49 protein-coding genes and 1 pseudogene (1 of these 50 running past the window's edge) are annotated in these 57,671 nt (G+C 64.1%); 25 read left to right on the plus strand and 25 right to left on the minus strand.

Translation table 11 applies throughout. The features are described 5' to 3' along the window. Window positions 1-493 precede the first annotated feature (493 nt). Complete coding sequence (locus CXY83_RS06620) at window positions 494-739, minus strand: hypothetical protein (RefSeq protein ID WP_104196595.1); 246 nt, start codon at window positions 737-739, stop codon at window positions 494-496. A 403-nt stretch (window positions 740-1,142) separates the two neighbouring features. Further along, the gene (locus tag CXY83_RS06625) at window positions 1,143-3,437 is read right to left on the minus strand and encodes an FdhF/YdeP family oxidoreductase (protein WP_104196596.1); all 2,295 of its coding nucleotides are present in this window, start codon (window positions 3,435-3,437) and stop codon (window positions 1,143-1,145) included. Between the two features lie 778 nt (window positions 3,438-4,215). Between CXY83_RS06625 and CXY83_RS06630 the strand changes: the two genes are divergently transcribed. Then, entirely contained in the window at window positions 4,216-5,544 is a 1,329-nt protein-coding gene (locus CXY83_RS06630; protein ID WP_104196597.1) for an OFA family MFS transporter, read from the plus strand. A gap of 99 nt (window positions 5,545-5,643) precedes the next feature. Here CXY83_RS06630 and CXY83_RS06635 read toward each other — a convergent pair whose 3' ends face one another. Together CXY83_RS06635 and CXY83_RS06640 are read right to left on the minus strand one after the other, a co-directional pair. Continuing rightward, entirely contained in the window at window positions 5,644-6,546 is a 903-nt protein-coding gene (locus CXY83_RS06635; RefSeq protein ID WP_104196598.1) for an alpha/beta fold hydrolase, read from the minus strand. Window positions 6,547-6,645: 99 nt separating this feature from the next. Further along, entirely contained in the window at window positions 6,646-7,179 is a 534-nt protein-coding gene (locus CXY83_RS06640) for a DUF488 family protein (RefSeq protein ID WP_104196599.1), read from the minus strand. Between the two features lie 246 nt (window positions 7,180-7,425). Between CXY83_RS06640 and CXY83_RS18575 the strand changes: the two are divergent. Beyond that, a pseudogene (locus CXY83_RS18575) lies at window positions 7,426-7,644 on the plus strand (dienelactone hydrolase family protein); the annotation flags it as partial. Beyond that, window positions 7,554-8,159: a dienelactone hydrolase family protein gene (locus tag CXY83_RS18080; RefSeq protein ID WP_104196600.1), complete on the plus strand. Its 606-nt coding sequence runs from the start codon at window positions 7,554-7,556 to the stop codon at window positions 8,157-8,159. The pseudogene CXY83_RS18575 and the gene CXY83_RS18080, both read left to right, overlap by 91 nt. Window positions 8,160-8,460: 301 nt before the next feature. Here CXY83_RS18080 and CXY83_RS06655 read toward each other — a convergent pair whose 3' ends face one another. Together CXY83_RS06655 and CXY83_RS06660 are read right to left on the minus strand one after the other, a co-directional pair. Then, on the minus strand, window positions 8,461-9,462 hold the full coding sequence (locus tag CXY83_RS06655) for an isopenicillin N synthase family oxygenase (protein WP_104196601.1): 1,002 nt from the start codon (window positions 9,460-9,462) through the stop codon (window positions 8,461-8,463). A gap of 168 nt (window positions 9,463-9,630) precedes the next feature. Continuing rightward, the gene (locus tag CXY83_RS06660; RefSeq protein WP_104196602.1) at window positions 9,631-10,494 is read right to left on the minus strand and encodes an RDD family protein; all 864 of its coding nucleotides are present in this window, start codon (window positions 10,492-10,494) and stop codon (window positions 9,631-9,633) included. Window positions 10,495-10,511: 17 nt separating this feature from the next. On the opposite strand from CXY83_RS06660, the gene CXY83_RS06665 reads away from it, so the two are divergent. Further along, window positions 10,512-11,507 carry a stage II sporulation protein M gene (locus CXY83_RS06665; RefSeq protein WP_104196603.1) on the plus strand — a complete coding sequence of 332 codons (996 nt, stop codon included), beginning with the start codon at window positions 10,512-10,514 and terminating at the stop codon, window positions 11,505-11,507. 174 nt (window positions 11,508-11,681) lie between these two features. Here CXY83_RS06665 and CXY83_RS06670 read toward each other — a convergent pair whose 3' ends face one another. Genes CXY83_RS06670 through CXY83_RS06690 form a run of 5 tightly spaced genes read right to left on the minus strand, consistent with a single transcriptional unit; the run spans window position 11,682 to window position 17,203 of the window. Continuing rightward, the gene (locus CXY83_RS06670; RefSeq protein ID WP_104196604.1) at window positions 11,682-12,989 is read right to left on the minus strand and encodes a DUF58 domain-containing protein; all 1,308 of its coding nucleotides are present in this window, start codon (window positions 12,987-12,989) and stop codon (window positions 11,682-11,684) included. A 2-nt stretch (window positions 12,990-12,991) separates the two neighbouring features. Next, on the minus strand, window positions 12,992-14,014 hold the full coding sequence (locus tag CXY83_RS06675; RefSeq protein ID WP_104196605.1) for a MoxR family ATPase: 1,023 nt from the start codon (window positions 14,012-14,014) through the stop codon (window positions 12,992-12,994). Beyond that, window positions 14,011-15,327, minus strand: a complete 1,317-nt coding sequence (locus CXY83_RS06680; protein WP_104196606.1) for a DUF4350 domain-containing protein — start codon at window positions 15,325-15,327, stop codon at window positions 14,011-14,013. The genes CXY83_RS06675 and CXY83_RS06680 overlap by 4 nt, the downstream gene beginning before the upstream one ends. Beyond that, window positions 15,324-16,043 (minus strand): DUF4129 domain-containing protein, encoded by a 720-nt coding sequence (locus CXY83_RS06685; RefSeq protein WP_104196607.1) that lies wholly within the window; start codon window positions 16,041-16,043, stop codon window positions 15,324-15,326. The genes CXY83_RS06680 and CXY83_RS06685 overlap by 4 nt, the downstream gene beginning before the upstream one ends. After that, window positions 16,040-17,203 (minus strand): glycerophosphoryl diester phosphodiesterase membrane domain-containing protein, encoded by a 1,164-nt coding sequence (locus tag CXY83_RS06690; RefSeq protein ID WP_104196608.1) that lies wholly within the window; start codon window positions 17,201-17,203, stop codon window positions 16,040-16,042. The genes CXY83_RS06685 and CXY83_RS06690 overlap by 4 nt, the downstream gene beginning before the upstream one ends. 156 nt (window positions 17,204-17,359) lie before the next feature. Here CXY83_RS06690 and mtrA point away from each other — a divergent pair, with 156 nt between their 5' ends. The 6 genes from mtrA to secA all read left to right on the plus strand — a co-directional run bounded on the left by mtrA (window position 17,360) and on the right by secA (window position 26,005). Then, a complete protein-coding gene (mtrA, locus tag CXY83_RS06695) occupies window positions 17,360-18,040 on the plus strand; it encodes an MtrAB system response regulator MtrA (RefSeq protein ID WP_104196609.1) in 681 nt (226 codons plus the stop codon). A gap of 57 nt (window positions 18,041-18,097) precedes the next feature. Then, a complete protein-coding gene (gene mtrB, locus CXY83_RS06700; protein ID WP_199184912.1) occupies window positions 18,098-19,738 on the plus strand; it encodes an MtrAB system histidine kinase MtrB in 1,641 nt (546 codons plus the stop codon). Then, complete coding sequence (locus CXY83_RS06705; protein ID WP_158251856.1) at window positions 19,731-21,437, plus strand: LpqB family beta-propeller domain-containing protein; 1,707 nt, start codon at window positions 19,731-19,733, stop codon at window positions 21,435-21,437. Before mtrB ends, CXY83_RS06705 begins: the two co-directional genes overlap by 8 nt. Window positions 21,438-21,535: 98 nt before the next feature. Beyond that, window positions 21,536-22,234, plus strand: a complete 699-nt coding sequence (locus CXY83_RS06710; RefSeq protein ID WP_104196611.1) for a ComF family protein — start codon at window positions 21,536-21,538, stop codon at window positions 22,232-22,234. A gap of 121 nt (window positions 22,235-22,355) precedes the next feature. After that, window positions 22,356-23,060 (plus strand): ribosome hibernation-promoting factor, HPF/YfiA family, encoded by a 705-nt coding sequence (hpf, locus tag CXY83_RS06715; protein WP_104196612.1) that lies wholly within the window; start codon window positions 22,356-22,358, stop codon window positions 23,058-23,060. Between the two features lie 137 nt (window positions 23,061-23,197). After that, window positions 23,198-26,005: a preprotein translocase subunit SecA gene (gene secA / locus CXY83_RS06720; protein ID WP_104196613.1), complete on the plus strand. Its 2,808-nt coding sequence runs from the start codon at window positions 23,198-23,200 to the stop codon at window positions 26,003-26,005. 121 nt (window positions 26,006-26,126) lie between these two features. On the opposite strand, the gene CXY83_RS06725 is transcribed toward secA, so the two are convergent. Next, complete coding sequence (locus tag CXY83_RS06725; protein WP_104196614.1) at window positions 26,127-26,567, minus strand: Rv3235 family protein; 441 nt, start codon at window positions 26,565-26,567, stop codon at window positions 26,127-26,129. Between the two features lie 132 nt (window positions 26,568-26,699). Between CXY83_RS06725 and CXY83_RS06730 the strand changes: the two genes are divergently transcribed. From CXY83_RS06730 to CXY83_RS06745, 4 genes are all read left to right on the plus strand, one after another. Next, window positions 26,700-27,299 (plus strand): hypothetical protein, encoded by a 600-nt coding sequence (locus CXY83_RS06730; protein ID WP_104196615.1) that lies wholly within the window; start codon window positions 26,700-26,702, stop codon window positions 27,297-27,299. Between the two features lie 89 nt (window positions 27,300-27,388). Continuing rightward, complete coding sequence (locus CXY83_RS06735) at window positions 27,389-28,024, plus strand: hypothetical protein (RefSeq protein ID WP_104196616.1); 636 nt, start codon at window positions 27,389-27,391, stop codon at window positions 28,022-28,024. After that, a complete protein-coding gene (locus tag CXY83_RS06740) occupies window positions 28,024-29,286 on the plus strand; it encodes a regulator (RefSeq protein ID WP_104196617.1) in 1,263 nt (420 codons plus the stop codon). The genes CXY83_RS06735 and CXY83_RS06740 overlap by 1 nt, the downstream gene beginning before the upstream one ends. Window positions 29,287-29,329: 43 nt before the next feature. Further along, window positions 29,330-30,823, plus strand: a complete 1,494-nt coding sequence (locus tag CXY83_RS06745; RefSeq protein WP_104196618.1) for a sensor histidine kinase — start codon at window positions 29,330-29,332, stop codon at window positions 30,821-30,823. Between the two features lie 200 nt (window positions 30,824-31,023). On the opposite strand, the gene CXY83_RS06750 is transcribed toward CXY83_RS06745, so the two are convergent. Beyond that, window positions 31,024-31,272: a WhiB family transcriptional regulator gene (locus CXY83_RS06750; RefSeq protein WP_035837005.1), complete on the minus strand. Its 249-nt coding sequence runs from the start codon at window positions 31,270-31,272 to the stop codon at window positions 31,024-31,026. Between the two features lie 193 nt (window positions 31,273-31,465). On the opposite strand from CXY83_RS06750, the gene CXY83_RS06755 reads away from it, so the two are divergent. Next, entirely contained in the window at window positions 31,466-31,915 is a 450-nt protein-coding gene (locus CXY83_RS06755) for a hypothetical protein (RefSeq protein ID WP_233200660.1), read from the plus strand. 41 nt (window positions 31,916-31,956) lie between these two features. On the opposite strand, the gene bcp is transcribed toward CXY83_RS06755, so the two are convergent. From bcp to aroA, 3 genes are read right to left on the minus strand one after another with little or no spacing between them, the layout of a single operon-like run. Continuing rightward, window positions 31,957-32,436: a thioredoxin-dependent thiol peroxidase gene (bcp, locus tag CXY83_RS06760; RefSeq protein ID WP_104196619.1), complete on the minus strand. Its 480-nt coding sequence runs from the start codon at window positions 32,434-32,436 to the stop codon at window positions 31,957-31,959. Between the two features lie 33 nt (window positions 32,437-32,469). Further along, on the minus strand, window positions 32,470-33,648 hold the full coding sequence (gene rsgA / locus CXY83_RS06765) for a ribosome small subunit-dependent GTPase A (protein WP_104196620.1): 1,179 nt from the start codon (window positions 33,646-33,648) through the stop codon (window positions 32,470-32,472). Further along, complete coding sequence (aroA, locus tag CXY83_RS06770) at window positions 33,649-35,010, minus strand: 3-phosphoshikimate 1-carboxyvinyltransferase (protein ID WP_104196621.1); 1,362 nt, start codon at window positions 35,008-35,010, stop codon at window positions 33,649-33,651. Between the two features lie 105 nt (window positions 35,011-35,115). On the opposite strand from aroA, the gene CXY83_RS06775 reads away from it, so the two are divergent. Together CXY83_RS06775 and CXY83_RS06780 are read left to right on the plus strand one after the other, a co-directional pair. Then, a complete protein-coding gene (locus tag CXY83_RS06775) occupies window positions 35,116-35,796 on the plus strand; it encodes a sigma-70 family RNA polymerase sigma factor (RefSeq protein WP_104196622.1) in 681 nt (226 codons plus the stop codon). Next, complete coding sequence (locus CXY83_RS06780) at window positions 35,793-36,035, plus strand: zf-HC2 domain-containing protein (protein WP_104196623.1); 243 nt, start codon at window positions 35,793-35,795, stop codon at window positions 36,033-36,035. Before CXY83_RS06775 ends, CXY83_RS06780 begins: the two co-directional genes overlap by 4 nt. Here CXY83_RS06780 and CXY83_RS06785 read toward each other — a convergent pair. After that, on the minus strand, window positions 36,032-36,817 hold the full coding sequence (locus CXY83_RS06785) for a VOC family protein (RefSeq protein ID WP_104196624.1): 786 nt from the start codon (window positions 36,815-36,817) through the stop codon (window positions 36,032-36,034). The genes CXY83_RS06780 and CXY83_RS06785 overlap by 4 nt on opposite strands. Before the next feature lie 225 nt (window positions 36,818-37,042). Continuing rightward, window positions 37,043-40,861, minus strand: a complete 3,819-nt coding sequence (locus CXY83_RS06790) for a multifunctional oxoglutarate decarboxylase/oxoglutarate dehydrogenase thiamine pyrophosphate-binding subunit/dihydrolipoyllysine-residue succinyltransferase subunit (protein WP_104196742.1) — start codon at window positions 40,859-40,861, stop codon at window positions 37,043-37,045. A gap of 182 nt (window positions 40,862-41,043) precedes the next feature. On the opposite strand from CXY83_RS06790, the gene CXY83_RS06795 reads away from it, so the two are divergent. The 7 genes from CXY83_RS06795 to CXY83_RS06825 all read left to right on the plus strand — a co-directional run bounded on the left by CXY83_RS06795 (window position 41,044) and on the right by CXY83_RS06825 (window position 48,967). Next, window positions 41,044-42,483, plus strand: coding sequence for a GuaB1 family IMP dehydrogenase-related protein (locus CXY83_RS06795; protein WP_104196625.1), 1,440 nt, complete (start codon window positions 41,044-41,046; stop codon window positions 42,481-42,483). A gap of 164 nt (window positions 42,484-42,647) precedes the next feature. Beyond that, a complete protein-coding gene (locus CXY83_RS06800) occupies window positions 42,648-43,985 on the plus strand; it encodes a hemolysin family protein (RefSeq protein WP_104196743.1) in 1,338 nt (445 codons plus the stop codon). Then, entirely contained in the window at window positions 43,982-45,058 is a 1,077-nt protein-coding gene (locus CXY83_RS06805) for a hemolysin family protein (protein ID WP_104196626.1), read from the plus strand. The genes CXY83_RS06800 and CXY83_RS06805 overlap by 4 nt, the downstream gene beginning before the upstream one ends. Window positions 45,059-45,145: 87 nt before the next feature. Further along, window positions 45,146-45,991 carry an ADP/ATP-dependent (S)-NAD(P)H-hydrate dehydratase gene (locus CXY83_RS06810; RefSeq protein ID WP_104196627.1) on the plus strand — a complete coding sequence of 282 codons (846 nt, stop codon included), beginning with the start codon at window positions 45,146-45,148 and terminating at the stop codon, window positions 45,989-45,991. Between the two features lie 67 nt (window positions 45,992-46,058). Next, a complete protein-coding gene (locus CXY83_RS06815; protein WP_199184913.1) occupies window positions 46,059-47,339 on the plus strand; it encodes a glycosyltransferase 87 family protein in 1,281 nt (426 codons plus the stop codon). A 9-nt stretch (window positions 47,340-47,348) separates the two neighbouring features. Beyond that, complete coding sequence (locus CXY83_RS06820) at window positions 47,349-47,651, plus strand: thiamine-binding protein (protein ID WP_104196628.1); 303 nt, start codon at window positions 47,349-47,351, stop codon at window positions 47,649-47,651. Between the two features lie 38 nt (window positions 47,652-47,689). Further along, the gene (locus CXY83_RS06825) at window positions 47,690-48,967 is read left to right on the plus strand and encodes an MFS transporter (protein WP_104196629.1); all 1,278 of its coding nucleotides are present in this window, start codon (window positions 47,690-47,692) and stop codon (window positions 48,965-48,967) included. 61 nt (window positions 48,968-49,028) lie between these two features. Here the strand turns inward: CXY83_RS06825 and CXY83_RS06830 are convergent, their stop codons facing one another. From CXY83_RS06830 to CXY83_RS06855, 6 genes are all read right to left on the minus strand, one after another. Next, complete coding sequence (locus CXY83_RS06830) at window positions 49,029-49,685, minus strand: response regulator transcription factor (RefSeq protein ID WP_104127064.1); 657 nt, start codon at window positions 49,683-49,685, stop codon at window positions 49,029-49,031. 45 nt (window positions 49,686-49,730) lie between these two features. Then, window positions 49,731-51,068, minus strand: coding sequence for a hypothetical protein (locus CXY83_RS06835; protein ID WP_104196630.1), 1,338 nt, complete (start codon window positions 51,066-51,068; stop codon window positions 49,731-49,733). Beyond that, on the minus strand, window positions 51,065-52,234 hold the full coding sequence (locus CXY83_RS06840) for a sensor histidine kinase (protein WP_104196631.1): 1,170 nt from the start codon (window positions 52,232-52,234) through the stop codon (window positions 51,065-51,067). Before CXY83_RS06840 ends, CXY83_RS06835 begins: the two co-directional genes overlap by 4 nt. A 71-nt stretch (window positions 52,235-52,305) precedes the next feature. Continuing rightward, the gene (locus CXY83_RS06845; RefSeq protein ID WP_104196632.1) at window positions 52,306-53,508 is read right to left on the minus strand and encodes a homoserine O-acetyltransferase; all 1,203 of its coding nucleotides are present in this window, start codon (window positions 53,506-53,508) and stop codon (window positions 52,306-52,308) included. Window positions 53,509-53,581: 73 nt separating this feature from the next. After that, window positions 53,582-54,913: a bifunctional o-acetylhomoserine/o-acetylserine sulfhydrylase gene (locus CXY83_RS06850; RefSeq protein WP_104196633.1), complete on the minus strand. Its 1,332-nt coding sequence runs from the start codon at window positions 54,911-54,913 to the stop codon at window positions 53,582-53,584. 110 nt (window positions 54,914-55,023) lie between these two features. Next, the gene (locus CXY83_RS06855) at window positions 55,024-56,121 is read right to left on the minus strand and encodes an acyltransferase family protein (protein WP_233200661.1); all 1,098 of its coding nucleotides are present in this window, start codon (window positions 56,119-56,121) and stop codon (window positions 55,024-55,026) included. A gap of 29 nt (window positions 56,122-56,150) precedes the next feature. Between CXY83_RS06855 and CXY83_RS06860 the strand changes: the two genes are divergently transcribed. Next, window positions 56,151-56,930, plus strand: coding sequence for an SDR family NAD(P)-dependent oxidoreductase (locus CXY83_RS06860; RefSeq protein WP_174775257.1), 780 nt, complete (start codon window positions 56,151-56,153; stop codon window positions 56,928-56,930). Between the two features lie 90 nt (window positions 56,931-57,020). Here the strand turns inward: CXY83_RS06860 and CXY83_RS06865 are convergent, their stop codons facing one another. Further along, a protein-coding gene (locus CXY83_RS06865; protein WP_104196636.1) for a cation acetate symporter crosses the window boundary here: on the minus strand, window positions 57,021-57,671 show its 3' portion. The gene runs 966 nt beyond the window's last position; only the last 651 of its 1,617 coding nucleotides appear in the window; its start codon lies beyond the right edge, outside the window — the gene reads right to left on this strand; its stop codon occupies window positions 57,021-57,023.

Below are 57,671 nucleotides of genomic sequence, written 5' to 3' on the forward strand. Positions count from 1 at the left end.
TGGGAGAGTAGGACACCGCCGGACTTAACTTAGAAACACCAGAAAAGCCATCCCTCACGGGATGGCTTTTCTGCGTTAACAGCCACCCCGGGTGGTTGTTATGCGTTAACACACGCTTCACGAAAGCCCCTCCTAGCCCCGGGCAGCGCCGGGCAGGGCAGGGCAGGGCAGCGCAGGATAGGGCAGGGCAGGGCAGGGCAGGGCGGGGTGGCGGGATACTCGCTCCTCAGCTCAAACATTCGGGTGGTTTTGGGGGCTTCCGCGAAGAACGTGCGGAAACCCCCAAAACCACCCGAAAACTCGACACCCCGCGAATATCCCGCCACCCCGCCCACAACATGAACGAATTTGTTGCGTCACGGTTGGTGCAGTCCAATCTCATGTTGCGTTACGCAAGCGTCCGTTTGTGGCGGGGCACTTTCCCCGCCGACGCTGGCGGGAGGGGGAAGGCGCGAGGTTGAAGATGACGCTGTTCACGTCTTCGGGCAGGGGTTTACTTTTTTGAGAAATCATTCGGTCGGAGGCCCGCGATGCGATGTGCATGAGCCTGGAGCGTGTCCTCGTCGATGTGTACCCCGATGTCCGTAAAGCGCTGACGTAGAGCGGTGAGAACGTGCTCCTCGTCATGACCGGCCAGATCAGCTTCTTGTTGCATCAGGATCCCTGCAGCTTTGGCGTCATCCGGTTGGAAATGTTGGTCCTGAACCGGTTCGTCTTGGGTGCCGCTGTCGTCGGTCATTTTTTCCTTCTTTTCATCGGATTCGCCACGAGCATTGCGTGTAAACGCGTCAAGGAGCGAGCGATCGTGCCAAGACGTTCATCAGCGCGTATTGAAGCCACGGTAGTCCCCGAAGTTGAAGCTGACCAGTGCCATGCGCTTCGCGGGGAGCTTTGCTGGTGCTTTCATCGTGACAAAGGAGGCACGTAGTATCGCCGATCGCGCCAGCGTTTTCGCATGCATTAAGGCATTCATGAGTGGGCATCGTGGCGCGTAGAGTTTTCGCGTGGGTCGCAGTACTACTCACGATGGTTCGTGGAGCGGGAGGCATCGTTGCCGCGCCGGCCAGCGCTTGAACCGAACCCGGCCTCCCATCCCATTGGTTGGAAGGGCCGGGTTCAGTCGGTGGGCTCAGCAGGGCAGATTACTCGGCACGTGCCACAAACCGCACCGCCATGGCCTTGTAGCCGGGGGTGTTCGATTCTCTCGCTACGAGCTCGCGGTGCATCAACGCGTTCGCCTCCGGGAAGTACGCCGCCACACAACCGCGTGGAGTCGGATAGAACACGAGACGAAAGTCGTCCGCGCGGCGTTCGGCACCCTGGAAGGTACTGATCACATCGACCGCGGCACGATCAGAGAAACCCATTTCTATCGCATCTTCGGCATTGATCAGAATCACCCGGCGACCGTTGGAGATGCCGCGGTAGCGGTCGTCAAGACCGTAGAACGTGGTGTTGTACTGGTCGTGGCTGCGCATGGTCTGCAAGATGAGGTGGCCGGCCGGCGGGGTGAGGTATTCCAGCGGGCTCACTGTGAAGCGGGCAAGACCGATGTCGGTCTTGAAGCTGCGGGTATCTCGTGGCGGGTTCGGCAACACGAAGCCGTTCTTCGTCTTGAGTCGGGCGTTGAAGTCAGTAAAACCTGGGAGAACCCGCGAGATGTGGTCACGGATGACGTCATAGTCGTCAGCCATCGCCTTCCAATCGATGACGTGGTCGGCGCCGAGGGTGGCGTTAGCCATGCGGGCGATGATCACGGGTTCGGCCAGCATGTGGTCTGAAACCGGTTTCAGGCGTCCCTGGGTGGTGCGCACAACGGACATGGAATCTTCGACACTGAGCACCTGACGGCCACCCGGATGTTTGTCATCGGTATCCGTGCGGCCGAGGGTGGGCAGAATCAACGAGGTCAGTCCGTGGCGGACGTGCGACCGGTTGGGTTTGGTCGACACGCTCACTGTCAGGCCTACCCGCTGCATCGCTGCCTCGAGTAGATCGGTGTCCGAGCATGCCAGCGCGAAGTTACCACCCATGGAAATGAAGACGTCAACATTGTTGTTCTCGAACGCGTCCACGGTGTCGACTGAGTCGAGGCCATGTTCGCGCGGGGATTCAATCGAGAATTCCTTGTCCAGGGCCGCGAGCATTGGCTCCTGCGGCTTTTCCCAGACGCCCATAGTGCGATCGCCCTGTACGTTGGAGTGTCCCCGCACCGGACACGCCCCCGCGCCGGGCTTGCCGAAGTTTCCCTGCAGCAGGAGCAGATTGATGATCTCCTTGAGCGTGTTTACGGAGTGCGGCTGCTGCGTGAGTCCGAGGGCCCAGCAGATGATGGTGGCTTTGGAGTTGACCATCATCTGAGCAACCGTGGCGATTTGTGTGCGTGACAGGCCGGTAGCGGCTTCGGTCACCTCCCAGTCGATGGTTTTGCGGGCGGCCCGATAGGCGTTTATCCCATCGGTGTTCTCAGCGATGAAGGAGTGATCCACGACGGAACCTGGCACGCGCTCTTCCTCTTCGAGTAGGAGGTGACCGAGTGCCTGAAACAGGACCAGGTCGGCGCCGACCTTGATCTGCAGAAATTCGTCGGCGAGGTTGGTACCGCTTCCGATCAGTCCGGAGGGGGTCTGCGGGTCCTTGAAGTTGAACAGTCCCGCCTCGGGCAGCGGGTTGATGGCGACGATTTTTCCACCATTATCCTTGCAGGCGGCCAGGGCGGACAGCATTCGGGGATGGTTTGTGCCGGGGTTCTGGCCGACGACGAAGATGAGCTCGGCCTGATGGATATCGTCAAGCGAGACCGTGCCCTTGCCGATGCCGATCGTTGGGTTCAGCGCCGACCCCGAAGATTCGTGGCACATATTTGAACAGTCCGGCAGGTTGTTGGTGCCGATGGACCGCGCAAAAAGCTGGTACATGAACGCCGATTCATTGGCCGTTCGACCCGAGGTGTAGAAGACGGTGCGCTTCGGAGTGCTCTCGCGAATCTTCTGCCCAACGAGCTCGAAGGCATCGTCCCAGCTGATTTGCGAGTAGTGCGTGTCACCGGGACGGATGACCACAGGGTGGGTGATACGGCCCTGATTGCCCAGCCAGTATTCGGTCTTGGTTGCGAGCTCCTCGACGGAATGCTGCGCCCACCAAGACGGACTTACCGTGCGGGTGGTGCTCTCCTCGGCCACGGCCTTGGCGCCGTTTTCGCAGAACTCAGCTGTTTTTCGGTGCCCTTGGGATTCGGGCCAGGCGCATCCGGGGCAGTCGGTGCCGTCACGCTGATTCAGGCGAAGCAATGAGCGGGCTGTGCGGGACAGTCCAGCCTGAGCAATTCCACGGTCAAGGGCCACCACGACGGCTTCGAGGCCCGCTGCGTGAGTTCTTGGCTTCTTAACGACGAGATTGCTTTCGTTGATGTCATTTACCGGTGCTGCACGTTTCATATGTCCATCCTGCTCCTAAAAATGAATCGTCGCGACAATAAAACCCCGTAAAAAATATTTTCAACGCGGTGGACATGCATTATTTTCAGGCATCTGTTTTTCACAAAAGCCATCCGCATCACAGAGTTCGCATAGGAGTCTAAATGCGGTTATCAGTGGGGGCGTACGCTTCTGTTGATATGCGATGTCTGGATCTGGGTCGGACTGAACCGGGATCGACACCCGCTGGGCGCGACCAAAACCCACTGTGGCGGAGGAAATTCGGACGCGTTATCAGATGTAGATAGAGTCGAAATCGTTCTCCGCTCCTTCCAGATCGGGAGCTGGTATTTGCGTAGCGCTCACTTAGCTGATAGGACTAAATAGCTGAGTGGGTAACGACGGGACGACAAAACGCCTGCTGAGAGTGATGTTTCGCTATTCGTGAAAAAGGACGCCTGAGAGCGGCTGAACGCGAATAGCGACCTGAAATGTCACGCTGGCCGCTGGCGTCCCGCAGTGAAATCCGCGCCTCAAGCCCAATTCGCATGCCACGAATTCTTGTGGTGCCTGCAGTTAGGCCAGTGTTGACAGGGGCGCACTTAGTCTGTACACAAAGTGAGTGACGATGAGATAACAATCGATCGCGGGTGTTTCCGATTTCATTTTTGACAAACCCCTCTTAGGCTTTATTTTTGACAAACTCCTCTGCGGGATCCCAGAGTGGGATTAGCGATGGGCCGCGCGCCATGAATGTTTTAAAGGGGGACTTACCCATAACCATTAGAAGGGTAGAACTATGTATTCATCAGCCACTGTGACCGGTGGAACGACCAAAAAACCGACGGCGGGGCGATGGGGGATCGTGATTGCAGCGCTTTTGCTGCAGTTCTCGATTGGCGCTGTCTACGCGTGGAGTGTGTTCAGTTCAGCATTGCAGAGCCCGGATGCCATGGGACTCACCAATCCGGAAGCATCTTTGCCATTCACCGTGACAATCGGCATGATTTTCATCGGCAGCTACATCGGTGGGAGGATCCAGGATAAGAAGGGGCCGCGGCCGGTGGCCCTGGCCGGAGGCACCATCTATGCCTTCGGATGCATCCTCGCCTCGTTCGCGCTCTCGCATGACAACACCCAGCTGTGGCTCCTGATCCTCGGCTACGGAGTCATCAGCGGATTCGGCCTCGGCTTGGCGTACATCGTACCGATTGCAATGTTGCAGAAGTGGTTCCCAGACAAACGCGGTCTCATCACCGGACTTGCCGTAGCCGGCTTCGGATTTGGAGCGGTCCTGACCGCACCCATCGCCCAGTGGTTGATCGCTATGACTCCGACGGAACCGAGCCGGGCTTTTTTGCCTCTTGGCATCGGTTACCTTGTGCTCGCGCTGATAGGCGCGGCATTCTTCCGTAACCCGCCTGCCGGATACGCGGTTCCAGGTTGGGTGCCTGCCTCCACAGGTAGGGCGCACGACAGCTACAAGCAGTTCACCGAAAAAGAGGCACTACGGACACCGCAGTGGTATTTTCTGGCGGGAATTCTCACCCTCAACGTCACTGTCGGCATTGCGTTGGTCGCCCAGGCCAACTCGAGTGCGATCGACATCGCCGGTTATAGCATCGGCGGTGCTGCCGCGCTCGTCGGAGTGTTGGCGCTGTTCAATGGAGGTGGCCGTGTTTTTTGGGCATGGGTTTCTGGGAAGACCGGTCGGATGACGACATTCGGTCTGATGCTCGGCCTGCAGGGTATCTGTTTGCTGGTCATTCCCCACGCCAGCAACGCTGTGCTGTTCTTCGTCCTCGCCGCCATCGTCTATCTCTGCTTCGGCGGCGGGTTCGGCACGATGCCCGCAACGGCGGGAGACTTCTTCGGAGTCAAACACGCTGGTGCGATCTACGGGCTCATGATCATCGGGTGGAGCCTCGGTGGGATCATCGGTTCACCAATCATCGCTGCTCTCATCGGCGCGGATAAGGACTACACGCTGGGGTACACCGTCATGGGCATTATTGCCCTGACGTCGTTGATCGTCCCCATCATCACTAAAATGCCGCGACCGAAGGCTGACGCGTTGAAGCCAACTGCCGCGTATTCGACAGCCGAAGCGTCGAAGGTTGTCAACTAGCAAGAAGCGAATGGGTTTCGTTTCGGATCAGCGTTTACAAACAGCTGACGACCTCAATCTATCTGTCTGTTTTTGCGGTGCGTGTGCGTCGAGTGGCTCCTATGGAGTGTGTCGCCCGATGAAGTCATCGATCAGATGCACGACGGTGTCCAGCTGTTCGTCCAAGACGAAGTGCCCGGTGTCGAGCAGGTGCAGTTCAGCAGACGGTAGGTCGTCAAGATACGCGCGCGCCCCTGATTCAGAAAAGAACTGATCGTTACGGCCCCAGGGCAATAGCATGGGGGGCTGGTGCTCGCGCATCCACGCTTGCCACGCGGGATACCGTGCGACGTTGGACTGATAGTCATAGAGCAAATCCAGCATGATCTGGTCTCGTCCAGCTTGATCAAGCCAGTGTTGGTCCAAGGTCCAGACGTCCGGATCGACGAAATCCGGATGCGCGGCCCCCTCGAGATGTTGGGAGCGCGTTGCCTCGGCTGTAAGCGCTCCGCGGATGACAGGCTCCATTTCCTTCTGATTTATCCAGTACTGAACCACCGGCTGCATATTCGGTCCTAGTCCGGACTCGTAGGCGTTGCCATTTTGTGCAATGACTCCCTGTATCCAATTCGGATGTCGCGCCGCGATGCGATACCCGATAGGAGCGCCGAAGTCGAAAACGTACATGAAGAACGCGTCGATGCCGAGGGTGACCAGAAATGCTTCGATAACCTCGGCGACGTGATCGAAAGAGTAAACAAAGTCCCCGCCGTCACTACTCGAGGTGGGAGCGCTGCTGTAACCGAACCCCGGGTAATCCGGTGCAATGAGGTGCACCCGGTCGCTGAGCCGATCCATCAAGTGCGCGTACTGGTGCGACGCAGCAGGGAAACCGTGCAGCAGAACGAGCGTCGGCGCGTCCGCGGGGCCCGCCTCCCGAAAGAAGATCTCTAGCCCATCGACGGAAATGGTGCGATGCCGCACCCCCGTGAGTTGATCAGTTTCCGTTGTGAATTCGGCCATACTGTCCTCGTTTCGCTCGTCTATGCCTACAATTCAGACTTTCACTCGCGGTAGGTTGTGTCAACACGTCCACGACGTGCTGCCGTGCACCCTCGTTGATCACTCTTCCGGTGGGTACCAGACACGGTCACCGTTGACCTTGGCAAAGCTGGTCAGGGTGTGCGGCTTGGTCGAGGTTGGGCTCATGATGTCGGCAACCTGAAGGCCCCGCGCCAGCAACGCATCTCCGATCAGTGATCGATGACAACGCCAGGGCACGGCCTCGGCACACATGATCGCTACGGTCTGCTTCCTCGCCAGCGCCATCAACTCATCGACACCGGCAACGAACTCGGGCGTTTGCATGTAGTCGGCGTAGTTGCGAAAGCTCCTGTTACGCCACGCTCCATTGATAGATGCTTCTGCCACCGGGGTGTGCCGTAGCCCGCCGAGGTCGGCGAGTCGCTGATAGTCGATACCTGCCTTCGGCATGCTGGCGATAAGTTCGTGTTCCCCAAATTGCGGGTTGTGACGAGACCCCGGAACGGTGCGCACGTCGATGAGTCGTTCGACACCGTGTCTATTCAACATTTCAACGAACTCCTCAATGGGATGAGTCGAGTGCCCGATCGTGTACACACAGGTTTCAGCCATGCTCCCATTGAACCGCACCTACTACAGCCCGCATCAGGAATATCAGATGTGTGCGCCCGACACTCGGTTCCGCAATAACGGGGAACCCCTGGACGTTGGCCATCGCCCTGTTGCCATGCTGAAGCCGTCGCTAACCTGATCAGTGCAGGAGGCTTGCTCGTTGCGGTTCACCGGGTCACACGAGCTAGGCGCGGATATCCCCGATAACACCGCGGCCATAGGTGTCCGTGAACGAACGGAGAAAGCATGCAACCGATCCCGAACCGTTCCGACCATTCGCGCGCGATTAACACTGCAGGAGCGAACGGTGTCCCACTGACAGTGTCAGTGCCGGCCGGCGTAGCACGGGCTGGAATCATCGTGCTCCATGAGGTGTGGGGCCTCTCCGCGCCAGTTGCCGATCTCGTCGTTCGACTGGCCGACTGCGGTTACATCACCGCCGCGCCGCACCTCTACCACCGCATCAAAGACCCCGTCGTNAAGCCCGCCGGTACCACAACACCCTCACGACGGCAGGGCTCACCTGTGACATCGAGAGCGCCCAGGCCTGGATTCGCGCCCAGGGAGCACAGAAAGTAGCGATAATAGGTTTCTCCATGGGAGGCACCCTCGCATTGTGGGCGGCAGCAACACTGCACATCGATGCCGCAGTCACCTTCTACGGCGCCAACTTGGCGTCTCCACGCTGGCCTGGCATCCTCAGTGGAATCGATGCCGCACGCGTGCTCAAGGCACCCTGGCTGGGAATATATGCCGGCAAAGACGCCAGTACCCCCGCCCGTGACATTCAACGGATGCGCGAAATCCTGACCCACAGCATCACGCAATCCGTGGTGGTGGTGTACCCCAAAGTTCGCCACGGCTTCGCCCTGGACCCGGACCTTCCACGCCACGCCGCAGACGAGACAGCAGACGCATTCAAGCGAACGGCCCTCTTTCTGAAAACCTATTTACGCCAGGCCAACCAGCCGTCTCCGTAAAGATCGCTACCAATCGTCGACACCACTCAGAGAGCGCCCCTCCGTCAGATGAACACGGTCATCGACGTGAACGAGCAGGAATACGGGTCGAGTCGATCTGTCAGCAAATGCAGATGGGTTGCCGATATCACCTACATCCGCACGTTCTCGGGCGGGGATACATTCCACGTATCGAGGAAGAAACCGATTTTCACACTCACCAGCCCGCTATCATCCGTATCAAACGGGCCCAACCGAGTCTCCGCAACCCGGCGCTTGTCGGGACGGATGCTTCGGCCTCTGCCTCATCCGTCGTCTGGCGTTAGATCAGATCGGCGTGGTGGGCGGCGGCCACGTTGGGGTGGGCGCGCAGGCGGTAGCGCAGCGCGTTGTCACCGTAGGTGGTTTGGAGAATGGGACTGTTGGTCGGGTCGGCGGAGAGCCCGCGGGCCTCGCGAGACAGGCCCTCGTCGAGCTGCAGCCTCGGCATTACGGTGTCGAGTGCTGGATTGAAGAAGAACGGCACGGAGATGCGGTCGGAGCCGTCTTCAGGGGAGAAGACGCGGTGCAGGGTGGCCTTGAGGTAGCCATCCGTTGCCAGCTCGAGCATTTCGCCGATGTTGACGACGAAGGCGCCCTCGAGCGGGGGAGCGTCGATCCACTCGCCGTCGTGTTCGACTTGCAGACCGTCTTTGTGCGGTTCGACGAGCAGCAGCGTGAGAACCCCACCATCGCGGTGCTCGCCCACACCCTGCGCACGTACAGGCTGGCCGGGATAACGCACGATCTTGGTCAGGAGAAAAGCGTTCTCGGCGAAAGCGGCGTCGAAGACGTTCTCGGGGCTGCCGAGGGCGAGTGCCCAGGCGCGCAGCAGGCGAAGCGCGATGCGGCTCAGCTCTGCATTCCAGCGCAGAGCGACGGTCTTCAGCTCAGGCAGGGACTCCGGCCAGAGATTCGGGCCCTCAAGGCGCCAATAATCTGGAGTTCCAGCGGCGAAGGGCACGGGCTTGCGGTCTACCCCGATGTCGATTTGTTCACGCCAGTCGATGGCGTTGGCGGTGAGCTCCCCACCGACGCGGGTATAACCACGAAACTGGGGACTGTGGATGTTTTCCAGCTTGAGTTTCTGCTCGGCCGGCAAGTCAAAGAACTTACGAGAGACGGCGAGAAGTTCCTTTGTCAGCTGCGGGTCGACGCCGTGGCCGGTCAGGTAGAAGAACCCGACCTCGTGGGTGACGCGCAGGAGTTCAGCTCGGAATACCGCAGCTTCGGCCTCGCCAGCGTCGAGTTGAGAGAAATCGAGGATTGGTAGTGAAGGCACCATGTTTCAAGTCTGACACCGGGCAGGCCACGTCGCGAATTATGACGACTCCGAGCCTTCGCCATCGTCAAATTCACTCCGGGACGTGTCGGGGTGAAGTCGGACTTGACGAAACCGGGCATGCCAGCTGCTGCCTGCGGCGTATCGCTCGACCCACACGCGATGACGACATCAGCGGTTGGGGAAGCCGTGGGGGAGGCCGGTCAAGATCGGGGCCAGGCGCGCCAGGCGCTCGCGCTCGAGGAGGAGTGCGGTGTATTCGCGTTCTCGGCGCACGGCGGCGACTCCGATGAGGAAGGACTCAGCCGGAGCATCGGGCAGTGGGGAGACGAACGGAGTGACCTCCGCCGAGAGGGTCTGAGCCAGACGTTCGCGGGTCAGGGCGGTCAGGTGAGGTGACTGCCGAAGGTACTGGGCCACCCGCCGCGCCAGCTGGTCGGGCAGCCTGGCAATATCAACGGTCTGCGACCACGGCAGCAATGCTTCGGGCATCGGGCGCGGGATCTCTTTGTTGCGCTGGACGCGCTCGTGCTGGCTGTACGTGCCAGCCAGGAGGTCGCCGAGGCGCTTCGATCGGCCGTTGAGCAAAGCTGTGATGGCGGCGAGCCCGCCGAGCGTCATGATGATCTCCAGCACCCCGGTCAAGGCCCGAATGAATGCGTGGCGCAGGGAGATCGCTCCGCCGTCGTCGCGTACGATGCGGGCACCGATGGCGAGCTTGCCGAGCGATCGACCGTGAGTGAGGGTCTCGACCAGCACCGGCACGATCAGTACGGCGAAGACGAGCGCGGCAATCGAGATGGCCTGGGTGAGCGCCGAGTCGGTATCGCCCGCGATGGTCATAACTAGGGCCAGCATAATGAGCAGGTACAGGGCCAGATAGGCGATCGTGTCGATGATGGAGCCGGCGGCGCGCAGAATGACGCTGGCGGGGCGTACGTCGAGCGCAACTGCCTCGCCGGTGACGAGCTCGTCGTCGCGAATCAGATCACTGTGACGGTCGGCACGATCGGCGGGACGCCCGGTCTCGTTCATGTCTACTATTGAACCAGATGGATCTCGATGCTTACACGGCCGCGCATCGCGCCGACTGGGACCGCCTGACCGAGCTCGGAGCCCGGCGGGAGTTGAGCGGTGCCCAGTCCGACGAACTCATCGAGCGCTATCAGGCCGGTGCCACCCAGCTCTCAGCGATCAAGTCCACTGCCGGGTCGACTCTTGAAGGTGACCGCCTGTCGGTCGGTCTCTCTCGTGCCCGGCTGCGTTTCACCGGCGTGAATGCCAATGTGTTGGCGCAAATTCCGCGATTTTTCGTCGCCCAGTTGCCGGCGGCCCTCTATCGGCTGCGCTGGCTCACGCTTGTGGTCGCCGTGGTGACCTTTCTCGTCGCCGGATTGTACGCGGTGTGGGCCTACAACGATCCAGAGGTGCTCGCGAATCTGGGAACGGAGACCCAACTCGCCCAGCTGGCCAACGAGGACTTCGTCGGCTATTATTCGGCGAACCCTGCGGCGTCATTCACTGGATTTGTCTGGACGAACAATGCCTGGATCGCCGCACAGTGCATCGCCTTTGGCATCACCGGGGTCTACGTTCCGTTCATTATTTTGCAAAACGCCGTGAGCCTCGGCACCACAGCAGCGATCATGTTCGCCTATGACAAGGGTGACGTATTCTTTCTCTACATCGCTCCGCACGGGCTGCTCGAACTGACCGCTATCTTCGTGGCAGCGGCTGGTGGACTGCTCATTTTCTGGGCCTGGATCGCCCCCGGTGCCCGCACCCGCGGGCAGGCGCTCGCCGAAGACGGCCGTGCGCTGTTCACGGTGGCCATCGGTCTCGTTTTCGTGTTGCTGGTGTCGGGCATCATCGAGGGATTCGTCACTCCGCAGGCGTGGCCATGGCCGATCAAGATCGGGATCGGAGCCGTCGCGCTCGGCGCATTCCTGACGTACATGATCGGGGTCGGCGGCCGCGCCACTCGCGCCGGTGAAACCGGCGACCTGAGTGAGTTTGAGGCCGGAAGCACCCGCATCTACGCTGCCTGACACCTCGCCTCGCTGCCGATTGCCGAAACTAGACGCTATCGTCTCTGGTCGTCTCTGGTCGTCTCTGGTCGTCTCTGGTCGTCTCTGGTCGTCTCTGGTCGTCTCCACGGTCTTGAGTGGCGGGAGTGGTGTTGACGCGGACGGCGCCAAGGGTGTCCCCGCAGCCGTTGGTCGTCAGAGCCGGCCGGCAGCCTTGAGGGCGATGTAGCGGTCGGCCAGGGCCGGCGGGAGTTGCGCGGGCGAGGCGGTGACAACATCCGCTCCCAGCCGACGGATAGCAGCCGATACGCGTGCCACGTCGAGCAGGGCCCGTTCCGCCGCCGCCGCCCGGTAAATTTCGTCGCGACCACCGCGGGTGGCTGCGGCGAGCACGGTGGCAGGGTCGAGCACGGAGGCCACGATCACCGTGTGTCGTTTGGTGAGCTGGGGCAGCACCGACAACAGCCCGGTCGACGCCCCCGCGGCGTCGATCGAGGTGAGCACCACGACCAGGGCATGCTGGCTCGTGATGGACCGCACCTGCCCGGGAACGGCGGCCCAGTCCATCTCGATCAGTTCCGGGTCGATCAGGGCCATGGAATCGACCAGCTGCGAGAGCAGGGCGGCCCCGCTGGCCCCCTGCACACGGCCGCGCACCCGGCGGTCGAACGCGAGAAAATCTACCCGGTCGCCGGCAACCGAGGTGAGAGCGGCGAGCAGCAGGGAAGCCTCGAATGCGGTGTCGAGGCGTGGCTCGTTATCGACCCGCGCCGCCGAGGTTCGCCCGGTGTCGAGCAGAATGATGACGCGGCGATCGCGCTCCGGTCGCCAGGTGCGCACCATCACATCGTTGCGCCTGGCAGTGGCCCGCCAGTCGATCGAGCGCACGTCGTCGCCGCGCACGTATTCGCGCAGCGAATCGAACTCGGTGCCCTGCCCGCGCACCATCACGCTCGTGCGTCCGTCGAGCTCCTTGAGTCGCGTGATTCGTGCGGGCAGGTGTTTACGGGCATGAAAGGGCGGCAATACCCGGATGCGCCCCGGCGCGTTCAGCGTGGCCTGGCGGTTCCACAGGCCGAGCGGCCCGCGCGAGCGCACCGTCACCTGTTCGACCCGTCGTTCCCCGCGCCGAAATGGTGTGAGCGTGAGCGAGACGAGCCGCCGTTCCCCGGACGGGATCACGACGCGGCTGCGATTGCGTCCGGCGCCTGCCGACGGCTGCCAGGCATCCCGCACGACGCCGACCAGGCGGCGGCGCCCGGTGTTGGTGAGGTACAGCTCGCTCGTGACGGATTCCCCGAGTCGGACCCGGGCGGGCAGCATCCGTTCGACCGTCACGGCACGCGGAGACGCCGCCAACGCGAGGTCAAGGCCGCCAAGCACGAACACCAGCAGCAGCCAGAGAAAAAGAACGCCGGTGGCGGCCGTAGGATCGGGCCCGAACAGCACGATAGGCACCACCCCGAGGGCGAGGAGAAGAACGAACCGTCCGCTGAGCGTCATCGTTAGATCGGAACCTGAACCTGCTGCAGCACGCCGCGCAGAATGGCATCCACCGAGACGCCCTCGAGTTCGGCCTCCGGGCGCAGCTGCACCCGGTGTCGCCAGACCGGCAACGCCATCGCCTGCACGTGATCGGGCGTGATCGAGTCGTATCCGCTCAGCCAGGCCCACGCCTTGGTGGCGGCGAGCAGCGCGGTCGTTCCGCGGGGACTGACCCCGAGCTTGACCGAGGGACTCGTGCGCGTGCCGCGGGCCAGGTCGACGATGTAGGCGAGCACATCCGCACTCGAACCGACCCGGGCCACCGCGGCCTGCGCCGCGGCAAGTTCGACCTGTCCGAGCACCGCGCTCACCCCGGCCCCGGCCAGGTCGCGCGGATTGAAACCGGCAGCGTGGCGGCGCAGTACCTCGATCTCATCGACCCGTTGGGGGACTTCGAGCACGAGCTTGAGCAGAAACCGGTCCAGCTGCGCTTCCGGCAGCGTATACGTGCCCTCGTACTCGATCGGGTTCATGGTCGCCGCCACGATGAACGGCTCCGGCAGCTTGAGCGATTCGCCGTCAACGCTGACCTGGCGTTCCTCCATGGCCTCAAGCAGTGCGGACTGCGTCTTCGGCGGCGTCCGGTTGATCTCGTCGGCGAGCATGATGTTGGTGAACACCGGGCCCTGCCGAAACTCGAACTCGCCCGCGCGAGCATCGTAGATGAGCGACCCGGTCACGTCCCCTGGCATCAGGTCGGGCGTGAACTGGATGCGCTTCGTGTCGAGGCTCAGCGCGTGGCTGAGCGTACGCACGAGCAGCGTTTTGGCCACTCCGGGCACGCCCTCAAGCAACACATGGCCGCGCGCGAGCAACGCGATGATCAGCCCGGTCACCGCGCCGTCTTGCCCAACGACGGCCTTTGTGACCTCTAAGCGCACCCGGTTGAGCGCGGCCCGCAGTGCGGCGGCATCCTCTGCGGTCGAGGGCACCGCAGCTGCGAGCGAGTCAGCGGGCGTGATTGGGGTGGCTGGAGTGGTCATGGGTCCATTCTTTCGGCTGGAGGGGGTGGTAATTCCTGAGAAACGGATGCCGACGCCCGAGCAGCCGGCGCGGCCCCGGCTCGTACGGCCTGACCGGTCGCGTGTTCGAGAGCCTGTAAAGCGTCGGAGAATGCCATCAGCTGCGCGTCGGATTTGGGGATCGCGTCCACTAACACTCGCCGCACGTCGTCGGGAGTGCGGCCGGTGAAATGGGCGACCGAGCCGACGACCTCCTCCAGATGCGCGAGGCGGCCCAGGCCAACAGCGAGGGCGAGTCGCTGCACAGCGCCGACCCGCAGGGCGTCCAGCGCCCTCAGCCGGGCATTGCTGCGCGCGTACAATCGGGCGCGACCTTCCATGGTCTCGCTCGCTTTCACCGTGACCGGCAGGTTCTCGGCCACGAGCGGTCCGAACCGCGCTCCCCGCCAGAACGCGGCGGCGGCCGCGGCGAGTATGAGCAGAACGAGCACCGGGGTGACCCAGCCGGGCATCAAATCGGCGAGTGACGGAGGCCCGGTGCGGGGCAGATCGGCCAGTGTCGGCAGGTACCAGACCAGCGAGTCGCTCGGCCCCAGTAACCCGAGTGCGAGCGCCGCATTACCGTAGTCAGCGATGTGCTCATTATTGAACAGGCGGGCGTCGGGCACGACGGAGATGATCCCGCCGGTCGTGTCGTTCTGCACCTGAACCAGCGAGAAAGTGTTGGTGTCGCTGGCAAAACAACCGGTGAGAAGCAACTGCCCGCTCCCGGGCGGAATGGACAGGGTGTCCCCGCCCGGTGACAGTTCCCCCGCTCGATTCGCGGTCGGCACAGAGCAGTCAGCGGCGAGAGTGTCGGATTCGGACACACCGCCAAAGCCCACGGTCGGGGCCAGCGCCTGAAGAGCCAGAAAATCCGGTGCCGCGACAACGGTGCGCGTGGCGAGGTCACCCAGTTCGCGCAGCTGCGACTGATCGAGGTAGCTGTTCTCGTCGTACAGGAACACGGTTGAATTTGGTCCGACTGCGCCCCGCACCTCGGCCAGGGAACTGGCGAGAGTCACGGTGACACCCTGCTGGCGAAGCACCTCCACGAGCGCCATCGAGCCGGCCGGAGCAGCGTTGTCCCCGGCAAGCGCTCGGCCAGCCGCCTGGCTGCCGCCGGACACGAGCACGGCGACAATCGCGGTGGCCAGAATGCAGGCAGTGGCGATCAGCCAGAATGAGGAGCGGCCCAGCAGCGCTCGCAGGGTCGGGGTAGCCACGGTCGTGCTGTCGGCAGTACCAGTCAAGCGAACAGGCGCATCGGTTGGGGAACCGAGCGTTGCGCTCATGACCGACCCGCCTCGGTCAGTGGGGCGAGTATGGCGGGCGCCGCAGCCCGTAATTCAGCCTCGAGCGCGGCGAGGGCGCGGTAGTCGGGCTCGAGACCGACCTGTTCGAGGTAGCGCACCCGATCAAAGGTGTCTGCAGCGCGGGCCAGTGCCGGACCGTGGGACGGAAACGCCAGCTGAGCCCGGGCAGCGAAATCATGCGCGGTCGTGCCGGGCGTGACTGAGAGCACCGTGCGTTCAGCCAAGCCGCGGGCCAGGGCGCGAAAAATCTCCTCGCAGGCCAGGCTCCAGTCACCGCGACCGGCCGCCGCGTCGGCCGCCGCACGCATCTCGGAGCTGCTGCGCTGGTCGATCGCGCCGAACAGGTCGAGATCTGCCCGGCGGCGCCTGGCCAGTTTTGGCGCGCCGAACAGCAGCCAGCCCGCCACGAGCACCGCGAGCACGAGCACGGCCGCGACAATCGGAACCCAACCCGTCAGGCTGCCGTCGCCGCTGCCAGCCAGCGAATTGAGCCAGTCGAGAAAAGCCTGAGACGCCCGGTCGAACCAGGTCGGCCGGGCCGCTGCATACGGGGCTTTAACGAGCTCTTCGCGCAGCCACTGGCGGGCGTCTGGCGCATCAGGAACCACCGGAACATCATGCGGCACGCCGAACGTGAAGCGGTCGAGGAGTGATTCGACCATCGATCCGAGCTGCGCCAGGCCCACCTCGGTCATACCGCCGAGTATCCGCCGGACACGGTTGGCGCCAGATACGGGTCGGGTACGTCGCCGCCCTGCGCTGCCGATTCGACGTAGCGGGCCAGCTCAAGGTCGAGGCCTTCCTTGCGCATGCGCAGGTCGAGATAGACCAGCGCTATGGTCGCTGACTGCACAACAGCCGCCACCGCCGCTACGGGAATGGCGATAATCAGGCTGATGACGGTGAGGATGATGGACGACTGCTCCATGAACGCCCCGGCCGGGTCGACGAGCGTAGTGCCGATTCCCATGAGCAGCGACACGGGCATGCTGATGATCTGGCTGATGACCTGCACGATCACGGTGATCAGCAGCAGAATGCCCAGGGTGCGCCAGAAGTAGCCGCGCGTCAGCGACCACGACCGAATAACGGATGCCCGCAGGCCCAGCTCCTCCAGCACGATCAGGCTCGGAACCACACTGGTTTTGGTGAAGAGGAATGCGCTCGCAGCCGCGAGCAGCAGACCGCCGAAGACACCGATGAGAACGCCGGCGACGAGGCCGACGGCACCGCCGACGCTGATCAAGAGCACGACGATGCCGGCCAGCACGGCCACGCCGACGAGCAGCGCACCGCCCAGCAGCAGGGTCCACAGGGTCAGCGGCCAGAGACGAGTCGCCGCCCGGCGCCACAGAGTGCCGAGCCGCAGTTTCTCGCCCAGGGTCGCGCGGGCCACCTCGACCACGATGACGGCCTGCAGCAACGCAGAAGCGATGAGCGACAGAGCGATCGGAATGATGGCAGACAGCAAGCCGGCCAGCACCGAGCCGGCTATGACGGCATCCTTTTGGTCGAGCGGGGCGCTGTCAACGCGGTCAAGGGCCCAGAACGTGACGAGCCCGACGATGACCACGGTGACGAGCATAATCACCGCCTGCACGATCAGACCACTACCGAAGGTGGCCTTGGGATTGCGGCGCAGGACCCGGAAAGACGCGCCGAGCAGCGTACCGAATCCGATCGGCCGCAGTGGAATCAGTCCCGGCTTGGGCGGAGGCGACCAGGCCTGGCCTGGGTTGCTGCCTGGAAAGGGTCTATTCGAGTGCGGCGCGCTCTGATAGGGCGAGGACGGTGTCGCCAACTCCCCATAGCGCGGTGGAACGGGGGCGTCGGGGGCTAGCCAGGGGTCGGTCACCCTTCAATGCTGGCACAGGTCGATCGAGAAATGCGCTCGCGAGCACTCTGTCAGCGCACTCAGCTACTCTTATGCGAGACTTTGCCCTACTCATCGGGCAATCTGCTGAGCGAACGACATCAGAACACACGGAGCTGACGTTCTGGAAAGAGACCCATGACTGCACGTATTTTGGTTATCGATGATGATACCGCCCTGTCCGAGATGATCGGCATCGTTTTGCAAGGCGAGGGCTTCACGCCGGGCTTTTGTGCCGATGGATCGCTCGCCTTCGAAGCGTTTCGTACCGAGAAGCCTGACCTGGTCTTGCTCGACCTCATGCTGCCCGGCCTCGACGGCATCGAAGTGTGCCGGCTGATCCGCGCAGAATCAGGGGTGCCGATCATCATGCTCACCGCCCGGTCTGACACCACCGATGTGGTCAAGGGGCTCGAGTCCGGCGCCGACGACTACATGGTCAAGCCGTTCAACCCCAAGGAGCTCGTCGCCCGCATTCGCACACGCTTGCGCCCGCCCGCTGTCGACGGCGCACTGGCCCTGCACATTGGTGACCTCGTGGTGAACGCAGTCGGCCACGAAGTCACCCGCGGAACGGCGGCGATCAACCTCACACCGCTCGAGTTCGACCTGCTGCTAGCCCTCGCCTCCAAACCCCAGCAGGTCTTCACCCGCGAAATGTTGCTGGAGCAGGTCTGGGGTTACCACTACAAGGCGGACACCCGGCTCGTGAACGTGCACGTGCAGCGGCTGCGATCCAAGGTTGAGCACGATCCCGATAATCCCAAGATCGTCATGACGGTGCGCGGCGTCGGCTATCGCGCCGGTACGATCAGCTAGAAATCGCAGACCAGAGATGTCCTCCCGGCGACGCCCAGAGAAACGGTTTCCGAAACCGTGCCTCAGCTGACCTATTGGAGCAGGCCGCGCAACTGGCCGAGGCTCGTGCGCGCGTCGTGGCGCTCGTCCCTGCAATTTCGTACGGTGACGATCTCCGTAGCGCTGTCCGGGCTGGCCATTCTGGTCGTGGGTGTGTACATGTCGGTCAGCATCGGTACTGACCTGTTCCAGTCGCGGCTCAGCCAGGTCCTGCTGGAATCAGACCGTGCGAGCAGCTCCGCGCAGAGCCTCTTCGATTCCTCCGATGCCACCGACCGGGTCGAGGTGCAGAACCTGCTCAGTTCGGCCCGCACCTCGATCTCCGCTGCCTCGTCGAGTCGACTGGTCGCCGTGCTGCGGGTGCCTGGCCAGGATCCGTCGACCGTCGCGCCGCTGGATTCGTCGACGTTTGGGCAATCGACCGGCGTGATCGGAGCCGACCTGCGCACCGAGGTGCAGGCGAACGACGGTGATCAATTTTGGCAGTCCGTCACCCTGACCGGTGACGAGGCCACCACCATGCCCGGGATAGTGGTCGGGTCGCAGATCACGGTTCCCGTGGCCGGCCGATACGAGCTGTACATCGCCTACAGTCTGCAGGATTCCGAAGCGACGCTGCTCTTCGTGCAGCAAACGCTCGGGGTGGCCGGTGTCGCGCTCGTCCTGCTGATCGGGGCCGTATCGTGGATCGTCGTGCGCTTCGTCGTCACGCCATTGCGGGTGGCCGCCGAGACGAGCCAGAAACTTGCCTCCGGCGACCTCGAAGTGCGCATTCCCGAGAAGGGCGAAGACGTCATCGCCACGCTTGCCCGCTCGTTCAACGGCATGGCCGACAGTTTGCAGAGCCAGATTCGTAAGCTCGCCGACCTGTCCGAGGTGCAACAACGGTTTGTATCGGACGTCTCGCACGAATTGCGAACGCCGCTCACGACCATCCGCTTGGCCGGTGATGTGCTCTATGACCAGCGGGCGACTTTTCCGCCAGCCACCAGCCGCACCGCTGAGTTGCTGCACACCCAGGTGGAACGCTTCGAGTTGCTGTTGAGCGACCTGCTCGAAATCAGCCGGTACGATGCCGGGTCGGTGGAACTTGAGAGTGAACCGACGAATCTGGTCTATCTCGCCGAGGACGCCATCGACAGCTTGAAGTCACTGGCCGAGTCGAAGGGGAGTGACCTGCGGATCGTAGCGCCGGGCGGGTATCTCAATGCCGACGTCGACCCGCGACGCATCCGGAGGGTTCTGCACAACCTCATTGGCAACGCCATCGAACACGGTGAGGGTAAACCCGTCGTGGTGTCAGTCGACAGCGACGCGAACGCGGTCGCGCTCGCGGTACGGGACTACGGGCTCGGCATGACCCAGGCCGAAGTCGCGCACGTGTTCGACCGGTTTTGGCGTGCTGATCCGTCTCGCCAACGCACGATCGGGGGCACCGGACTCGGACTGGCCATCTCGCGTGAAGACGCAAGCGTGCACAACGGCTGGCTACAGGTCTGGTCGAGTCCGGGCGAGGGGTCGTGTTTTCGGCTGACCCTGCCGCGCACGGCCGGAGTTGTACTCGAATCGTCCCCGATCCCATTGCCTCCCGACGACGCAACGGCCGCATTGGGCGACGTCGGGCATGTGCTTGGAATGGGCGGAGATCAGCATGACTGATCGCAGAGCGCGTGGTTCACTCTGGCGGGTCGCTCCGGCGCTGTTGGTGGCCGTCAGTCTCGCCGTTGGGCTCGGTGGCTGCACCGGTATTCCACGCGACGGTGTCGTACACGCCGGCAATGACATTGCGCCAGACGATAATCCGGCCCCGGTTTTTCTGCCGGCGCTACCGCAGAAGGACGCCTCGACGGAGGCTATTCTGCGCGGCTTCATCGACGCGTCGTCAAGCCCGGAGAGCAACTACGACATCGCCCGGCAGTTTCTGGCTCCGGCGTTTCAATCCAGTTGGGACCCCACCTCGGGCGTCACCGTCGACAACGGTTCAGGGCGCACCCTGACCGTCATCGACGAGGCCACCACCCTCGTGGCGGTCACGCCGATCGCCGAAGTGGACCAGTCCGGGGAATACCGCGAGGTCGACGCGAGTCCGGTACCGTTGCGCTACGAATTTGCGCAGATCGGTGGCCAGTGGCGCATCAGCGCGGCTCCGGATGGCACGGTGATTGACGAAAACACCTTCAATGAGGTATTCAGCGCCCAGCCGGTCTATTTTTATGATCCGGGATTTCGGTTTTTGGTGCCGGACCTGCGCTGGTTTCCGCGCGGCGCATCCGCTCCGACGAAACTGGTCAACGCGGTCTTGAACGGACCGAGCGCCTGGCTGACCGGTGCCGTGGCCACGGCGTTTCCGCAAGGTTCCGAGCTCACCGCCGATGCCGTGCAGGTTGTCGGGCGTCAGGCCATGGTCGATCTGAACAGCGAAGCCCTCAACGCCGATCGGCAGACCCTCCAGCGCATGAAGGCGCAGCTGGCGGCGAGTCTGCCGACGGGCCTGACAGTCGAAATCACCATCGACCAGAACTCCCAGGCCATCACTGCTCTGGAATCAGGGGCGCCGCTCGTGGATCCGCGGGTAGATGCCCGGGCGCTCGTGCTGCGCGGTGACGAGTTCGGTTTTCTCGCCGCGACCGGGCAGAGCGTCACCCTGCTGGATGGGCTCTCTGAGCCCATCGCCCAGCTGGCTCCGACCGCTGTGACGCTCGCATCGGGCCAGGGATCGGCGGCCGTACTCACCAGCGACGGCGTCTACGTCGTTCGGGCCGGCGATGAACCCGAGCTGCTCGATGCGCGCGCGGGGCTGCTCGCGCCATCGATCGACAATGACCGCTTCGTCTGGTCGGTGCCAGCTGACGATCCAAGTGCTCTCGTCGTCTACAGCCCCACCGGGGAAGCAACCCTGCTGCCTACCCCGTGGCCAGAGGCCACGTCGATCGCGGCACTGAAAGTGTCCCGAGACGGCTCTCGGCTGATCGCACTCCTCGGCACCGGTTCTGAGACCCGATTCGTCATCGCCTCCATCATTCGTACCGGCGCGGCGCCGACCGGGATCGGTGCGCCAGTACTGCTGGCGTCGGGTGGCGGAGTCGGCCGTGACGCAACCTGGATCAATGAATTGACCGTCGCCTCGCTCAGCACGCTGCCCAGCGGCGAAGCCCGCGTCGTCGCGCAACAGATTGGTGGCGTCAGTACCATTCTCGAATCCCCCGTGAGTAGCCGGTTCATTGTCGGCAGCAACTCGGTGCGTGATCTGCGAGCCCTCACTGACAGCGGCAGCCTCGCGGTGCAACGTGGAGCAGGCTGGCAGGCCCGAATCGGCGGCGTGACCTTGCTTGCCACCCAGCAAGGCCTCGGCGGCTGAGCAACCCGCCGCTTCTCCCCAGGAGGCGCCGAGGCGCGCTTATCCACCGCTGATGCGTTCGGGCCGGCCCTGCCGCTACCTCGCGGCACACTGGGGCCATGAGTCGACAGCTGCGCGCGCGTCTGGCCGCTGCGAGCCGGGATGCCTGGGCAACCGTGCTACCGACCGAGTGCAGTGGCTGTGGTGTCGTCGACCGCGCCCTCTGCGCCGAGTGCCGGCGGGCGCTGGTGCCTTCCGTGCACCCGGTCGTCCGCGACGACGCCGTCATCTGGGCCGCACTCACCTACGAGGGCGCTGCCCGTCATGCGATCGCGGCTTACAAAGACGGCGGCCGAACGGATGCCGCCGCCGCGCTCGCCGGGCCGCTGCGGGCGGCCATCGTGGCCGCGCTGGCCGCCGTGCCCGCTGGCCGCCGGGGTCGTGGTGCTGCGCGTTATGATGCCGGCCCCGGAATCCAGCTCGTGACCATCCCGTCGTCTCGTCGGGCCTGGCGTGTTCGGGGCTACCACCCGGTCGATGCCCTGCTGCACCGCGCCGGCCTGCACCCATTTCCGGCGCTCGCGCAGCGCACGGAGGCGCTCGACCAAGTGGGCCTCGGCCGGGCGGCGCGGGCTGCGAACAAGAGCAACAGCCTCGTCGCCAGGCGTCCGCTCGATGGGATGCTGGTGATCCTGGTCGACGACATCGTCACCACGGGAGCGACCCTGCTCGAGGCGCGCCGCGCCGTGTCTGCTGCCGGCGGTGCCGTCGTCGGTCTGGCCACACTCGCGGAAACACGGCGTCTGCTGTCCCCGTAATCGCACTCTGAGCAAACTCGTCGACAAATACTGTGACTTATTCCACTCCCACGGCTACGGTGGAGACAAAGGCGTGCACTGATCGCCCGGTTTTGGGCGGTCCGCCAAACTGGAGGTCGTCATGGAAACTAACATCGTCGGACGCAACCTTGGGATCACTGATCGCTTCCGGGATTACGCGACGGAGAAGGCCGAGAAAATTGCTCTTCTCGCCGATAAGGCCCTCGCCCTCGAGATCAAGGTCAGTCGACACCACGAGAAGAACGGGGCGGCCGTCGGCAACGACCGGGTCGAACTCACCCTGATCGGCAAGGGTCCGTTGGTGCGGGCCGAAGCGGACGGATCCGACAAGTACGCCGCTTTCGACGTGGCGCTGGGTCGTCTGCTCGAGCGTGTTCGTCGCGCCAAGGACCGCAAGAAGGTACACCGCGGCGGCGCCCATCGGCCCATCTCGCTCCACGAAGCGTCCGCGGTCGGCTTCAGCGTCATCGACATCACACCGGCCAACCCCGAGACGCTCGAGCGCGTGCGCACCGGTGCGATTCCTATCGTGCAAGCGGATGCCCCCGAGGCCTCCACCGAGGAGGATTACTGCCCCGTCGTCATCCGTCGCAAGGTTTTCGCGGCGGCCCCCATGTCCGTCGATGATGCCCTCTACTTCATGGAACTCGTCGGCCACGATTTCTACCTGTTCCAGGACATCGAAACCAAACGAGCCAGTGTGGTCTACCGCCGCAAGGGCTGGGACTACGGAGTGATCGAACTCGACGGCTCGGTCGGCGAGCTGCAGGAGGCTGTGCCCGTTACCAGCGGGCGTGCCAACTGACCAACTAGCATTACCTTAGCCGCCGACCAGGTCGGTGCTCTGGCATCTGCCAGACGAGAGGCGCAGGCTTGTGCTGTGGCAGTCCGATTGGGCTGCCACAGTGCGTGCCTGCACCGTTTGACTAGTGGAGTACATTCGTGGCGTCAATTCTTGAAAAGGTTCTTCGTGTTGGTGAGGGTCGCGTTCTGCGCCGCCTGGAAAACTACGCGAAGGCCATCAACGCGCTGGAAGAAGACTTCCACGAGCTCACCGACGAGGAGCTGAAAAACGAGACCGTTACCCTGCGGGAACGGTACTCCAACGGGGAATCGCTCGACGATCTGCTGCCCGAGGCGTTCGCCGCAGTGCGCGAGGCGAGCACTCGCACCCTGGGGCTGCGGCACTTCGACGTGCAGCTGATGGGTGGAGCCGCCCTTCACCTTGGCAACATTGCCGAGATGAAGACCGGAGAGGGCAAGACCCTCGTCGCCACCACCGCTGCCTACCTCAACGCCATCAGCAGCCGCGGTGTGCATGTCATCACGGTCAACGACTACCTCGCAAGCTACCAGAGCGAGCTCATGGGCCGCGTTTTCCGTGCCCTCGGTATGACGACCGGATGCATCGTCTCGGGTCAGACTCCGGCACAGCGGCGCGAAATGTATGCCGCCGACATCACCTATGGCACCAACAATGAGTTCGGCTTCGACTACCTGCGCGACAACATGGCGTGGCAGGCCAGCGATATGGTGCAGCGCGGGCACTACTTCGCCATCGTCGACGAAGTCGACTCGATCCTCATCGACGAGGCTCGTACCCCGCTGATCATCTCGGGGCCGGCGTCGGGCGAAGCTAACCGCTGGTTCAACGAGTTCGCCAGCCTGGCCAAGCGTCTCATCGCCGACGAAGACTTCGAGGTCGACGAGAAGAAGCGCACCATCGGCGTGCTCGAGCCCGGCATCGAAAAGGTCGAGGATTACCTCGGCATCGACAACCTCTACGAATCAGCCAACACGCCGCTGATCTCTTTTTTGAACAACGCCATCAAGGCGAATTCTTTGTTCAAGAAGGACAAGGACTACGTCGTCATGAACGGGGAGGTGCTCATCGTCGATGAGCACACTGGCCGTATTCTCATGGGACGCCGCTACAACGAGGGCATCCACCAGGCGATCGAGGCCAAGGAGGGTGTCGCCGTCAAAGCCGAGAACCAGACCCTGGCCACCGTGACCCTGCAGAACTACTTCCGCCTGTACTCGAAGATCTCCGGCATGACCGGTACGGCCGAGACCGAAGCCGCTGAGTTCATGAGTACCTACAAGCTCGGCGTCGTGGCCATTCCCACCAACAAGCCGATGCAGCGCATCGACCAGTCCGACCTGATCTACAAGAACGAAGAGTCCAAGTTTCGTCAGGTCGTTGAAGACATCGCCTTGCGCCACGAAGCCGGCCAGCCGGTTCTGGTCGGCACGACCAGCGTCGAGAAGAGCGAGTACCTGTCCCGCCTGCTCGCCAAAATGGGTGTGCGACACGAGGTCCTCAACGCGAAGAACCACGCCCGTGAAGCCGCGATCGTCGCGCAGGCCGGTCGACTCGGCTCGGTGACAGTCGCCACCAACATGGCCGGCCGCGGTACCGACGTGATGCTCGGCGGGAACGCCGAGTTCCTCGCTGTTGCCGAGATGAACGCGAAGGGCCTCAGCCCGGTAGAAACACCTGACGAGTACGAACTCGCCTGGGACGACGTATTCACCGCTGTCAAGGCCGACGTCAGTGAAGAGGCCGAGAAAGTCATCGCTGCCGGCGGCCTCTACGTGCTCGGTACCGAACGGCACGAATCACGCCGCATCGACAACCAGCTGCGCGGACGCAGTGGACGCCAGGGGGACCCGGGCGAGAGCCGGTTCTACCTCTCGCTCACCGACGACCTCATGCGCCTGTTCAACGCCGGCGCAGCCGAAGCTCTGATGGGCCGCTCGGGCGTGCCAGACGACATGGCGATCGAATCCAAGGTGGTCAGCCGCGCCATCCGCAGCGCACAGTCACAGGTCGAGGGTCGTAACGCCGAGATTCGTAAGAACGTGCTCAAGTACGACGACGTTCTCAACCGCCAACGTGAAGCCATTTACGGTGACCGTCGACACATCCTCGAAGGTGACGACCTGCATGAACGCACCCAGACTTTCCTCACCAACGTCATAGACGAGGTGCTCGACGTGCATGCCAGCGACGGCAACGGCGACGACTGGGACTTCGACGCGATGTGGACCGAACTGAAGACCCTCTACCCGGTGGGACTGACCATCGACGAGGTCGTTTCTGAGGCCGGCGACAAGGGCCGAATCAATCGCGATTTCATGCGCCGGGAGATTCTCTCCGACGCCAAGCTCGCCTACTCACGTCGTGAAGATTCCCTCGGTGCCCCCGCGATGCGCGAACTGGAACGTCGTGTGGTGCTCTCGGTGATCGACCGCCGCTGGCGCGACCACCTCTATGAGATGGACTACCTGAAAGATGGCATCGGGCTGCGTGCGATGGCGCAGCGCGACCCGCTGGTCGAATACCAGCGCGAGGGTTTCGCCATGTTTCAGCAGATGATGGGCCAGATTCGCGAGGAGACCGTTGGGTTCCTGTTCAACCTCGACGTTGAGGTGACTGCCGGTGCTGGTGCCGTCGACGGGCCGGCCATCGCGGGAAAGGGGCTCAGCCCAGCTGACTCATCGGACGAGAAGCTCAGTTACACTGCGCCGAGCGATTCCGGCGGAGTCGAGGTGCGCAATCAGCGCGGCCAGATTCAGCAGGCTGCCACTGATCGGGCCAGGCGCACGGCGACGATCGCGGCGAGCGATGACGAGGCGGAAGAAGTAGCCAGCCCGCCCCAGCGTGGAGCGTTTGGGCAGAAAACCGAGGGTGCCGCACCGGTGAACCGGGCCGAGCGCCGCGCCCAGGGCAAGAAGACGATCTAGCCCCGACGCACACCGACGATTGTGCCGACGATTGGGCCGGCAACGCACGCCCATTCGTGGGCGAGCGTTGTCGCACGGTTCGTGAGCGGGGCATCCGTCTGCTGGCGGAAATGCCCGCGCATCACAGGACAACGAGAACGGTGGCACGCCAGCGCTGATCCAAGCCCTCCAACTGTACCGAGACGACGTGCGCTCGGCGTTTGTCGTACACCAGGATCACTGCATTGAAACCGCCGGTGTCGGTCGGCCAGGTCTTGACATGGTCGATCCACAGCCTTGGCCGTTCAGCGACGACTCCCGTGATGGCTCTGGCGCGAGCGGCGATCGACACGCGCACGCGCAGATGGGCGTAGACGTCGTCGGTAACCCATCGCGCGAGTTGCTCGAGGTCTCTGGCTCCGGCGATGACTTCGACAGCCCGCAGGGCGAGGGCGCGCAGCACCTGCTCCGTTTCGGGCTGGTGTGCCTGTCCAATCGGCTTCGGGCTGACTCCGCGCGCATCGTTGTGAGCCTCCGACGGGTGAACCTGTGCGCTGGAAGCACCGGAACCAGATGACGTCATCGTTCCTCCTGATATCGAACGTGCAACTCTTGTAGCGCCACACTCAACCAGCTTGATCACCGCGTTGTCTAGCGCTTAAAGAGCCTGTGCACAACGTGAGCGAGATCGTCTCGCGTCGGCTACTTTCGACGTGTGCGCTGGGATGATTTGTTTGATGACCTCGAAGGGCAGCTCGAACGCGAGATGCACTCCGACGCCACTGACCTGCGCCTGAAGGAAGAACGCCAGCGGTTGGACAAGCTCTCCCTGCGCACCCGATTGAGTAACGTGGTGCGGTCGGTTGGCCTGGGTGGCGCGCTGCAGTTGCGCATCGTGCTGGTCTCCGGTGAGACGATCGTGCTTCGCCCGACGACGCTCGGCCGAGACTGGCTCGCGGCTGACTTAACGGGCGCTGGAAACGGTCGGGTTCAGTGCGTGATTCCGCTCTCGGCCATCGCCGGTGTCGTGCTCAATGACGAGCAGTATCTGGTCTCGCTCGCGGTCGAGTCAGAATCTACCGGAAAGCTGATCGAACGAGTCGCTTTCCCCTTTGTGCTTCGGGATCTGTGCCGGCGACGGCGCAGCGTGGAGCTTGCGACCCGCGGTGGTGTCCTGGCCGGCACCATCGACCGGGTCGCGCGTGACCACCTCGATCTGGCGGTGCATCCGCTCGGAACGCTGCGCCGCGCGCCGGAAGTCCTGCACTACCGTCTCGTGCCGTTCTGGCAAATTCACGTCATCCGGCTGGGGTAATTGTGGATGACTTTTCCACGATTTTCCGCAGTCGGGCACGATAAGGCCCAACGCATCATCAGAAGCGCTACAGACAAGCGAGGTAACGGATGAAAACAACCGGTTCCACACGTACGCGCCGCCGGTTCTGGGTCGATCCCCGATTTGTCATCGGTCTGGTGCTGGTCGCTGCGTCGATCGCGGGCGTCGGCGCGATCGTCGCCGGCAGTGATCGCACCACGGCGGTCTATACCGCACGGCACACACTGACCGTCGGCGATCAGCTCAGATCGGCCGACCTCGTGGAGAGCCGGGTGCAGCTCGGCGGCACGGCCGACCTGTATCTTGTGCCGGCGGCCGACCTGAAACGCGGTCTGCTCGTCACCCAGACCATCCTGGCCGGCGAACTCGTGGCACGCTCCGCGGTCGGGCAAGCGTCGGGGAGCGACGTGACCAGTGTCGTCGTCGATATCCCCGGAAGGCTGGCCGCGTCCATCGTGGCGGGCTCCGTCGTCGATATCTGGTCGGCGCGGGCTGCCGGACCCAGCGAATACGCTCCGCCGACGATTCTCGTGGGACAGGCCGTTATCGTTCGTATCGTCGAACCGACCGGCATCATCGCGGCCGACAACGGTCAATCCGTCGAGATGCTCGTACCGAAGGCCAGTGTGGGCGTGGTGCTGGAAGCGATCATGAACGGTGATGCCGTCGCGATCGTGCCCGTGAACACCCCGGTGGTGCCCTGATGGCCAGGCTCGCGCTCGTGCTGGATCGAGCGACCGAGCAGCGGATGCTGGCCGAGATCGTGGATTGCGGGCACAGCGTCGTCACGCGCGTTGATACCGCCCGGGAGTTTCTCGAGACGCTATCGCATGGCCAGCCGCACGTCGTCGTCGTCAGTGGTCGCCGCGAGTCCCTGACGGGGCAGCTGATCGCCGCGTGCGACGAGCGCGGCATCCGGGTCGTCGCCCTGACCGCGACCGAACAGGAGCGGCGGCACGCGGGCACACTCGGCCTGTACGAAACGGTCGCGATACCCTGCGACTGGTCGGAGATCGAAGATCTGCTTGTGTCGGGCGTTGTCGTTCCGTTGCGGGTGGGGGAACGGCATTTCACCGGCGGCGCGCTCAATACCGGGTCGGTGATCGCGGTCTGGGGTCCATGTGGCGCCCCGGGGCGCACCACCCTCGCCATCAACATCGCGGCGGAAATCGCGGCAGCCGGTCACACCGTCGTGTTGGCCGACGTTGATACCTACAGCGCCTCGATCGCCCCGAGCCTGGGCATGCTCGACGAAGCACCGGGTTTCGCTGCCGCCTGTCGGCTGGCCGGCAGCGACAGTCTCAACCAATCGGAGCTTGAACGTATCGCGCAACGCTACAACTCGCCCAAGGGCGCTTTCTGGGTGCTCACCGGCCTCGGCAGGCCGTCGCGCTGGCCGGAACTGTCGACCGAACGGGTCACTCGCACCATTGACGCGTTACGCCACTGGGTCGACTACGTGGTGGTCGATACCGGATTCAGTCTGGAGAGCGATGAAGAACTGAGCAGTGACGTGTTGGCGCCAAGGCGGAACGCCGCCACCGTCACTGCCCTGCGCGTGGCCGATCACGTTGTCGCCTGTGGGCTGGCAGACCCGGTGGGGATGGCCCGGTTTCTTCGCGCCTGGAGCGATCTCACCGAGGTGATCGGCACCAGTACGGTCAGCGTCGTGATGAACCAGGTGCGGGCGAGTGCTGTCGGGATGAATCCGCGGGCGCAGGTCACGGCAATGCTGTTGCGTTTCGGCGGCATCGAATCATCGATTCTGGTGCCGCACGACCAAGGCGCCCTGGACGCGGCGGTATTGACGGGCCGCACCCTGCGGGACGCGAGCCCGAAATCTGCGGCGCGCGTGAGCATCCGTCGTTTTGTTCTGGAGGACCTGATCGTTCTTCCTGCCACGGAATCGAAGCGCAAGCCGCGGCGCGTCACGTGGCGCGGACGAAAGGCAGCCCCGGTCATGTGAGGTACGGCGAGGTGAACCCACAGATACACCTAGGCTATGGAGAGTGTCGACGCTCAGTGATCTCGTACTTGCCCAGGGCCGCAGCAGCGCGGAAGACGTGGACTGGCTGCACATGCTGGTCGCGGACGGCCAGCTGCTGGCTGACCTCGCGTTCGCGGATATCGTCGTGTGGGTTCCGACGACCTCCGACAGTTTCGTCGCGGTAGCGCACGCACGCCCATCAAGCGCGGCCACCCTGTTCTATCGGGACTTCGTCGGCCAGCACATCAAAGCGGAGTGGCGCAACCAGGTCACTGAAGCCTTCGAGGCTGCGAAGATCGTCGACCGCGATGCCCCTGCCTGGTTCGAGGAGACTCCCACCCGCGTGCGGGCCATTCCGGTATTGCGCCGACTGAGCACGAGCGGATCCGAGGTGACAGCTGTCCCGGTGGCGGTGCTCACCCGTCACACCAACCTGAGTGAGGCGCGCACGCCGAGTCGTCAGGAGTTGACCTTCAACGACTGCGCGAACGACCTCTTTGCCATGATCGCCTCCGGCGACTTTCCCGATCTTGGGGCCCCAACCGGACCGCGCCGCGGCGCGCCGCGCGCTTCGGACGGCCTGCTGCGCCTTGACGTCGACGGCTTGACCACCTTTGCCAGCCCGAATGCGCTTTCCGCATTCAACCGTATGGGTTTCGCCGAAGAACTCGAGGGGGAGTCCCTCGCCGAGGTCACCACGAGCCTGCTCACCGGCACTGCCGTCGTCGACGAGTCCCTGCCCCTGATCGTCACCGGGCGGGCGCCGTGGCGCACCGATATCGAGGCGCGCGGGGTGACGGTGTCGCTACGCGCGATTCCCATTCGCAACCGCGGAGAACGCGTTGGTGCGATCATCTTGTCCCGTGACGTCAGCGAGTTGCGCCACCAGGAACGTGAGCTGATCACCAAGGATGCGACCATCCGGGAGATCCACCATCGGGTCAAGAACAATCTGCAGACCGTGGCGTCCCTGCTGCGCATCCAGGCAAGGCGCACCCAGTCCGACCGGGCGCGCGAGGCACTGACCCAGGCGATGCGGCGGGTTGCCGCCATCGCTGTTGTGCACGACACCCTGTCGGAGGGACTCAGCCAGATCGTCGACTTCGACGCTGTCTTCGAACGGGTGTTGCTGTTGACGGTAGAGGTGGCATCCGCTCACAACACGACCGTGCACCCGAAATCCTCCGGCAGCTTCGGTACCTTGCCGAGCGCTTATGCGACGCCGCTCGCGCTCGTGCTGACGGAGCTGGTTACCAACGCGGTCGAGCACGGCCTCGCCGGGCGTGAGGGTGAAGTGTCGATCGAGGCGCAGCGCAGCGATGAGACACTCACCGTCATGGTGCGCGACACCGGTGTCGGTCTGCCGGAAGGCAAGGTGGGCTCTGGCCTCGGGACGCAGATTGTACGCACACTTATTCAGGGTGAACTCGGCGGCACCATCGACTGGCACACCATGATGGGCAGCGGCACCGAGGTGACGATCGAGATCCCCCTGCGTTTCATGAAGGAAGGCTAGCCCCGTCTCCTTTTGGACGGGGCCCGGGCCCGATGCGCGGGCCCAGTTTATAGACTTGGCCCGCGGCCATAAGGTGGGCCTTCGAGCGGGTGAGGTTTCGCGCGGTCGCGAGGTCCGCTGGCGGGCACAAAAAAACGAGCCAACGGCTTCCGGGAATACCGGATGGCCGCAGGCTCGCGTTCTGTGGTCGTGCTAACTCGCTAGGAAGCTCGGCGGGCGCGTGCTGCGCGACGCTTGAGCGCGCGGCGTTCGTCTTCGCTCAGACCGCCCCAGACTCCCGAGTCCTGGCCGGTTTCCAGTGCGTACTGGAGGCACACCTCGGTGACGTTGCATCGTGCGCACACCGACTTTGCCTTCTCGATCTGGTCCACAGCGGGTCCAGTGTTGCCGACCGGAAAGAAAAGTTCCGGGTCGGCGGTAAGGCAGGCAGCTTTATCGCGCCAGTCCATAGGGATGCTCCTTTTGTTACATGGGTGCACGGCCGATTGGCCAGAGTTGCGGGGGTGATGGCCGGTTGCAGGAATGTGGGATCTGCGCGTTAACCGCGTTGAAATAGCTCACGTCCCTGTGAGCGTCAACCAGACCTTCAATATCGTCCCATAATAGAGGTATCAAATCAATAGTTTTGTATGGTTTTTCGCTGTGAACAGCGGCTCTGGTGCAGGGCGCCCAGCCTGGATCGACCTCCGGGCTCTTCGTCGTGCCCCCCTGTTGGGGGTGTTGATCGCATTCCTCGCCCTGGAAGCGCTCGCCCTGTGGTTCTTCAGCGCATGGTGGGTGCTCGAACTGCTCATTGCCACCCCGACCTCGGTGGGAGCCGCGCTCGCCCTGTTAGCCCTTATCGTGGTCGCTGCCGTGTGGGTCAGTGCGATCACCGTCGGCGCTCTTCGTCGACGTCCGTGGATTCGTGGTGGTGCCATCACGTGGCAGCTCGTGCAGGTCATGATCGCGATCGGTTGTTTTCAGGGAATCTACGCTCGGCCTGACGTCGGCTGGGCGCTGCTGCTGCCGTCCATCATTGTGCTCGTTTTGGTGTTCACTCCGCGTGTCGTAGCTGCGACCAGCCACGAACCCGAGCCCGAAGCCGACTAAACGGCGCTGTGCGGGCCGTGAAGACCCGATCAAGTGCGAACCTAGGCGTCGATACCGAGCTTCTTACGCAGGCTTGCGACGTGGCCCGTGGCCTTGACGTTGTAAAGGGCGTGGGTGATGATTCCGGCCTCATCGAGCACGATCGTCGACCGCAGCACACCGGTCACGATCTTGCCGTACAGATTCTTCTCGCCGTAAGCGCCGTAGGCGCGGTGCACGGCGAGGTCGGTGTCGCTGAGCAAGGGAAAGTTCACGGCGTCGTGCTCTTGAAACTTCTTGAGCGTGGCCGGAGCATCTTTCGACAGTCCGAGTACCTGGTAGCCGGCCGATTTGAGCGACCCGAGGTTGTCGCGAAAGTCGCAGGCCTGGGTCGTGCAGCCGGGGCTCATCGCGGCCGGGTAAAAATACACGACGACTTTGCTGCCCGAAAAGTCGGCCAGTGAAACGGATGCCCCATCCTGATCGGTCAGGGTGAACTGGGGGGCTGTATCGCCGACTGCAAGGCGCGCTGAATCCGTCATCCCTCCATCGTAACTGCGTCAGGGGACACGGGCTCAGCGCGTGGGCGCGAAGGTGGCGAGAAGGCGCTGCAGGGAGTCCAGGCGCACCCGGCCGGTCACGCCGAGTTCATCGGCCTCGACGGCCTCGATGATGGCGCAGTCCGGCGAGTCGGGTAAGTGCGTGCAGCCCCGCGGGCAGCGTTCGGCGATCGTCGCGAGATCGGTGAAGGCCTTGAGAATGTTGTCGGTGTTGATGTGCCCGAGGCCAAAGGACCGCACACCGGGAGTGTCGATGACCCAGCCGCGGCCGGCATCCGTTTGAAGGCGCAGCGACACGGTCGACGACGAGGTGTGGCGGCCACGCCCGGTGACGGTGTTGACGACGCCGATGGCCCGGTTGGTGCCCGGCACGAGCGCGTTCACCAGCGTGGACTTGCCAACTCCGGAGTGCCCGACGAAGACGGTGTCGTGACCGACCAGTGCCGCCGAAATCGCTTCGATCGGCATGCCGCCCTCGCCGCTCTGAAACACGGGCAGGTCGAGGCCGGCGAAATTGGCCAGGAATACGGCGGGGTCGGCGAGGTCGGTCTTGGTGATGCACAGGATGGGCTTCACGCCGGCGTCGTAGGCCGCGACCAGGTAGCGATCCACCAAGCGGATGCGTGGCTCCGGGTTGGCCGCAGCGACCACGATCAGCATCTGGTCGGCATTGGCCACGATCACGCGCTCAACGGCATCCGTGTCGTCGGCGCTTCGCCGCAGCAGCGTGTCGCGCGGCACGATGCGCACGATACGGGCCAGGCTGCCCTCCGCCCCGGTCGTGTCGCCGACGATGTCGACCCGGTCGCCGTTGACGACGGCCTTTTTGCGCAGTTCACTGGCCCTGGCGGTTGTGATACGTCGCTCGGTCGGCAGGTTTTCATCGAGCATGACCGTATAACGGCCGCGGTCGACCGAGAGGATGCGGCCGGTCAGGGCGTCCTCATGGCTCGGTCGAGTTTTGGAGCGGGGTTTACTGCCCTTGCGGCCGGGACGCACGTGCACGTTCGACTCATCGAACTCAGGCTCGTCATCGTCGGCAGAAGCCCACCAGGTATCGCCAGGATCACCGGCGAGGTCGGCGTAATGGGCGTAGTCCGTGGACGGTGCGTCGGCGACCACATGAGCGCTGAGCCGATCGCGATCCTCGCCATCGCCCGGCACAGTCGCATCGCCCGCCACCGCCACCGCCATCTACAGCGCCGCTTCGGTGATCATCGCATGCCAGAGCTGCGGAAACTGGGGGAGGGTTTTCGCGGTCGTGCCGATGTTCTCCACGTTAACGCCGGGTACGGCGAGGCCGATCAGCGCTCCGGCCGTGGCCATCCGGTGGTCGTCGTAACTGAGCCACTGGCCGCCGTGCAGGGGGGCCGGCTCGATCTGCAGGCCGTCGGGCAGCTCCGTGACCTGGCCTCCGAGTCGGTTGATCTCGGTGGCCAGCGCAGCGAGGCGGTCGGTCTCGTGGTTGCGAATGTGCCCGATTCCAGTGATCGTGCTCGGCGTCTCGGCGAGGGCAGCGAGGGCGACGAGGGTGCAGGCGAGCTCGCCGCCGGTTGAAAGGTCCAGGTCGACACCGAGAATGCGCTCGCCGCCGGTTACGGTGAGGCGGTCGCCCACGTGGGTGACGGTCGCGCCGAACAGCGGCAGGAGCTGCTCGAGGTCGGCGCCCACCTGAGTGGTCGTCTGCGGCCAGCCGGTGATGCTGACGCTGCCCCCGGCCACGAGCGCGGCGCAGAGGAACGGTGCGGCGTTGGAAAGATCGGGTTCGATATCGACCGTACGACCCGAGAGAAGACCGGGTTCGATGATCCATTCGCCGACGTTCGGCGTGGCCACGATGACTCCGCGAGCGCGCAACACCTCGATGGTCATCTCGATGTGCGGCAGGCTGGGCAGTCGTTCGCCGGAGTGCGTGAGGTGCAGCCCGTGCTCGAAACGTGCGCCGGCCAGCAGCAGGCCGGAGACGAACTGGCTGGATGTGCCCGCGTCGATGGTCGTGGCGCCGCCAGCAACCACTCCGCGTCCGTGAACGGTGAAGGGCAAGGCGCGCTTGCCATCGTCGTTGATATCGCCGCCGAGGTCGCGCAGCGCGCCGATGATCGGACCCATGGGGCGGCGGCGGGCACCGACATCGCCGTCGAACGTCGTCGGACCGAGGGCGAGGGCGGCCAGCGGCGGCAGAAAACGCATAACGGTTCCGGCCAGGCCGCAGTCGATCGTGGTGGAACCGAGCAGTTCCTCGGGTGGGGTCACCAGCAGGTCGGAGCCGAACGCACCCGTGCCGGCCACCGCCTCGATCGTGGTGCCCAGCTGGCGCAGCGCGGCGACCATGAGATCGCTGTCGCGGGAGTGCAGCGGCGACCGGAGCAGGGACGGTTCGCTGGCCAAAGCGGATGCGACGAGCTCCCTGTTGGTCAACGATTTCGAGCCCGGCAGGGCCAGCACAGCCTGCAGGGGCGCGTCTGTGTTCGGCGCCGGCCACCAGGCATTTTCCTCGGTCGGTGAATTATCGCCGTACGGATCGAACTCCGGCTTGGAATATTTCGAGATCAGCATCGGTTATCAGAATAGTCGGTGATAACAATCTGAGGGAGATGCATAACGGTGTCAATGCTGCTGGAGCGAGCCCTGACTGTGGGTAACAGCTTAGAATCAGGGGTAATGACTTCAGACACGCCCGCGAACTCGGGAGACCTTTCGAGCAGCGACACAGATCTCACGATACTTTCCCCGACCAAGGCGGAACTGCGCGAGCAGACCCGCGGCTTGTTCGAGGAACAGGCGTTGCCTTTTCTCGACCAGCTGTACGCGGCGGCCATGCGCATGACACGCAATCCGTCGGATGCGCAGGATCTCGTGCAGGAAACCTTCGTGAAGGCCTTCGCCGCCTTCGCACAGTACGAGCAGGGCACCAACCTCAAAGCGTGGCTGTACCGTATTCTCACCAACACCTTCATCAATGCGTACCGCAAGAAGCAACGCGAGCCGTACCAGGGCACGATTGATGAGTTGGAAGACTGGCAGCTCGGCGGCGCCGAATCAACCACCGCGATGTCGGGGCGTTCGGCCGAGGCCGAGGCCATCGACCACCTGCCGGACAGCGCCGTCAAAAACGCCCTGCAGTCAATTCCCGAAGACTTCAGACTCGCCGTGTACTTCGCCGACGTCGAAGGGTTCTCCTACCAGGAGATCGCCGAAATCATGAAGACCCCCATCGGCACCGTAATGAGTCGCCTGCACCGTGGCCGGCGACTCCTGCGCGAGCTGTTGGCCGGCTACGCGGCTGAACGCGGGCTGGGCATGGGCCAGGACCAGAAAACATCCAGGAGCACAGAAAAATGACCGACTGTGGTTGCGAGAAGGCCAAGGCCGAACTCGAAGAATACCTGCACAACGAACTTCGCAAGAATGATGCGGCCGACATTCGGGAGCATCTCGCTAATTGCCCCGACTGCAGCAGCGAACATCTTGTTGGTCGCACCTTGACCGAGGTCATGCAGCGTGCCTGCAAGGAGACCGCGCCCGAAGACCTGCGCGACCAGGTTTTGCTCAAGCTGCGCTCCCTGCAAGCCTCGCACTAGTCGGAGGGTCGCGGGGACGCTTCGACCTGCCCGAGCAGGAACGCGGCGCCCGCCGCATCCGCTACCTGAGCGAAGGTTCCGAAGTCGGAATCCCACGGTTCTCGTAGCACTGTGCCACCGAGTTCACTCACTTTCTTCGCGGAAGCCCACACGTCGGCGACGCCCAGGTATACCTGCCAGTATGCCGGTACCCCGGCTGGCAGCATGGCATCGGCGTCGTACACCCCGCCGGTCATGGATTCGTCGTGGCCGAAGGTGCTGTAGCGAAAATCCGCGGTGTCGCTCAACGGAATCGGCGTCCAGCCGAACACCTCCTCGTAGAAGGCGATCGTTGCGTTAAAATCACAGGTGATCAGCTCGTGCCAGACCGGCGTCCCGATCTCGTTGTCGACGTGGAACCCTCGATGGCCGGCGGCCTGCCACACGCCGACGGCCGCTCCCGCCGGGTCGGTCAGCACGGCCAGCCGCCCCTGGTCCCCGACAGTCTGCGGATGCACGAGCACGGTAGCTCCCGCGGCCCTCGCGGCGCGCACGGTTTCGTCGACGCTATCGATCGCGAGATAGGTGGTCCAGAAGTCACGGTTTCCGCGCTCCTGGGCAGTGAGACCAGCGATGGCGGCGTCGCCGTGGAAGAACATCGTGTAGCGGCCGCTTCCCGCCCCGGTGTCGACGGCTCGCCAGCCGAGCAGTTTGGTGTAGAACTCGATCGACCGGGCCGGGTCGCTTGTCATCAGGTCAATCCAGCACGGCTCCCCGAGCTGGTTCACAGTGCGAACGGGCATGGTCTCTCCTCGAGTTGCCCTGAGCCTAGAACCGTCGGCGCACTCTGGCAACACGACGGTATCGGCACCACGGCATCGGCACCACGGCATCGGCACCACGGCGGGGACGAAACGACGCCGCCGTGCCAGCTGGCACAGCCCCGCCGGCCCATGCATCCAGCCGCCGCGGACACAACAATAGGGGTGACTCTCGCCACCCCCATTGTGAGAGCCTCGCTCTGATCGTTAGAGGGTCAAAGCGTCGCGCTGCAGTTTGGCCTGCTCGATCGCGTGGCGCTTGGCTGATCCAGCCGCTGGCGACGCCGACGCCGGACGCGAGAACAAGAGCATGGCGCGCGGACCGAGCTTGCTGGTCTCCAGGTAGAAGAACGGCCAGGCACCCTGGTTCTCTGGTTCGTCCTGCACCCAGGCCAGCTCGGCGTTCGGGTACTGGGCGGCTACGTTCTTCAGCTCCACAGCGGGCAGCGGGTAGTACTGCTCAACGCGCACAAGGGCGATTGCCGGGTTCGGGTTCTTCTCGAGCTCGTTCAGCAGGTCGTAGTAGATCTTCCCAGCCATGAACAAGACGCGCTTGACGGCGCTCTTGTCGGCGATACGGGCGTCATCGATGACCGTCTCGAACTTGCCGCTGGTCAGCTCGGCCACGGCGCTCGTCGCGCCGCGCAGCCGCAGCATCGACTTGGGCGTGAACACGATCAACGGGCGACGCGGACGCATGTACGCCTGGCGACGCAGCAGGTGAAAGTATGACGCGGGCGTCGACGGGCGCGCCACGGTCATGTTCTCCTCGGCACACAGCTGCAGGAACCGTTCGATACGAGCCGACGAGTGGTCAGGCCCCTGGCCCTCGTAGCCGTGCGGCAGCAGCAACACAACGGATGACCGCTGCCCCCACTTCTGCTCGGCCGAGGAGACGAACTGATCGATGATGGTCTGCGCTCCATTGGCGAAGTCACCGAATTGGGCTTCCCAAAGGACAAGAGCGTCGGCGCGTTCCACCGAGTAGCCGTACTCGAAGCCCATGGCGGCGTATTCGCTCAGCAGGGAGTCGTAGATCCAGAACCGCGCTTGGTTGTCCTTCAGGTTGGCCAGCGGCAGCCATTCCTGGCCGTTCACCCGGTCGTGCAGAACGGCGTGACGCTGCACGAACGTGCCGCGGCGGCTATCCTGCCCGGCGAAACGCACCGGGGTGCCCTCGACCAGCAGCGAACCCAGCGCGAGCAACTCGCCGAAGCTCCAGTCGATGTTGCCGTTGCGGCTCATGTCGAGACGCTTCTGTAACAGCTGCTGCAGCTTATTGTGCACCGTGAAACCGACCGGCTTGTTGTTGAACGCGTCACCGATGAGCTGGATGACGCTCTCGGGAACGCCGGTCGTCTCTGGCTCGCCAGCGGCGTCCTCGCGTTCCTGTGCCTCAGCTTCGGCCTTCGCGGTGGCGGCCATCTCCGGGGTGATGATCGGAATCGACGCGGTCTGCGCGGCGTGCGTTTCCAGGAATGCACGTTCGAGGCGGTCCTGGAAGTCGCGGTGGGCTGCTTCGTATTCCTCCACGGTGATATCGCCACGGCCGACGAGCGCCTCGGTGTAGAGCTTGCGCACGCTGCGCTTGGCCTCGACCAGGTTGTACATCAGCGGCTGGGTCATCGAGGGGTCGTCGCCCTCGTTGTGTCCACGACGGCGGTAGCAGATGAGGTCGACGACGACATCTTTCTTGAACTCCTGGCGGTAAGCGAACGCGAGTTCGCCGGCACGCACCACTGCCTCGGGATCGTCCCCGTTGACGTGGAAGATAGGCGCCTGAATGGTCTTGGCGACGTCGGTGGCGTAGACGCTGGTGCGGGCATCCTGCGGCAGGGTCGTGAAACCGAGCTGGTTGTTGACCACGATGTGCACGGTGCCGCCGGTGCGGTAGCCGCGCAGCTGGGACATCTGCAGGGTTTCGAGCACAACGCCCTGGCCGGCCATCGCGGCGTCACCGTGAATGAGGATGGGCAGGGTGGAGAAGGTGCCGATCGGCTTGCGGTCCTGCTTGGCGCGTACGATGCCCTCGAGCACGCCGTCGCCGGCCTCGAGGTGCGACGGGTTTGCGGCCAGCGAGACCGGAATCTCGGCGCCGTCTTCACCGCGGAACAAGCCCATGGTGCCGAGGTGATACTTCACGTCCCCGGAACCGTGCACGGTGCGCGGGTCTTGCGTTCCCTCGAACTCGCGGAAGATCTCGCCATAGGTCTTGCCGGCAATGTTGGTGAGCACGTTCAGGCGACCACGGTGGGCCATGCCGATCGCGACCTCGTCAAGGCCCTGCTCTGCAGCGCCCTGCAGAATAGTGTCGAGCAGCGGAATGGTGCACTCGCCGCCCTCGAGGCTGAAGCGTTTCTGACCGACGTACTTGGTCTGCAGGAACGTTTCGAAAGCCTCGGCCTCGTTGAGCTTGGCGAGAATTCGCATCTGCTCGTGGTGCGTGGGCTTGACGTACGACTTCTCTATTTTTTCCTGCACCCACTTGCGTTGGGCTGGGTCTTGAATGTGCATGTACTCGATGCCGGTGGTGCGGCAGTACGAGTCGCGCAGCACTCCCAAAATGTCGCGCAACAGCATTTGGCGCTGCGAACCGAAACCGCCGGTCACGAAGGAACGGTCGAGGTCCCAGAAGGTAAGCCCGTGGGTGGCGATATCGAGGTCGGGGTGACTGCGCTGCGAGTACTCGAGCGGGTCGATGTCGGCCATCAGGTGGCCGCGCACGCGGAACGAATTGATCAGTTCCTGCACGCGTGCGGTCTTGTCGACGGCGCTCGTGAGGTCGACGCTAATGTCCGGTGCCCAGTGGATCGGGTCGTACGGAATGCGCAGCGCCGAGAAGATCTCTTCGTAGAAGTTGTGCTGGCCGATCAGAAGCTCGTGCACGATCTTGAGGAACTCGCCCGAACCGGCGCCCTGGATAACCCGGTGGTCGTAGGTGCTGGTGAGGGTGATGGTCTTGGAGATGGCCAGGCCGGTGAGGGTCTTGACGCTCGAACCCTGGAATTCGGCCGGGTAGTCGAGGGCGCCGGCGCCGATGATGCAGCCCTGACCCTTCATGAGGCGGGGCACCGAGTGAACCGTGCCGATGCCGCCCGGGTTGGTCAGGGACAGCGTCGCTCCGGCGAAGTCATCGGCGGTGAGCTTGTTCTTACGTGCACGCGTGACCAGGTCTTCGTAGGCGGCGAGGTACTCTCCGAAGGTCATCGTGTCGGCACGCTTGATCGCCGGGACGAGCAGGGCGCGGGTGCCGTCGGGCTTGGGCATATCGATAGCCAGCCCCATGCCGACGTGGGCGGGGGCAACGACCGAAGGCTTGCCGTCGACCTCGTCGTAGTAGACGTTCTGGCTGGGGAACATCTTGAGCGCGCGGATGAGAGCCCAACCGATCAGGTGGGTGAAGGAGACCTTGCCACCACGAGCCCGCTTCATGTGGTTGTTCATGACGATGCGGTTGTCGATGAGCAGCTTGGCCGGAATGGTACGCACGCTGGTGGCCGTCGGCACGGTCAGGCTGGTGACCATGTTGGTCGCAAGTGACTTCGCCATGCCGCGCAGCGGCGAGACCTGATCTTGTTTGACCGGCGCGGAGGCATCGACGATGATGGCCTGCGGGCTCGTCACGGGGGCGTCAGCGGGAACGGGGGCCGGTTTGGGTGCACTCGAGGTGGTGCGCGCCGTGGGCTGGTTCTCGGTCACCGGAGCCGGAGCTGCGGCTCCAGGAGCGGTCTGCGCGACCGGCGCGGCGGCCGCGACCGGAGCTGCTGGTGCCGTTACTGCTGGTGCCGTTACGGCTGTCGCCGGAGCTGCCGGAGCTGCCGGAGCGGTGGCCTGCGGTACCGGAGCGGCGGTTGCCGGGGTGTTCGCGGTCTGGTGGTAGCTCTCGAGCACCGGCCACCACGATTCATCCACTAACTTCTTGTCGATCAAGTAGCGTTCGTACAATTCGTCAACGAGCCACTCATTTGCTCCGAATTCGCCCGACGTTGTCTCATCGGAAGCTCCACCGGTTACCTGGCCTGACACCGTGGGATCGCCCACTCTCTGCTTTGAAGTTGGATGCCCTCGGCGGGTTCAATCGCCGGGTCAATCTGCGCTTTCATTGAGCCTGTCGCTGACGATCTTGACCGCCAGGTCAGTCTGCCCGTCTAGCCTAATCCCATCCCGTCCCGCTATAAACACCCCTCTGAGCGGCTAGCGTTCTTGGTATGCAGTTCTATGGAACGACACCCAGTCACGATCTGACCTACTCCGACGTGTTCCTGGTGCCCGGCCAATCGACCGTCACCAGCCGTTTAGATGTCTCGCTGGCGCCGAGTGACGGCACCGGCGCCACGATACCCATCGTGTCGGCGAATATGAACTCGGTCACCGGGCCTCGTCTGGCGGCCTCGCTCGCCCGACGTGGCGGGCTCGGGGTACTGCCGCAGGACATGCACCTACAAGACCTGGATGCGGCCATCCGCTGGGTGAAAGACCAGTCGGTTCGTTTCGACACGCCGTTCGTGTTCGCCCCCGACGACACCGTCGAGCTCGCCCGTCGGCAGGTTCCGGCCGTTCCCGGACAGGGAATAGTGATCCACTCCGCTGATGGTGACTACCTCGGCTGCATCGTCGCCAGCCGGCTGGCGACAGCCCTGCCCGACGCTCGCCTGGGTGACCTGCTGCACGGTGAACTGACCGCGATCGACGCCGATGACGTCGACGGGCCGCGCCGCGCTTTCGACCTGATGACCGAGGCCGACATCGACTTCGCTCCGGTACTGCACCATGGCGTCGTGATCGGAACCCTCAGTCGCAAGAGCGCCCTGCGCTCCACGCTCTACCAGCCCGCGCTCGACGCACACGGACGGCTCAAGGTCGCAGCAGCGATCGGTATCAACGGTGACGTCGCGGCGAAGGCTCGCGCGCTCGCCGCCGCCGGCGTAGACATTCTGGTGATCGACACCGCGCACGGCCACCAGGATGGCATGTTGCGCGCGATCGGCATCGTCGCCGACCTGAACCTCGGGCTGCCGATCGTGGCCGGCAACGTCGTGACCAAAGACGCCGTGCGTGATCTGGTCGGCGCTGGCGCGACCATCGTCAAGGTCGGAGTGGGTCCCGGGGCAATGTGCACCACCCGCATGATGACCGCCGTCGGCCGGCCCCAGTTCTCGGCCGTGCTCGAAACGGCCACGGCCGCGCGTGAGCTCGGCGCTCACGTCTGGGCAGACGGCGGGGTGCGCTATCCGCGCGACGTGGCCCTGGCGCTGGCCGCTGGCGCAGCATCCGTCATGATCGGTTCCTGGTTCGCTGGAACCACCGAAGCGCCCGGCACGTTGAATGTGGATGCCAGCGGCGCGGTCTACAAGGAAAGCTGGGGCATGGCGTCGACCAAGGCGGTTCAGGCGCGCTTCGAGCGCCTCGACGCCTACGACCTCGCCCGCAAGACCCTGTTCGCCGAGGGAATCTCGAGCTCGAAAATCTACCTCGATCCGCTGCGCCCGTCGATCGAAGACCTGCTCGACATGATCACCTCGGGGGTGCGCTCCTCGTTCACCTATGCCGGAGCCACCAATGTCGCGGACTTTCACGAGAAAGCGCTCGTAGGTATTCAGTCGGCGGCCGGCTATGAGGAGGGTAAGGCGCTGCCGGTGTCCTGGTAGTGCTGGCGGTATCTCGCGGGTACAGTATCCGCTGACTGCCGGGCGCGCGGGCAGGTGCTCCGGTATACTCGTAGGAATAATGGATGACCCTCCCACTGCTGAACCCTCGTCCCACAAACCCTCGCCCGTAGTCGCTGGTGGTGAACTCCTTGTCTGAGCTGGTCATGCTCGGGGTCGGTCTCATCCTCACCGTCGGAACGGGCCTTTTCGTTGCCAGTGAGTTCGCCCTGGTGAATCTCGACCGCGCCGACCTCGAAGCGCGCCGCGATCGCGGGGAGACCCGCCTCGCCCTGACCATCTCCGCTCTGAAAATCACCTCGACGCACCTGTCGAGCGCACAGCTGGGTATCACCTTGACCACCCTGCTCACCGGCTACACGATTGAACCGGCCCTATCGTCACTGCTGCGCGGCCCGCTCACCTCGATCGGCCTGCCCGTCGACCTGGTGCCGGTGTTCGGCGCCACGATCGCCATTTTGACGGCGACCCTCGTGTCGATGGTCATCGGTGAGCTGGTTCCGAAGAACTTCGCACTGGCCCTGCCCATTCAGACCGCACGCCTGGTGCTTCCGTTCCAGACCGTGTTCACGACCGTTTTCAAACCGGCGGTGCTGGTGCTCAATAACAGCGCCAACGGTCTGCTGCGCTCTGTGGGCATCGAACCGAAGGAAGAGCTTTCCGGTGCCCGCACAGCCGAGGAACTCTCCTCACTCGTGCGCCGTTCGGCCAGCGCCGGACTGCTTGAAAAAGATACCGCCACGTTGCTGCACCGCACGCTGCTGTTCTCCGGGCATACGGCATCCGACGTTATGACACCGCGTCCCCGCGTGGCGAGCATCCACCGCACCGATTCGGCGCAGGCGGTCATCGACCTCACTCGTTCCACCGGTTATTCGCGTTTTCCCGTCGTCGACGAGAGCGTCGACGACGTCGTTGGCATCGTGCACGTCAAACAGGCGGTGGCTGTGCCGCGCACGCGCCGAGCGGATGTTCCGGTGTCGGCCCTGCAGACCGACCCGGTGCGAGTACCCGAAACCATGAAGCTCGACGACCTGCTCGGCGAGCTGCGCGCCCGCGGCTACCAGATGGCCATTGTCGTCGACGAGTACGGCGGAACCGGCGGCGTCGTGACCCTCGAAGACCTGGTCGAGGAATTGGTCGGCGAGGTGGCCGACGAGCACGACCGGGCCCGCGCGGGCGTCGTGCGCTCGCCCGACTCACTGACCTTTCCCGGCATGCTGCGGCCCGATGAACTGCTGGAACGCACGAGCGTCGTCGTGCCGGAGCAAGGCCCCTATGAGACCGTGGCCGGTTTTGTCATGAGTGAGCTGGGCCGCCTGCCAGTGATCGGTGATCGGGTACCGTTGCGCGGCGGCTTCCTCACCGTTGAGCGGCTGGAGGGGCGCCGGATCGACCGGCTGCGCTTCACTCCAGAAGCCGTACCCGAACCCATATCGGTTGTTGAAACCAAGTCCGATCGAAAGAATGTGGGCGACAAATGAGCGACTGGGCCGGACTTGCCTGGTTGGTCGTGCTGCTCGCCGCCAACGCGTTCTTCGTCGGAGCGGAATTCGCCGTCATCTCGGCCCGTCGCTCGCAGATCGAACCGCTCGCCGAGGCCGGAAAGCGCAGTGCTAAAACTGCGCTGTGGGCGATGGAGCACGCGACGCTCATGCTCGCGACGTCCCAGCTGGGGATCACAGTGTGCTCGCTGCTCATTCTGAACGTCTCAGAGCCGGCGATCCACCATCTGCTCGAGGTGCCGCTGGGTCTGACCGGCTTGCCGGACGCCTACATCGGCACGATCGCATTCATTGTGGCGCTGCTCGTGGTCTCTTACCTGCACGTCGTGTTCGGTGAGATGGTTCCCAAGAACCTGTCATTTTCGGTGCCGGACCGTGCTGTGCTGCTGCTCGCGCCGCCGCTGGTGTTCGTCGCCCGCGTTTTCAAGCCGCTGATCGTCACCCTCAACGCCTGCGCCAACGGAGTATTACGCCTGTTCGGGGTGCAACCCAAGAACGAGGCAACGAGCGCGTACACCCTGGACGAAGTGGCGACGATCGTTACCCAGTCCACCCGCGAGGGTGTGCTCAGCGACGGAACCGGCGCGCTCAGCGCGGCGTTCGAGTTCACCAACCTCAAAGTGCGCGACGTGGCCGTCGGCCTCGGCAAGCTGGTCAGCCTGCCGGAGTCGGCCACGCCGGCCGACGTCGAGAAAGCCGTGACCCGCCACGGCTTCTCCCGCTACGTGCTCATCGATGCTGAAAACTACCTCACCGGCTACGTGCACCTGAAAGACGTGCTCGACCTCGATGTGCCGTCGGCGTCGTCCGGTGCCGCAACGCTGGCTGAGCCCGACAGCTACGCGGGAGCGATCCCCGCCAAGCGCATCCGTACCTTGATTTCAATCTTCGAAGACACCGACCTCGAAGACGCCCTCGCCACCATGCGTCGCTCGGGCGCGCACCTTGCGCGGTCGTTCACCGCCGAGGGCGAGACCACCGGGGTTCTCTTTCTGGAGGACATCATCGAGGAGCTCGTCGGCGAAGTGCAAGACGCCACTCGCCGCGACTGAACCACCATCACGGCCAGGCGCACGGGCGCACGTGCACAAGTCGGAGGCGGATCCGCGCGCGGATCGAAAACGACCTATCGTGGAGGCATGGTGAAACGGCGCGGCTGGCTCGAATGGGAGGCCGAACAGGCCCGCGACTGGATCTCGCGGCCTCAGGCCGGTGACGACAAATACTCGCGCGGCGTGCTCGGCGTGCGCACCGGTTCCAAGGAGTACCCGGGGGCAGCGGTGCTCGGCGTCGACGCGGCCGTGCGCACCGGCCTCGGTATGGTGCGTTACCTCGGTCCGCGCCGCGCCGCAGACCTCGTACTCCAGCGTCGGCCCGAAATAGTCACCGTGTCCGGTCGGGTGCAAGCCTGGCTGCTCGGCTCCGGCATGAATGCGTCTACACGAACGGATACCGTCACGGCCGCCCTGGCGGCAGCCTTCGCCGAGGGCCTGCCCACCGTCGTCGACGCTGGCGCCCTGGACCTGGTCTCGCGGGCGATCGGACCGACGGTGATCACCCCGCACGCGGGCGAACTGGCCACGATGCTTGCGAATGAGACCAAGCCTGGCTCGGCCTCGCAGATTGCCGAAAACCCGGGGGAATGGGCAATTCGGGCCGCCCACCTGTTCGACGTGACGGTGCTGCTCAAGGGCGCCGTCACCCACATCGCCTCACCGTCTGGCGCCCGCCTGACCGTGTCGATCGGGCCGGCCTGGCTGGCGACGGCCGGGTCTGGCGACGTGCTCGGCGGCATTCTCGGCGCGCTCCTGGCGACCCATTCCGACCAGCTCGAAACGGATTCCGCCTCCCTCGCCCCGCTTGCCGCCACCGCAGCCCTGCTGCACGCCGAAGCTGCGATCCTCGCCTCAGCCGGCGGCCCGATCGCGGCCCTCGACATAGCGGATGCCGTACCGCGGGCTGTCGCCGCCCTACTCGACCCCTGAATCGACGCGGTCAGCGCGTGGCCCGGTAGAACAGGACACGACGCGGTCGGTTGTGCAAAGGTAAAGCGTGCGAATTCACGACGAGACCCGCAGCGCTGCCCGGACGCGGCCGGTGCTGCCACACCCGCTCGCCGTGCTGTGGGCGGCCTTCGTGAGCGTGCACATACTGTTGATCGTCCTGGCCATGTTCGGGCCGGGGTATTCGCTCGGCGACGTCGAGGTGGTCTACCGCGGCTGGGCCGAGAATGCGTTTGCTGGCCGCATCGTCGGGATCACGGAGAATTTCGTCTACCCGGTTCTCGCCCTCGTGCCGATTGTCAGCGCTTTCGCCTTCGGCGGCACGGTCTACCTTGCCACTTGGTTCGCGGTCGTGACCGCGTTGAACGCGGGGGCCTTTGTCGTACTCGTTCGCTCGCACCGCGCGGTGGCCTGGTGGTGGCTGGCTTTTCTGGTGCTGCTCGGCCCCATCGCGCTCGCCCGAATTGACGCGATCACGGTGCCGCTGTGCATCGTCGCCCTGCTATGGCTGCGCCGGCGCCCATTCTGGGGCACGGCACTGCTCACGATCGCGACCTGGATCAAGATCTGGCCGGTCGCCGCGCTCGCCGCCCTGTTCGTGGCGTCGAAACGACGGTGGCGCATGGTCGGCGTTGCCGCAGTCGTGACCGCTGCGGTCGTCGCCGTGGCTGGGGCGCTCAGCCTGAGCCGCGGCAGCGGCATTCACGTGCTGAGCTTCGTGGCTGAACAGGCGGGCCGGGGGATCCAGATTGAATCGCCCGTCGCAGTGCCCTGGCTCTGGCAGACTGCACTGGGCGTGCCGGGTAGTTTCATCTATTACGACCACGAGATTCTCACGTTTCAGGTCGCCGGCGCTGGCACCACCGCAGTGAGCGCTCTGATGACCCCGCTGTTGGCCCTAGCCGCCCTCGCAGTGTTGCTGCTCGGCATACGCGCCCAGCGCCGGGGAGCTGGCACTTTCGCGGTACTACCGCCGCTGACGCTCGCGTTGACGGCGACCCTGATCGCGGTCAACAAGGTCGGTTCGCCGCAGTTCATCAGTTGGCTGGCCGCACCGATCATTCTGGGAATCGCGGTGAACGGGCGAACCTGGCGAATCCCGGCGCTGCTCGGTCTGACGCTCGCCGCGCTCACCCAGCTCATCTACCCCTATCTGTATGACGGGGTACTCAGGGCCAATCCGGTCATGGTGCTCGTGCTGACCGTGCGCAACCTGCTCGAGTTCGTGCTGCTCGGCTGGGCCCTGTGGGCGCTGTATCGACTCACACCAGCGCGGGGCGAGCCCGTATCCGCTGATCGAAACCAACATTTCACCAACCACCACCTCTAGGGAGCCACTATGCTCGTCGCATTTTCCGTTGCACCGTCCGTCGCCGCCGACTCGCAGGGATCGGTGCACGACGCGGTCGCTGCTGCCGTGCGCATCGTGCGAGATTCCGGCCTGCCCAATCACACCGATTCGATGTTCACCACGATCGAGGGCGACTGGGACGAGGTCTTTGCCGTCATCAAGGCCGCGACCGAGGCGGTGGGCGCGTTCGGGCCGCGCGTGTCCCTGGTATTGAAGGCCGATATCCGCCCAGGGCACACCGGTGAGCTCACCGGCAAGCTCGAGCGTCTCGAGACCGCCCTGGTCGACTGAATCTGGCGTGCGGGCGAGCCGGGGCTTAGGCTTGTTGCATGCCCCTCACTCCTGACGGGTCGACGCAGCTGTCGTCGACCCGAGTTCGTTTTGCCCTGTTAGCGCTCGCCCTGGGTGGATTCGGTATCGGTGCGACCGAATTCGTGGCCATGGGTCTGCTGCCAAACCTCGCCTCCGACCTGCTGCCGGGACTCTATGCCAGCGCACCGGATGCCGCCAACGCGCAAGCGGGCTGGCTCATCTCGGCCTACGCCCTCGGTGTCGTCGTCGGCGCTCCGACGATCGCCGCGGCTGCAGCCCGCTGGCCGCGCAAACAATTGTTGCTTGGCCTGCTGACCGCGTTCACCCTCGGCACCATCGCGTCGGCCCTGCTGCCCACCTTTGAGACGGTGCTGGCCGCTCGTTTCGTGGCCGGGCTGCCGCACGGCGCGTACTTCGGTATCGCCTCGCTCGTTGCCGCCCACCTGATGGGTCCGGGTAAGCGGGCCCGCGGCATCGCGATCGTGCTCGGCGGCCTGACCATCTCCAACGTCATCGGGGTGCCCACGATCACCTGGATCGGTCAGATGAGCGGATGGCGCGTCGCGTACCTTGTCGTCGCCGCTATTTTCGCGCTGACCTTCGTGGCCGTCGCCGTTTTCGTGCCGTTCCAGGCCGGCAACCCCAAAGCCACCATGCGCGCCGAGCTGCGGGCGTTTGGCAAATTGCAGGTCTGGATCACCCTGTCAATCGGCGCGATCGGCTTCGGCGGCTTATTCGCCGTGTACACCTATGTGGCCCCCCTCGTTATCGAGATCACCGGGTTGGCCGCAGCAGCAGTGCCACTCATCCTGGTGGTCGTCGGTCTCGGCATGACAGCGGGCAACTTCGCCGGGGGAGCCCTGGCCGACTGGAGCGTGCGCCGCACAATGTACATCGCGTTCGGCGTGCTCATCCTTGCGCTCATCACCCTGGGCCTGTCGGCGCAGTTCCTGGCCGGGCTGCTGGTGGGGATGTTCCTGGTCGGCGCTGCGGCATCCGCTTTGTCGCCGACCATTCAGGCCCGGCTGATGGATGTGGCGCACGAAAGCCAGTCGCTCGCAGCGGCGCTCAATCACTCCTCGCTCAACGTCGGCAACGCCCTCGGTGCGGCCCTCGGCGGTGTGGCCATTGCTGCGGGGCTCGGTTATCTCGCCCCGGTGTGGATCGGTGTTGGGCTCAGCGCGCTCGGCGTGCTGCTGACCGTGGTCACCTTCAGCATCGACCGCAGCCGTCGTCATCGTGGCCACCACGTGCCGTACGGAACCCAGCTGATCCCCGTCGTCCGGCAGCGTTAACGCATTTGACCGGCCAGTATCGAAATGTTGGCCGGTCAGTGGTGAAGCGGATGCTGCGCGTTTAGTCTGTCTGCAGCAGGATGCCGTCGTGGATGGCGCGCTTGCGCAGCGCGACCTTCGTGCCCACGTCGTAACCGGCCAGGCGGTACTTCTCGCGAATGCGCTTGAGGTAGCTCTTGGCGGTCTCCTCGGAGATACCGAGCTGGTAGGCGACGGCCTTCACCGGCTCGCCGGCCCCGTAGAGCGCCATGACGCGGCGTTCCTGCGCGCTGAGGCGGGGCCCTTCGACGTTGTCGGTTGAGTTGAGCGCGTAGTCGAGCTCGGCCGAGATGTACGACTTGCCGTTGTAGGCCGCGCGAATGGCGTCGACGATCATGCTCGCTTCCTCGCTCTTGACGAGGTAGCCCAGAGCGCCAGCGGCGAGGGCTTCGCGCACGAGGGCTGGCTCGGAATAGGTGCTCATGAGCACCGTTTTCACCCCGGTCGTCCTAAGCGTGGAAATCTTCAGGGAAACCGGAATGTTGTCCTTGAGGTCGAGGTCGAGCAGGACGACATCCACCGGAAACTCGGGGTGAGTCAGCAGCTCGGGCCAGGTGGTCACCGCCGCCACCATCTCGATGTCGTCAGCTGCGCTTCGGATCCACTCGGTGAGTGCGCCGAGCAGCATCCTGTGGTCATCCACCAGGGCCAATCGGATGGGACGGTCTGTCGTCGTCATTTTCTGCCTCCTACTTCCTGCACACTATCGTCAAAATACCCAACATTAGGCATCCGCGGGATTGTCCACGCTGCACTCGATGTCTACCCACAGGCTTCCGGCCCGATTTGAGTCCACATGCGGGCCAACCGCACGAATTGCCTGCCAGGTTTCGGGATCGACACGCCGCCTGGATACCCCCGTTGTGGTCAATTCGATCGAAAAACGAACCTTTCGGTGCAGGAGCGCCCCATATGTGGGGGCAATTGGTCCGAGACGCAGCGAGATGGATGCCCCGGACCGCGCTGTGTCCCCCATGAGGAGCCAAATTGTCAACAGCAGCCCATCGCGTTGCGGCGGGGAGAGCAGCCCGGCCAGGCCGGCCGGATCGCTGAGTGCGACAACCGGGCCGAGAAATTCACTCTCGGTGATGGCATGGTGCAGCCACGTTTCGGTGCGCCCCTCGATCAGGTGTAATCGAAGCTGGGTGGCCAGGGAAGCGGCCGTTGCCGCCGCCGACGGCGCGAGTGGCAGTGCGGTGCGGCCTTGGGCTACATCGTCGAGCAGGGTCTCGGCATCGAGATCGAGCCGCGCCAACTGCTCGGAGGCGAGCATCCCGACCGCGAATCGCGGCTGGGAGACCGTGCTCTGCACCAGCACGAGATCGAGTTCGCGCTGCACCATGCGCCGAAAGGCCTGCACGATGCTCGCACCGACCAGCGGTGGCGCGACGGCGAGGGCGATGGAGAGAATGTCGGGGCCGAGGGTGAGCAGGTCCGTGCGCGTTTTGAACAGCGTCGCCGCGCTTATGACCAGACCGAGGGCCACCGCGGCCATGGTGATATCGCCGGTCTCTCGCAGCGTCACGATCGACAGGAGGAAAGCACCGACGGCGGGCGCCGCTGTAGGGAAGTCTCCCGCGCCACTCACCCCCCAGGATCCGGCCAGATCGAGCGTCACCACGATCACACAGACTCCCAGGGATACTAGGAACAGCCAGAGCGGCAGCCGGCACCCCAGTTTGCACGCCACGATATTCACGGCCACCGCGGTGGCCAGCAGAATGACCCAGGCCAGAATACTCAGCACGGGGACCCGCGCTGGGTCCCAGTCGATGATCAACCGTGCGAGCAGGAATACACCGATGAACGCCCCGCTGACGCTCATACCGATACCCAGATGACGGGCACCCAAACCGTTCCGGTCCGACCGAAAGACGCTGATGCGGCCGTCACCGCGCAGAATCGTGCGTGGAAAACGCAAGGGCAACAGGTCAGCTCGGGTGCGCCGGCCCGCGGAGGCCGGTGGCCAGCTGCGTTCAGAGGACCCGCCGAGCAGACGCAAACCGACACCACGTGCCCGCGGGTGGGTTGCAATGGGTGCGGTGTCGTTAAAGTGATTCACTTCGGAACCTCCAGTACGACCGTGGTTCCGGCCCCGGGCGACGAGAACAGGCGGGCATTGCCTCCGATATCCCGCAGCCGGGCGATGACCGATTCGGCGACGCCGAGGCGCTCAGAACCCACTCGGCCGAGGTCGAAACCGACCCCGGTATCGGTGACCATCACGCGAACGGTGCTGTCGTCATCCGTTATCGTCACGTCTGCGTGGTCGACACCGGAGTGACGGCGCACGTTTTCGAGGCATTCCGAGAGAGCCAGGAGAAAGGAATCCAAAACGTCACTGTGCAGCTGTATCTGGCCGCTGCCGTGCCAGTTGACGGTGAGGCCGAGGCGTTCAAAGCGTTGGCGCACGGCGTCCAGGGTGTCGCCGAGAGTGAGCACCGTCGCCGATTCCAGGCTGTAGACCCCGGAACGACGCGGCGTCGGTAGCCCGCCGAGGCGTAGCTGGCGCAGCAGCCGAGCGTCATCACCGGCTTGTTTTTGCAGTGCGTTCGGGCTCACGCCGACACCGGAGTGGGCGAGTAGGGTCAGCGTGGCGAGCACCGTGTCGTGCAACAGGCGGGCATCCTGGCGGCGCTGAGCCTCCAGCTCGCTCGCATGCCGCTCGGCCCGATGGGCGCGGCCGATCGCGGCGATGCGATGCATCACCCGGGGCACGCTCTGCGCGATCCACCAGGAGGCGAGGGTGAACGACAGCCACATGGCCACGGTCAGGGCCAGCAACACCGTTCGGTCGGGAGCATCGATCGTCACAACAGCGACGCTGGTGACCGTGACCGTGAAAGATGCCGCGAGCAGCATCAGCCGGCGGGGGCTGGTCAGGAGCACGGCGGCGACCGCGCACATCGGCGCGGTGGAAACTATGCCGATGACACTCTCCTCGATCAAGTTCGGCGGAACGCCGGGATGGCTGGTGAAACCCACGAGGAGAATGATCGCTTCTCCGCTGAGCAGGATCAGAACGGCCCAGCGTAGCGCGCCGGTGCTTCCGAGCAGGTATTGGCCAGTGGCCATCAGGAGCACCAGCACGGCAGACCCGAGGCGCGCGTCGGCCTCCAGACCGCCCGGCACCAGCACGCACGCCAGCGTTGTTGCCGAGCCAACGAGCCCGCCTGCCTGCACCCCTCTTCGCAGGAGACGGTCGCGCTCCTTGATGATGCGTTGCATAGGTGCCTGTCCGGTTGCAGATGAAGGTGTTCTATCAGCACCATAGCGGGCGACGCACATGCGGGTACGACTTAGGGCAACACCCGCTTGATCTGGGCTCCGATTGCCTCGTTCTCGATGAGGAAGCCATCGTGGCCGTAGCTTGATTTCAGGACCATCGCGGTGGGTCCATCGATATTGTTTGTCAGGTGCGCGGCGATCGTGCGCTGGCCATCGACGGGAAAGAGACGGTCGCTATCGATTCCGACGACGACCGAGTGGGCTTTGATCCGACCGAGGGCGGCCGCGACGCCGCCGCGTCCGCGACCGACATCGTGGGAGTTCATGGCTTCAACCAACACGATGTAGCTGTTGGCGTCGAAACGTCGAGTGAATTTGTTGCCATGAAAGTCGAGGTATGACTCCACGGCGAAACGGCCGTTGGCGCCGAGCGGACTGATGCCGCTCTGCCAGCCACGGTCGAAACGGGCGTTCAGCTCGGCCGGGCTTCGGTAGTTGAGCAGGGCCATTCTGCGAGCCAGGGCCAAACCGCGCGTCGGCCCGTCGCCGTCTGCTTCGTCGTAATAGTCGCCGGCACGAAACGCCGGGTCGGTACGGATGGCCTCGATCTGCACCGAATTGAGCGCGATCTGGTCGGCGGTCGTGATCGGTGGCGCGGCCAAGATGATCAGGCGTTCAACCCGGTCGGGGGTCTCGATCGCCCATTCGAGGGCGTGCATGCCACCCATCGAACCGCCGATGACGGCCGCCCAGCGGTCGATGCCGAGCAGGTCACTGAACACTCGCTGCGCACTGACCTGATCGCGAATGGTCAGATAGGGAAAACGGATACCCCACTCCAGACCGTCGGGCGCAAGCGACGCCGGTCCGGTGCTGCCCTGGCAGCCGCCGAGCATATTCGGCGCCACGACGAACCATGAATCGGTGTCGATGGCGAGGCCGGGGCCGACGATGCCGTCCCACCATCCGCCGGTCTCTTGCCCGGGGCCGGGCGAGCCAGCTACGTGGCTATCACCGGTGAGGGCATGGAGCACGAGCACGGCGTTGTTGCCGGTCGGGCTCAACGTGCCCCAGGTTTCATAGGCGAGTCGGGCCATCGGCAGGCTGCCGCCGGCCTCGAAGGTGAGTGGCCCGAGGTTGAGGAACTGTCGGTGGCCGACCGGGTCGCCGTCGCGCCAGGCGCCGGTCGCCGGAGGCTTGCCAAGGACCGAGCGCGCCTGGGCTTCGGTGATGAAGCTCGACGGGACCGTGTCTGCTGACGATTGCCATTCCATACACGTCTATTCTGGCGGTCGGATGAGCAGCCCGGGCGCATGTTACGTCGTACGCCCGGGCGAAGAGCGATCGTCAGGCGTTGCTGCGGTCGCGCTTGACGACGTCGCGGGCTGCAGCCAGGCCGGCCTCGAGGTCGGCTTTCAGATCGGCGACGTTCTCAATGCCCACGGAGAGCCGTACCAGGCCGGGCGTGACTCCGGCCGTGAGCTGCTGCTCAGGGGTCAGCTGGGAGTGCGTGGTCGACGCCGGGTGAATGACCAGGGAACGTACATCCCCGATGTTGGCGAGGTGGCTGAACAGAGTCAGGTTGTCGACGAGGGCGCGGCCGGCCGAGACTCCGCCCTTCAACTCGAACGAGAGCACAGCTCCGACGCCGAGTGGCGCGTACTTGTTGGCGTTGGCATACCAGGGGCTCGACGGCAGTCCGGCGTAGTTCACCGAGGCAATGTCATCGTGGTGGTCGAGCCATTCGGCGATGTCCTGGGCGTTTTGCACATGGCGTTCAATGCGCAGGCTGAGTGTTTCGATGCCCTGAATGAGCTGCCAGGCGCTGGCCGGGGCTATTGCGCTTCCGAGGTCGCGTAGCAGCTGTACGCGGGCCTTGATGATGTAAGCAATGCCGTCGCCGACCGCGGTGGTGTAGCTCGCGCCGTGGTAGGACGGGTCGGGTTCGGTCAGTCCCGGAAACTTTTCGACGTTTTTCGACCACTCGAACGTGCCGCCGTCAACGAGTACGCCTCCGATAATGGCGCCGTGGCCGCCAAGAAACTTCGTTGCCGAGTGCACGATGATGTCGGCGCCGTACTCAAACGGACGAATCAGATAGGGCGTGGCAATCGTGTTGTCGACGATCAGCGGAATGCCGGCCGCATGCGCGATATCGGCGACGAGCGAGATATCGAGCACGTTGATGCGCGGGTTGCCGATCGTCTCGGCGAAGAACAGCTTCGTGTTGGGGCGCACTGCACGCTCCCACTCATTCGCGTCATCCTGGTCTTCGACGAATGTGGTTTCGATGCCCAGCTTGGCCAGGGTGTACTTGAACAGGTTGTAGGTTCCGCCGTAGATCGAACTCGACGACACGATGTGATCACCGGCCTGGGCAATGTTCAATACCGCGAAGGTGGATGCCGATTGGCCGCTGGACAGCAGCAGCGCGGCGGTTCCGCCCTCGAGCGCGGCCACGCGCTCTTCGACGACGGCTTGGGTGGGGTTTTGGATGCGGGTGTAGATGTTGCCGAACTCGGCCAGCGCGAACAGGTTCTGCGCGTGCTCGGCGCTGTTGAAGACATACGAGGTGGTCTGATAGATCGGGGTAGCGCGCGCGTTCGTGACCGGGTCGGGCCGGGCACCGGAGTGGACCTGCTTGGTCTCAAACTTCCACGATGAAGAATTGTCGGTCACAGTAGCCTCCGGATTACTCAGCGCGGAATGTCCGGCTTCGCCCCGAGCATATGAAGCCGCGAATGGCCGTGCAAGAGTGGGCGAAACACAACGTCACGTTGTCGCGGCGGTTAGGTGCGCTCGCGGTGTGGCAACGGGATCGTTCCGGGCGGCGTCGCTATGGTCGTGCCAAACAGCCACCGGGCTTTCGGTTCGACGAAGGGCCGAGCCAGTCGTCGAACGAGGGGCGTCGACAGCAGGAAGGAGGTAGCCACGCTCAGCACGATCATGCCCGGCAATACCCACGCGGGCTGCGGCCCGTCGAGCACGCCCGTTTCGCGCAGCGGGTACAGCACGAAGGTGTGCAGCAGGTAGATGTACATCGTGGCCGTGCCGAGGTTGGTCACCCAGGTCGTGCGGCGCGGAATCAGCATGAGGAACGCCACGATGAGCGCACAGGCGAGCAGCATGACGGCCAAACGGATGCCGCCGGCCCAGAACTCGGAATACCCGAATATCGCGTACGCCTCGTCGTAGAGCAGGAATCGGCGCACCTGCAGGGTGCGCAGGGTCTCGATGTTGAGCCCGATCAGCAGATACAGCAGGGCGAACAGCCCGATCGCCCCGACCCGCCAACGCCAGATCAGGCCATCACGCAGTTCGAGCCAGGTATCGGTCAGCTGCCACTGGCGCATTTTCCAGCCGAAGACGAAGAATGGCAGCAGCCCGAGGGCGCGGGACAGGGTGAACGTGCCGTCGATATTGGGCAGGTAGCCGGCCCCGATCGAGATGATAATGCTGATGATGAGGGGGTAGCGCAAAAGCACGAGGTAGGGCAGGGCTATGCGCCAGAGCAACAGGGCGAGCAGAAACCACAGTGTCCAGCTCGCGGTGGAATAGTCCAGAACGAACTTGCCGCCGAGGATCCAGCGCAGCACCGTCCAGATTGTTTCGAAGATGACGTACGGAAAAATGATGTCGGTGAGCAGCCGGTGCAGCTGCCGCGCGTCTGGTGGTCCCGACTTGGTGAAGTAGCCGCTCACAGCCACGAAAACGGGTACGTGGAAGGCGTAAATAAATAGATACAGCGTGTACGCGACATCCGATTCGCCGATGAGTTTGAGAATCGCGTGGCCGATCAGCACGAGGGTCACGGCGACCCAGCGCGCGTTGTCCCAGAGGGGTACGCGACGCTTCTGCGGTGAAGTGGTGGTGTCCAGTGCGCTCATTGACACCATTCTCCCGCCACAATGGACAAATGAGTACTCGACGAGTGGTTGTGACCGGGGCAAGTTCAGGAATTGGAGCGGCAACGGCACGCCTGTTCCGGGAGCATGGCTGGAACGTGGTGGGGGTCGCGCGGCGTGCCGACCGCCTCAGAACGCTGCAAGCTGAAACGGGGGCGGATGTCTTCACCGCCGACCTCACAGTGCAGGCGGATGTCGACGCCTTGCGTGACTACCTCGCCGCCAGCGGCCCGGTGCACGCGCTCGTCAACAATGCCGGCGGCGCCAAGGGTCTCGACTCGGTCGAGGCCGGCAGCATCGAAGACTGGGCCTGGATGTACGAGATCAACGTGCTCGCCGTCAAGCGGGTCACCACGGCCATCCTGCCGCTACTGCGCGCCGGCATCGACTCCGGGGCCGGATCAGCCGATATTGTGACCGTCACATCGATTGCGGGCCATGTCGCCTACCTCGGCGGCGGCGGCTACAACGCGGCCAAGTTCGCCGCGCACGCCATGACCGAGGTGCTGCGCCTCGAACTCTCCGGTGAGCCGATCCGGGTGATCGAGATCGCGCCGGGCATGGTCAAAACGGATGAGTTCGGTCTGGTTCGCTTTGACGGTGACGCCGACAAGGCTGTCGCAGCTTACGATAACGTGCCCGACCCGCTCTCGGCCGAGGACATCGCCGAGACCATCGTTGCAAGTGTTGAGCGGCCCGCGCACGTGAACCTCGACCTGATCGTGATCAAGCCGGTCGCCCAGGCTGCCACGACCCGCATCGCCCGTGGTCCTCTAAAAGTTCGGGAGTAGCAGGCAGCCCGCAGCGTTGCTAAAAAACGGGCTGGACGGAATCGTGAGATCCTGGCCAGCCCGTTCGTCATTGCGGGTGAGGGGCGGGGGTTAGTGCTCGACGGCCTTTTCGGCGCCGTGACCGGTGAGTGAGCGCACGGCCATTTCGGCGGCGAGCTTCGGGCTCTCCTTCGTGGTGCTGGTGACCGATCCGAGCCAGCCCAGGAAGAATCCGAGTGGGATCGAGACGATGCCCGGGTTGCTCAGCGGGAAGAACGCGAAGTCGACACCCTCGCCGAACATGGAGGTGGGCGTGCCCGAGAACACTGGCGAGAAGATGATCAGCAGAACGGCCGAGGACAATCCGCCATACATGCTCCAGACCGCGCCACGGGTCGTGAACCGACGCCAGAACAGGGAGTAGAGAATGGTCGGCAGGTTGGCGCTCGCCGCGACGGCGAAGGCCAGGGCGACCAGGAAGGCGATGTTCTGCCCCTGCACGCCGATACCGCCGGCGATGGCCAGAATTCCGATGACAACGACGGTACGACGGGCGACCTTGACCTCGTCGTCAGGGTTTCCCTTGCCCTTCTTGATGACGGAGCCATAGATGTCGTGTGCGAAGCTCGTTGCTGCCGTGATCGTGATGCCGGCCACGACGGCCAGGATCGTCGCAAAGGCAATGGCCGAGATGAAGCCGAGCAGCAGCGGTCCGCCGAGAGCGAGAGCGAGCAGGGGGGCTGCCGAGTTCACGCCGCCCGG

It is taken from the genome of Cryobacterium sp. M15 (assembly GCF_002929675.1).
In the GTDB taxonomy this organism is placed as follows: Bacteria; Actinomycetota; Actinomycetes; order Actinomycetales; family Microbacteriaceae; genus Cryobacterium; species Cryobacterium lyxosi.

Excerpts from the sequence above, each read along its gene's own strand:
- CXY83_RS06660 (WP_104196602.1), bottom strand. The coding sequence starts at position 10,494 with ATGAACGAGACCGGGCGTCCCGCCGATCGTGCCGACCGTCACAGTGAT.
- CXY83_RS06685 (WP_104196607.1), bottom strand. The coding sequence starts at position 16,043 with ATGACCGAGGTGGGCCTGGCGCAGCTCGGATCGATGGTCGAATCACTC.
- CXY83_RS06675 (WP_104196605.1), bottom strand. The coding sequence starts at position 14,014 with ATGACCACTCCAGCCACCCCAATCACGCCCGCTGACTCGCTCGCAGCT.
- CXY83_RS06735 (WP_104196616.1), top strand. The coding sequence starts at position 27,389 with ATGAAAACAACCGGTTCCACACGTACGCGCCGCCGGTTCTGGGTCGAT.
- CXY83_RS06820 (WP_104196628.1), top strand. The coding sequence starts at position 47,349 with ATGCTCGTCGCATTTTCCGTTGCACCGTCCGTCGCCGCCGACTCGCAG.
- CXY83_RS06855 (WP_233200661.1), bottom strand. The coding sequence starts at position 56,121 with ATGAGCGCACTGGACACCACCACTTCACCGCAGAAGCGTCGCGTACCC.
- CXY83_RS06680 (WP_104196606.1), bottom strand. The coding sequence starts at position 15,327 with ATGAGCGCAACGCTCGGTTCCCCAACCGATGCGCCTGTTCGCTTGACT.
- CXY83_RS06640 (WP_104196599.1), bottom strand. The coding sequence starts at position 7,179 with ATGGCTGAAACCTGTGTGTACACGATCGGGCACTCGACTCATCCCATT.
- hpf (WP_104196612.1), top strand. The coding sequence starts at position 22,356 with ATGGAAACTAACATCGTCGGACGCAACCTTGGGATCACTGATCGCTTC.
- CXY83_RS06775 (WP_104196622.1), top strand. The coding sequence starts at position 35,116 with ATGACTTCAGACACGCCCGCGAACTCGGGAGACCTTTCGAGCAGCGAC.
- CXY83_RS06780 (WP_104196623.1), top strand. The coding sequence starts at position 35,793 with ATGACCGACTGTGGTTGCGAGAAGGCCAAGGCCGAACTCGAAGAATAC.
- CXY83_RS06655 (WP_104196601.1), bottom strand. The coding sequence starts at position 9,462 with ATGGTGCCTTCACTACCAATCCTCGATTTCTCTCAACTCGACGCTGGC.
- CXY83_RS06810 (WP_104196627.1), top strand. The coding sequence starts at position 45,146 with ATGGTGAAACGGCGCGGCTGGCTCGAATGGGAGGCCGAACAGGCCCGC.
- CXY83_RS06620 (WP_104196595.1), bottom strand. The coding sequence starts at position 739 with ATGACCGACGACAGCGGCACCCAAGACGAACCGGTTCAGGACCAACAT.
- CXY83_RS06665 (WP_104196603.1), top strand. The coding sequence starts at position 10,512 with ATGGATCTCGATGCTTACACGGCCGCGCATCGCGCCGACTGGGACCGC.
- CXY83_RS06705 (WP_158251856.1), top strand. The coding sequence starts at position 19,731 with ATGACTGATCGCAGAGCGCGTGGTTCACTCTGGCGGGTCGCTCCGGCG.
- CXY83_RS06740 (WP_104196617.1), top strand. The coding sequence starts at position 28,024 with ATGGCCAGGCTCGCGCTCGTGCTGGATCGAGCGACCGAGCAGCGGATG.
- CXY83_RS06800 (WP_104196743.1), top strand. The coding sequence starts at position 42,648 with ATGCTCGGGGTCGGTCTCATCCTCACCGTCGGAACGGGCCTTTTCGTT.
- CXY83_RS06805 (WP_104196626.1), top strand. The coding sequence starts at position 43,982 with ATGAGCGACTGGGCCGGACTTGCCTGGTTGGTCGTGCTGCTCGCCGCC.
- CXY83_RS06860 (WP_174775257.1), top strand. The coding sequence starts at position 56,151 with ATGAGTACTCGACGAGTGGTTGTGACCGGGGCAAGTTCAGGAATTGGA.
- CXY83_RS06635 (WP_104196598.1), bottom strand. The coding sequence starts at position 6,546 with ATGGCCGAATTCACAACGGAAACTGATCAACTCACGGGGGTGCGGCAT.
- aroA (WP_104196621.1), bottom strand. The coding sequence starts at position 35,010 with ATGCTGATCTCGAAATATTCCAAGCCGGAGTTCGATCCGTACGGCGAT.
- rsgA (WP_104196620.1), bottom strand. The coding sequence starts at position 33,648 with ATGGCGGTGGCGGTGGCGGGCGATGCGACTGTGCCGGGCGATGGCGAG.
- CXY83_RS06625 (WP_104196596.1), bottom strand. The coding sequence starts at position 3,437 with ATGAAACGTGCAGCACCGGTAAATGACATCAACGAAAGCAATCTCGTC.
- CXY83_RS06795 (WP_104196625.1), top strand. The coding sequence starts at position 41,044 with ATGCAGTTCTATGGAACGACACCCAGTCACGATCTGACCTACTCCGAC.
- CXY83_RS06845 (WP_104196632.1), bottom strand. The coding sequence starts at position 53,508 with ATGGAATGGCAATCGTCAGCAGACACGGTCCCGTCGAGCTTCATCACC.
- CXY83_RS06785 (WP_104196624.1), bottom strand. The coding sequence starts at position 36,817 with ATGCCCGTTCGCACTGTGAACCAGCTCGGGGAGCCGTGCTGGATTGAC.
- CXY83_RS06750 (WP_035837005.1), bottom strand. The coding sequence starts at position 31,272 with ATGGACTGGCGCGATAAAGCTGCCTGCCTTACCGCCGACCCGGAACTT.
- CXY83_RS06725 (WP_104196614.1), bottom strand. The coding sequence starts at position 26,567 with ATGACGTCATCTGGTTCCGGTGCTTCCAGCGCACAGGTTCACCCGTCG.
- CXY83_RS06710 (WP_104196611.1), top strand. The coding sequence starts at position 21,536 with ATGAGTCGACAGCTGCGCGCGCGTCTGGCCGCTGCGAGCCGGGATGCC.
- bcp (WP_104196619.1), bottom strand. The coding sequence starts at position 32,436 with ATGACGGATTCAGCGCGCCTTGCAGTCGGCGATACAGCCCCCCAGTTC.
- CXY83_RS06630 (WP_104196597.1), top strand. The coding sequence starts at position 4,216 with ATGTATTCATCAGCCACTGTGACCGGTGGAACGACCAAAAAACCGACG.
- CXY83_RS06840 (WP_104196631.1), bottom strand. The coding sequence starts at position 52,234 with ATGCAACGCATCATCAAGGAGCGCGACCGTCTCCTGCGAAGAGGGGTG.
- CXY83_RS06830 (WP_104127064.1), bottom strand. The coding sequence starts at position 49,685 with ATGACGACGACAGACCGTCCCATCCGATTGGCCCTGGTGGATGACCAC.
- mtrA (WP_104196609.1), top strand. The coding sequence starts at position 17,360 with ATGACTGCACGTATTTTGGTTATCGATGATGATACCGCCCTGTCCGAG.
- CXY83_RS06825 (WP_104196629.1), top strand. The coding sequence starts at position 47,690 with ATGCCCCTCACTCCTGACGGGTCGACGCAGCTGTCGTCGACCCGAGTT.
- CXY83_RS06670 (WP_104196604.1), bottom strand. The coding sequence starts at position 12,989 with ATGACGCTCAGCGGACGGTTCGTTCTTCTCCTCGCCCTCGGGGTGGTG.